At 37.3% G+C, this 41118-nt stretch carries 28 protein-coding genes; 15 read left to right on the top strand and 13 right to left on the bottom strand.

Going from position 1 to position 41118, the window contains the following annotated elements; all coding sequences use genetic code 11:
* The first annotated feature begins 184 nt into the window (after positions 1 to 184).
* Positions 185 to 3109 (top strand): hypothetical protein, encoded by a 2925-nt coding sequence (locus AC07XN_RS06645; protein WP_494742474.1) that lies wholly within the window; start codon positions 185 to 187, stop codon positions 3107 to 3109.
* Between the two features lie 56 nt (positions 3110 to 3165).
* Complete coding sequence (locus tag AC07XN_RS06640) at positions 3166 to 4251, top strand: sensor histidine kinase (protein WP_494742473.1); 1086 nt, start codon at positions 3166 to 3168, stop codon at positions 4249 to 4251.
* 116 nt (positions 4252 to 4367) lie between these two features.
* On the opposite strand, the gene nhaD is transcribed toward AC07XN_RS06640, so the two are convergent.
* The 5 genes from nhaD to AC07XN_RS06615 form a co-directional block, all read right to left on the bottom strand.
* Positions 4368 to 5636 carry a sodium:proton antiporter NhaD gene (gene nhaD / locus AC07XN_RS06635; RefSeq protein WP_309922748.1) on the bottom strand — a complete coding sequence of 423 codons (1269 nt, stop codon included), beginning with the start codon at positions 5634 to 5636 and terminating at the stop codon, positions 4368 to 4370.
* Positions 5637 to 5916: 280 nt separating this feature from the next.
* Entirely contained in the window at positions 5917 to 7284 is a 1368-nt protein-coding gene (locus AC07XN_RS06630; protein ID WP_494742472.1) for a HAMP domain-containing sensor histidine kinase, read from the bottom strand.
* A gap of 3 nt (positions 7285 to 7287) precedes the next feature.
* Positions 7288 to 7980: a response regulator transcription factor gene (locus AC07XN_RS06625; protein WP_494742471.1), complete on the bottom strand. Its 693-nt coding sequence runs from the start codon at positions 7978 to 7980 to the stop codon at positions 7288 to 7290.
* 118 nt (positions 7981 to 8098) lie between these two features.
* The gene (gene hemL, locus AC07XN_RS06620) at positions 8099 to 9382 is read right to left on the bottom strand and encodes a glutamate-1-semialdehyde 2,1-aminomutase (protein ID WP_494742470.1); all 1284 of its coding nucleotides are present in this window, start codon (positions 9380 to 9382) and stop codon (positions 8099 to 8101) included.
* Positions 9383 to 9731: 349 nt separating this feature from the next.
* Positions 9732 to 11339, bottom strand: a complete 1608-nt coding sequence (locus AC07XN_RS06615; protein WP_309922756.1) for an ABC transporter substrate-binding protein — start codon at positions 11337 to 11339, stop codon at positions 9732 to 9734.
* An 82-nt stretch (positions 11340 to 11421) separates the two neighbouring features.
* On the opposite strand from AC07XN_RS06615, the gene AC07XN_RS06610 reads away from it, so the two are divergent.
* The 4 genes from AC07XN_RS06610 (at position 11422) to AC07XN_RS06595 (ending at position 15552) form a co-directional block, all read left to right on the top strand.
* Positions 11422 to 11877 carry a GNAT family N-acetyltransferase gene (locus tag AC07XN_RS06610; RefSeq protein WP_309922758.1) on the top strand — a complete coding sequence of 152 codons (456 nt, stop codon included), beginning with the start codon at positions 11422 to 11424 and terminating at the stop codon, positions 11875 to 11877.
* Between the two features lie 139 nt (positions 11878 to 12016).
* Complete coding sequence (locus AC07XN_RS06605; protein ID WP_494742469.1) at positions 12017 to 14134, top strand: Tex family protein; 2118 nt, start codon at positions 12017 to 12019, stop codon at positions 14132 to 14134.
* A gap of 304 nt (positions 14135 to 14438) precedes the next feature.
* The gene (locus tag AC07XN_RS06600; RefSeq protein WP_494742468.1) at positions 14439 to 14978 is read left to right on the top strand and encodes a DinB family protein; all 540 of its coding nucleotides are present in this window, start codon (positions 14439 to 14441) and stop codon (positions 14976 to 14978) included.
* A gap of 19 nt (positions 14979 to 14997) precedes the next feature.
* A complete protein-coding gene (locus tag AC07XN_RS06595; RefSeq protein WP_494742467.1) occupies positions 14998 to 15552 on the top strand; it encodes a C40 family peptidase in 555 nt (184 codons plus the stop codon).
* Here AC07XN_RS06595 and AC07XN_RS06590 read toward each other — a convergent pair.
* The gene (locus AC07XN_RS06590; RefSeq protein ID WP_309922765.1) at positions 15549 to 16478 is read right to left on the bottom strand and encodes an AEC family transporter; all 930 of its coding nucleotides are present in this window, start codon (positions 16476 to 16478) and stop codon (positions 15549 to 15551) included. The genes AC07XN_RS06595 and AC07XN_RS06590 overlap by 4 nt on opposite strands.
* Positions 16479 to 16515: 37 nt before the next feature.
* Complete coding sequence (locus tag AC07XN_RS06585; protein ID WP_494742466.1) at positions 16516 to 17697, bottom strand: hypothetical protein; 1182 nt, start codon at positions 17695 to 17697, stop codon at positions 16516 to 16518.
* Positions 17698 to 17986: 289 nt separating this feature from the next.
* Here AC07XN_RS06585 and AC07XN_RS06580 point away from each other — a divergent pair, with 289 nt between their 5' ends.
* From AC07XN_RS06580 to nspC, 3 genes are all read left to right on the top strand, one after another.
* Positions 17987 to 19201, top strand: coding sequence for a saccharopine dehydrogenase family protein (locus tag AC07XN_RS06580; protein ID WP_309922769.1), 1215 nt, complete (start codon positions 17987 to 17989; stop codon positions 19199 to 19201).
* A gap of 66 nt (positions 19202 to 19267) precedes the next feature.
* Positions 19268 to 19525 (top strand): hypothetical protein, encoded by a 258-nt coding sequence (locus AC07XN_RS06575; RefSeq protein WP_494742465.1) that lies wholly within the window; start codon positions 19268 to 19270, stop codon positions 19523 to 19525.
* Positions 19526 to 19614: 89 nt separating this feature from the next.
* Positions 19615 to 20751 carry a carboxynorspermidine decarboxylase gene (nspC, locus tag AC07XN_RS06570; protein ID WP_494742464.1) on the top strand — a complete coding sequence of 379 codons (1137 nt, stop codon included), beginning with the start codon at positions 19615 to 19617 and terminating at the stop codon, positions 20749 to 20751.
* A gap of 79 nt (positions 20752 to 20830) precedes the next feature.
* Here nspC and AC07XN_RS06565 read toward each other — a convergent pair whose 3' ends face one another.
* The 4 genes from AC07XN_RS06565 to AC07XN_RS06550 all read right to left on the bottom strand — a co-directional run bounded on the left by AC07XN_RS06565 (position 20831) and on the right by AC07XN_RS06550 (position 26794).
* Entirely contained in the window at positions 20831 to 22540 is a 1710-nt protein-coding gene (locus AC07XN_RS06565; RefSeq protein ID WP_494742463.1) for a RagB/SusD family nutrient uptake outer membrane protein, read from the bottom strand.
* 88 nt (positions 22541 to 22628) lie between these two features.
* On the bottom strand, positions 22629 to 25730 hold the full coding sequence (locus AC07XN_RS06560) for a SusC/RagA family TonB-linked outer membrane protein (protein WP_494742462.1): 3102 nt from the start codon (positions 25728 to 25730) through the stop codon (positions 22629 to 22631).
* Between the two features lie 47 nt (positions 25731 to 25777).
* Positions 25778 to 26044: a hypothetical protein gene (locus AC07XN_RS06555; protein WP_494742461.1), complete on the bottom strand. Its 267-nt coding sequence runs from the start codon at positions 26042 to 26044 to the stop codon at positions 25778 to 25780.
* Positions 26045 to 26212: 168 nt separating this feature from the next.
* Entirely contained in the window at positions 26213 to 26794 is a 582-nt protein-coding gene (locus AC07XN_RS06550; RefSeq protein ID WP_309922781.1) for an RNA polymerase sigma factor, read from the bottom strand.
* Positions 26795 to 27099: 305 nt separating this feature from the next.
* Here AC07XN_RS06550 and AC07XN_RS06545 point away from each other — a divergent pair, with 305 nt between their 5' ends.
* The 4 genes from AC07XN_RS06545 (at position 27100) to AC07XN_RS06530 (ending at position 34891) form a co-directional block, all read left to right on the top strand.
* A complete protein-coding gene (locus AC07XN_RS06545; RefSeq protein WP_494742460.1) occupies positions 27100 to 30168 on the top strand; it encodes an amidohydrolase family protein in 3069 nt (1022 codons plus the stop codon).
* Between the two features lie 119 nt (positions 30169 to 30287).
* Positions 30288 to 31592, top strand: coding sequence for an amidohydrolase family protein (locus AC07XN_RS06540; RefSeq protein WP_309922784.1), 1305 nt, complete (start codon positions 30288 to 30290; stop codon positions 31590 to 31592).
* 420 nt (positions 31593 to 32012) lie between these two features.
* Complete coding sequence (locus AC07XN_RS06535) at positions 32013 to 34406, top strand: alpha-L-rhamnosidase-related protein (RefSeq protein WP_494742459.1); 2394 nt, start codon at positions 32013 to 32015, stop codon at positions 34404 to 34406.
* A gap of 95 nt (positions 34407 to 34501) precedes the next feature.
* Positions 34502 to 34891, top strand: coding sequence for a DUF7793 family protein (locus tag AC07XN_RS06530; protein WP_494742458.1), 390 nt, complete (start codon positions 34502 to 34504; stop codon positions 34889 to 34891).
* Positions 34892 to 34964: 73 nt separating this feature from the next.
* Here AC07XN_RS06530 and AC07XN_RS06525 read toward each other — a convergent pair whose 3' ends face one another.
* Positions 34965 to 36485: a DUF4394 domain-containing protein gene (locus AC07XN_RS06525; protein WP_494742457.1), complete on the bottom strand. Its 1521-nt coding sequence runs from the start codon at positions 36483 to 36485 to the stop codon at positions 34965 to 34967.
* Positions 36486 to 36590: 105 nt separating this feature from the next.
* On the bottom strand, positions 36591 to 37943 hold the full coding sequence (locus AC07XN_RS06520) for an FAD-binding protein (protein ID WP_494742456.1): 1353 nt from the start codon (positions 37941 to 37943) through the stop codon (positions 36591 to 36593).
* Positions 37944 to 38230: 287 nt separating this feature from the next.
* On the opposite strand from AC07XN_RS06520, the gene yidD reads away from it, so the two are divergent.
* The gene (gene yidD, locus AC07XN_RS06515; RefSeq protein ID WP_309922796.1) at positions 38231 to 38482 is read left to right on the top strand and encodes a membrane protein insertion efficiency factor YidD; all 252 of its coding nucleotides are present in this window, start codon (positions 38231 to 38233) and stop codon (positions 38480 to 38482) included.
* 61 nt (positions 38483 to 38543) lie between these two features.
* Positions 38544 to 41066: a M14 family metallopeptidase gene (locus tag AC07XN_RS06510; RefSeq protein WP_494742455.1), complete on the top strand. Its 2523-nt coding sequence runs from the start codon at positions 38544 to 38546 to the stop codon at positions 41064 to 41066.
* Positions 41067 to 41118 lie beyond the last annotated feature (52 nt).

Raw genomic sequence — 41118 nt, 5'->3', positions numbered from 1 at the left:
ATACTCATTACTATTAGCGGGTGACTTAAGTCACCCGCTAATAGTAATGAGTAAGGTGCCGATGTTGGAGTTATCTCCAACATGCTAGGCGTCAGCAATACGTTTCCTAAAAATACTTATGGCGCATGTCTTGAAGTCGTGACAAATTCCAACATTCCTAATCCATTTTTACTGTGTAAAATCTATGAAAAGAGTACTCATTTTTTTATTTACCCTGTTGGGGGGATGCCAAATTTTTGCTCAAGAAAACTCAGTTAATTTATCTCAAAATCCTGCCTCCTTAAAATGGTCGCAGATAAAAACACCGCACTTTCGTTTAATTTTCCCGACCAATATCCAGTCGATAGGACAACGAACGGCCAATGTATTAGAAACCGTTTATCAGCCCGTCAGTAATAGTCTGGGGCATAATCCGCGTCCGATTTCTATCCTTCTTCAAAATCAAACGACAGTTTCCAATGGTTTTGTTTCGTTATTTCCGCGTCGTTCAGAATTTTACACTACTCCTCCGCAAGACTATACCCTGCTTGGCACAAACAATTGGCTAGATTTATTGGCAGTACACGAATTCAGACACGTAGTACAGTATGATAAAGCCCTTACGGGCATTACGAAACTAGTTTATACCATTTTTGGGAACAATGGCTTAGGAATCATCAACTCATTGGCCGTGCCAAACTGGTTTGCAGAAGGTGATGCAGTGGGAACAGAATCAGCGTTAACGACTTCGGGCAGAGGGAAAATCCCTGCTTTTGACATGGCTTTGCGCACGCAATTGCTGACCAAAGGGGCTTACAGCTATTCCAAAGCAGTGGGCGGTTCATATAAAAATTTCATCCCGAATCATTATGTGAATGGTTATCTGATGACGTCTTACATGAAGACCAAATATGGTGCTGATGCTTGGGATAAAATTTTGGAGGGTACTTATAGAATGCCTTTCTACCCTTTTTCTTTCTCTAACAACATTAAAAAAGTAACAGGGTTAACAACAGAACAGCTTTATTCAAATGCCTTTGAGGATGCCAAACAACGATGGCAAACGCAGTTGAAAGACATTGAAGAAACGCCCGTTGCTAGTCTTCAAACCAGTAAAAATAAGTTTTTTACCAATTATGAGTTTCCACAGATTTTACCAGATGGCAGGGTACTAGCTTTAAAATCGGGGCTTTCAGATATTCAGCAGTTTGTTATGCTGGATAAACAAAATACGGAAGAAAAAGTAATTGAACTAGGCATTTTTAATAATGCGGGCATGCTATCGGTGGCTGGGACTAAAGTGGCGTGGGCAGAATTTAATTTTGATGTTCGTTGGGGACAACGAGATTACTCTGTTATCAAAGTGTATGACTTCAATACGGAAACCACCAAAACGATAACCCATAAAACCAAATTTGCAGCCCCTGCCCTATCAAATGATGCCAGCAAGATAGTAGTCGTAGAAACTACTGCGGAAAACAAGTATAATTTAGTCGTACTAGCAACTGAAAGCGGTAAAGAAATAGCAAGAATTCCTAATCCAAACAATGCATTTTACATCCACCCACGCTGGACGACTGACAATGAAATATTGGCAGTAAAGCTATTGAATGGCAAAAAAAATATAGTTAGTATTAACGCCGAGAACTATTCAGAAAAAGAATTGTTTAGCCCTATTACTGAAAACATTGCGCATCCTGTGAAGTCGGGAGATTATGTTTTGTTCAATTCTGGTGTAACGGGTATTGATAATATTTTTGCTTTTGACCTTAAAAATAAAAAGCGTTATCAGGTAACTAATCGCAAATTTGGGGCATTCAACCCTGCTGTTTCGGCTGATGGAAAGCTATTGTATTTTAATGATTTTACTGAAAATGGCCATAGAGTTGTAGAGATGCCTTTTAGTCCCAATCAATTTTTAGCCTTTGATGAAACCCTCAACAAGCCAGTGAAGCTTTTTGGAGCACTATTGAGACAAGAAGCAGGAGAAAATTTGCTTAAAAGTGTAGGGAATCAGACTTTTGACACTAAACCATACAGCAAAGCCAACATCTTTAATATTTATAGTTGGGGAGCTGTGTTTAGCTCGAATAATAACAAGCTGAATGTGGGAATTACTTCGCAAGATTTGCTAAGTACTACTGCCATCAGTACAGGGTATTCATACAATGCTAACGAGAAGACAGGGCAATTCTTTGCAGATTTGAGCTTTGAAGCATGGTATCCGAAAATAAATGTCAATTATACCAACGGACAGCGACAAACCAATATTTATATCGATAAGGCTAACCCTTTGGATAGCCTACGGTCGGACAAATGGAATCAACAGCAAATCGTCGTTGGCGTGACTTTGCCGTTTAACTTTACTCGTTCAAAATATTACCAATCGTTAGAGGTTGGCGTAAATACGGCAATCACACAGGTATCAGGATATGATTTACAAGACCGTTATCTTTCAGAAAGCTTTAACGGTACATTTAGCTCGATGATTTATACATTTGCCTATAGCAGACAATTGAAAAGAGCGGTCAGAGATATAGCACCACGTTGGGGACAAAGCATTAGTTTTTATACAAGGAATTTACCCTTTGGCGGTAGCTTACAAGGAGGTCTCACGGTTGTGCAAGGAAGTATGTATCTACCGGGATTTTTTCCGCATCATAGCCTTCGTTTGAGAGCGGCATTCCAACAACAAGCTGGCTTTAAAAATGCCATTGGTGCACCAAACAGTAATCTATATCTTTTCGCTAGCCCTACCTTTTTCCCTCGCGGGTATGGCTACAGAGCCTTTGAAGATTTGACGACAGGCTCGGTAGAATACAGGCTACCTTTATTTGACCCTGACTGGAATTTGGGGAGATTGGTTTACCTAAAAAGATTGAAAGCTAATCTGTTTATGGATTTAGGGCAAGGTGAAACCAATTATAATTGGACTGAAACAAAAAATGGACGAACAGTTACTTACAAAGGTTCGGATACGGGCAACTTCACCTCTATTGGTTTTGATTTCACCGCGCAATTCCACCTTTTGCGTTTCTCTCAACAATTTGAAGCTGGTTGCCGTGGAATTTATCTTCCTAATAAAGGACAATTTATCTTTCAACCTTTAGTAATTGATATTGGTTTTTAACAAAAAACTCTTTATGTTTGATTTATAATCAATCAGTTCAACGATGCGCATCTAACATGAGTTTTTTCTCTTATAGGGTTTACTGGGTAATGCAAATTTCTTGGTGGCTTTTTACAACACTTGTTCTTAGACAACCTTTAACTAAATACTTTGAAAACCCTATGCACCTGGGTTCCTACTTGAGCGTTAATTTCATCGTAGGAATTCTTTTTACGCACTTTTATTCAAAAATTTATTTAAAACGAGAAAGAGAAAACGGACAAATGATTGTTTTTCCGTTGGTAGCTACTTTGCTATTAGGCTTATGCTTTTTTTTAATTGATTATTTTTTTGGCTTTCAAAGATATCGAAAACCGAGTTTGGGTATCGAACTTGAAGCGTATGATTATTATCAGTTTTACCTAGAGTCAATCCGTTATGTAATTATTTGGTTTTTATTTTTCCATCTTTTCTTAAGCAATCGGAATGCACAAAGAAAAGAATTGCAGTTGGCGAATGCTGAAATGTCATTGAAAACTGCCGAGCTCGAAAACCTGAAAAACCAACTCAATCCTCATTTTCTTTTTAATGCTATCAATAGCATTAAGGCGCTCACTATTTTTGACCCAGAACTTGCTCGCCAAGCATTGACTGAATTATCACAATTACTCAGGACATCCCTCACAATGGGTAATCAGCAATTGGTATCGCTTGAGATGGAATTGATGTTGGTCAGAGATTATCTCTTTCTGGAAAAAATAAGGTATGAAAAAAGACTCGAATATTCTTTTGATATTAAACCCGAAACACTTAGCCTAAGCGTCCCTCCTATGTCGGTGCAGTTATTGGTAGAAAACGCCATTAAGCATGGCATTGGTAAAAATAAGTTAGGTGGCAAACTGATGATTGTATCTGATTATAAGCAAAATATTTTTACCCTGAAAGTGATTAATACAGGGAAGCTCATCAACAAAACCAGTGACGAAGGCGTGGGTATGAAGAATCTGCAAAAACGCCTTTTATTAAATTTTCAAGACAAGGCATCTTTTACCTTGACAGAAGAAAATGATGCGGTAATTGCACAGATTATGATAAAAATAGAGCCAGTACCAGTAGGCGGAAATTTTGCATCCTTAAAAAGCAAATTAACTTCTGAGCGGTGAAAAACTTTCTATTAGAGGGTGACTTAAGTCACCCTCTAATAGAAAAAATACTCATGGCATGACTCTGTCAGGTTTATCCTAATTACCAATTAATTGTAAGTCATGCCATGAGTATCTTACAACAAATAAACAACAATACCTGCGAAATAGCCTATCAAAGCCAAAAAGCTGATTTTCTTTAAGTACCACAAAAAATCTATCTTTTCCATTCCCATCACTGCCACACCCGAAGCTGAGCCAATAATCAAGATACTTCCGCCCGTTCCAGCACAATAAGCCATAAATTCCCAGAGCTTAGAGTCAGTGGGGAAGCTTGCTAAATCATACATTCCCATCGAAGCCGCCACCAAAGGAACATTATCAATAATGGCCGATGCCAAGCCGATTGTAATGACAATAATATCTTGATTACCAATAGTAGTATCCATCCACGAAGCCAAATTTGTTAAAAGATGAGTAGCCTCTAAAGAGCCAATTGCCAAGAGTATCCCTAAGAAAAACAAGATACTCGAAGAATCAATTTTACTCAATGCATAAGCCACCGTATAGGGCTTGCGTTCGGCTTCATCTCTGCCATGATGGAGTATTTCAGAAACCACCCAAACAATACCTAACCCTAACAAAACGCCCATATAAGGAGGTAAATGAGTAACCGTTTTGAAAACAGGCACTAATAACAGCATTCCTAAGCCTGCTATCAACATGATAATAGAATGCTTGCGAGCCAACGGAATATTCTTGTCGGCCTTTATATCTTTTGAATCAAAGGCTTGAATATTTCCTTTCATCGTAAAAGAAAGATAAATCAGAGGCACAATGAGCGAAACCAAACTTGGTAATAACAGGCCTTTCATGATAGCAGTAGCAGTAACTTGTCCGCCAATCCAAAGCATCGTAGTCGTAACATCACCAATCGGCGACCAAGCACCCCCTGAATTAGCCGCAATAATCACAACCCCTGCAAAAAGCATCCTAGTTTCTTTGTCCCTAATCAGTTTTCTCAACACAGAAACCATCACAATAGCCGTAGTAAGGTTATCTAAAGCAGCAGACAAGAAAAAAGTAATGAGTGCGATAATCCATAATAAAACAACCTTGTTTTTACTGGTAATTTTATCTGTAATAATCTTGAATCCATGATGAGCGTCTATTAACTCAACAATCGTCATGGCTCCTAATAGAAAAAAGAGGATTTCAGAAACACTCCCTAAATGGTGGGACAATTCCTCCCCAACCAACGTTGGTTCATCAGCAAAGAGGATGTAGATTGTCCAGCATAAAACCCCTGTAATCAAGGCTGTAGCCGTTTTATTAAGATGGATAGGGTGTTCAAAAGCAATGGCCAAATAGCCAATTACAAAAGTAATAATCAGTAAAGTCTGCATATATATGGTTTAAGCTAATAACATTAAATGGCTAAATATTGAGATAAAAAAATTAATATACAAAAATCACCGCCAGCATGACTAACGGTGATTCGCTAACAGATCAAATTATTCTACTACGTTATAACAGTAATCCTTTCATCGACACTTTAATTTCTCCTGAGCAATCATTTCATTAATGTATCAATGGTCTAGTATGCTGTTGTTACATGACAAAGGTCTTGTTTTAACCTTAAGAATAGCTTAATCTAATATTAGAATTCCCTTAGAAAGATAAAAATTAACAGTGCGGAATTTTTACAATAAACTCTGTGCCCAAGTTTAGCTTACTTTTTACCTGTATGATGCCATTGTGAAGTTCAATGATGTGTTTGGCTACCGACAAACCAATGCCAAAGCCTTTGATATTGCTAGTGTTTCTAGCGCGGTAGAAAGGATTAAAAATGTAGGGTAAATCGCTTGTTGAAATACCTATACCTTTGTCTTTTATTTTGATGATGCAATACTTTTTATCAAAACTCAACAAAATATTCGCTTGCTGATTGGAAGAATATTTACAGGCATTTTCCAGCAGATTCACAAAGAGGTTTTCTAACAATACTTCGTTTCCATTGATTAAAGTAAGGTTATCTTCCTCAGGAATCATCTCAAAGCCGAAGATGATTTTATAATGTTGATGACTGTTTTGCACAGCTTTTTGAGCATTCAATAATATTTCCTCCGTTCTTAAGACTTCAAATACAAACTTTTCGCCTTCATCTATGGTTTTGGCTAACTGCAAGAGTCCGTTGGATAATTGAATCAACCTTTCGGTATCATTCAAAATATTCCTTAGCATTTGCTGATATTCTTCCAAAGAATGTTCCTCTTCCAGACCAACTTGTACTTCAGTTTTCAGGGCTGCCAATGGCGTTCTGAGTTCATGCGAAGCCTGTGAAACAAACTGTTTTTGTTGGAGAAAAGCCATTTCCAGCCTTTGAAGCATATCATTAAAATTGACAGAAAGCTCGGCAATTTCATCCTTTCCATTCCCTTCGTCCAATCGTTTTTTGAGGTTATGTGCCGTAATTCTTGAAATCTCTTCATTAATCGATTGAATAGGTTTTAGTGCCTGACTGGCAAAAAATATCCCTAAAACAATCGTAATTAAAATACCCGATAATAAACCAATGGTCAAGGTTTTAATCAGATTTTCCTTCTGCGAAATACCAATTTTATCAGTGGCCGAAGCTACTACTACAAATCTATCAAATTTGCCAGCGAACAATACTCCCACCACTTGTCGCTCATCGCTATTGAAAGTCACCTTGCCTTCCTGTCTTATCTTTTCCAACAAGCTATTAGAGATATAATTAGCCTGATGCTCTACGTTTGAATAAAGCAATTCATTCTTAAAATTAAAAACGAATACTTCCTCATCAGCAAGGCGCAATGAAGAATTTCTATCAATCAATTTTAACAGTCTTGGGGTAAATTCCTGTACATCTACGAGTAAACGAGCCGTAGTATTTGAACGAGCCTGTAGGCGGTCATAGAAATTTTTTTGTTGTTGATTTTCAGCCCTTAGATAGACAATAGCAGAAAAAATCAGCAAGATAATCGCTACGATGATGGTAAATTGAATGGCTATTTTATACCTGATTTGCATGTATTACAAGGTTTTTAATACATATCCTAAGCCCGTTTTGGTATGAATCAATTTAGGTTCGAACTCCCTATCAATTTTTTTGCGGAGGTAATTAATATAGACTTCTACGATATTGGTACTGGTATCAAAATTCAAGTCCCACACGTTTTCTACGATGTCCATTTTTGATAAAACCCGTCCTTTATTCCTCAGCATATATTCCAACAACTCAAATTCTCTCGCTGTTAGCTCAATGCTTTGTTCATCACGGGTGACGGTCTTACTTCTCAGATTCAAGGCCAGATTGGCTTCTCGCAATATTTCAGTACTGACATCCTGTTGTTGATTAGCTCGCCTAATTAATGCTTGAATTCTAGCCATCAGCTCTCTGAATTCAAAAGGTTTTACCAAGTAATCATCCGCACCATGCTCTAAGCCCTTTACTTTATCATCTACCTCACCCATTGCTGTCAGCATCAAGATAGGCGTGAGGATATTATTTTGTCGGATAATTTTACAAACTTCAAAACCATTCATCAGAGGTAGGTTTACATCCAACAAAATCAAATCGTAGATATTATTAGTAGCCAAACTAGCCCCCATAAAACCATCATAGGCAGGTTCAACGATGAAGTTTTTCTTCTCTAGTCCATTTCGTACACTATCCGAAACCCTCTTATCGTCTTCTATGAGTAATATTTTTTTGCTGTTTTCCATAAAATGTGTAGGTCGAGTTTCTAAGTTGATTTATTTGTAGGTCGAGTTTCCAACTCGACTTGAAGACGATAAGTCGAGTTGGAAACTCGACCTACTGAACTTCTTTTGGAAACTCGACCTACTGAATTTCTTGTAAGCTTTCGTAATTAGCCTGCAAAATAGTTTCAATATGTTCGTCTGTCAAGGCTGTTGAAAGAAACATGGCTTCGTATTGTGATGGTGCCAAGTATATGCCTCTTTTTAACATCGCTTGGAAATATTTTCCGAAGGCTACTGTGTCAGATGTTTTGGCATCTTCAAAATTATTTACGGCTTTGTCGGTAAAGAACAACGTGAACATAGAGCCTACATGATTTAAGGTATAATTCAACCCTAATTTGTTCATATTGGCTTTCATTCCCTCGGTTAATCTTGTCCCTACTTCTTCCAAACGGGTATAAACAGATGGTGTTTCGTTTAAATGATTCAACATTGCTAACCCTGCGGCCATCGCTATCGGATTACCCGAAAGTGTTCCTGCTTGATAGACTGGTCCTGCTGGTGATACACAGTCCATGATTTCTTTCTTACCGCCATAAGCTCCTACGGGCATTCCTCCTCCGATGATTTTCCCCATCGTGGTCATGTCTGGTGTTACGCCACAACGCTCTTGGAAACCTCCTTTGGCTAAACGGAAGCCTGTCATTACCTCATCAAAAATCAAGATAATGCCTTCTTTATCACAAATAGCACGCAAACCTTCTAAGAAACCTTCGGCTGGTTTTACCAAACCCATATTCCCTACTACTGGCTCAAGTATGATACAGGCGATATTCCCTTTATTAGCATCTACTAACGTCTGTACGGCTTCTAAATTATTATAGGGTGCGGTCAAGGTATCGTTGGCTACGCCTTTGGTTACGCCTGGTGAATCTGGACTTCCGAATGTCATCACGCCTGAACCTGCTGCGATAAGGAAGGAGTCGCCATGACCGTGATAATTACCTTCAAACTTTATCATTTTATCTCTGCCTGTATATCCTCTGGCAACTCTCACTGCCGACATCGTGGCTTCTGTACCTGAGTTTACCATGCGCACTTTTTCAACTGAAGGAACCATCGAGCAAATCAATTCTGCCATTTCTACTTCTCTGCGTGTGGGCGCTCCGAATGAAAAACCGCTTTGAATGGCATCTGAAACGGCTTTTTCTACTAGTTCATGGGCATGACCTAATATCATTGGCCCCCATGAATTGATTAATTCAATATAAGCATTACCATCTTCATCATGTAAATAGGCTCCTTTTGCTGATTTTATAAATATCGGATTTCCCCCTACTGCACGAAATGCTCTTACTGGCGAATTCACGCCTCCGGGAATAAAATTTTTAGCTTTCTGAAAAAGTTGTTCTGATTGTGTCATTGTTTTTGTTTTTGTGGAGACGCAAGACTTTAAGACTTAAGACGCTAGACTTTATATGTAAGACTCTAGATTTTAGACGTAAGATTTAAGATATTAGATGCAAGAAATTGGAAAACAGGAAGATGGATTTTAAATATTAGAGAGAAGAAACTAATCTCATTTATTGATTCTTCTTTTTTCTACTATTTCATACCAATCCCGCTTGTTTCTCCACCTTTAATTTTATCTAAATCACAAATCAAATCTTAAAATAATAGGTCTAAAATCTAGTGTCTTGTATCTAATATCTAGCGTCTTACTTACATCTTAAAGTCTAACGTCTTGTGTCTTTAAGTCTAGCGTCTCATCCCTACTTCGCCAATACAAACTTATAATTTTGCAAAGTCGTGATTGGGCAAATTTGGTTGTCTTGTGATTTGAAATAATTAAAGCCTAATAAAGTATATGAATTATTGTAAGTAGCTGGCGTATCCAAGCCTTTGCGGATGTCATATCCATTTTTCCCGAAGAGTCTCCCCCAGAAAAGTGCTAAATCATACCCATGAAAAGCATAATAAGAAGGAATAATACCATACTTTGCTAAGTATTCTTTTCGGAAACTATCCACCTCTGGCTTATCATTGTCAATAAACTCAGGATTGATACAATAGATTTCCCTGCCCGCCAATGTTCCATTACTTAAATTATAACTATTGAAAGCCTCCGCAGTTGTAATCAGCGGAGCCATTATTTCCTTTTTGTTCAAGGCCGTAATCATCGAAAGTCCTGCTTTCTTTTCAGAAGTAGCCATAAAAATATGGCTCACTCTTTTTTCAGGAAGTTTCGCCATAATATCTTCAGCAGTAGATTTTATCTTTTCAAACTTAACAATATCATAACCAATTTTTTCCATTTGCTTTCGATATACCTCCGCTGTGACAGAATCATTGGTAGCATCTGAATAATAGATAGCTACGTCTCTACCCATAAAAGCTTGTCGACTGACAAACTCAACGGCCTTCATTGCCTGCATGGCTGCCGAAGGCTGAGCCAAGAACGATAAGTTATAATCTTCCAAAATCTTCTGATTATTCGACATCGGATTCACGATAGGAATCTGATTGGTTTCACTATAAACAGAAGCAATTTTGTTGGTCTCTGTATAAAGTGGTCCAATGAGTAAATCCATCATCTGAAAGGAACGATTATTGACCAGCTCAAGCATCTCGTCGGGTTCGTTTGCCATGTCATATACAAAGCAATTTATCGTCACTCCTTCTTTCAATAATTGTGCTTTCGCCAATTTCATACCTTGATACAAATCCAAGGCATATTGATTTTTCCTGACCCTGTCGATACCCATATTTTTAATCTCGACTGGCACTAATAAAGCAAAATTAAAATATCCTTTAGAGGTTCTCGACTTTGTAACGCCTGCGGAAGTAGCACTAATGGTTAAATTTTGTTCAACTTTATCAGACAAAACCGTTTCATTAGGAAACTTCTTTGATAGCTCTTGTATAAGTTTCGGTGAATCTATCCTACGGGTATAAAATATTTTCATCTCCGTTAATTCATTTTGAAGGGAATCCGAAGGAATTTTTTGAGCTATCGCAAAACCCTCTGTATATTTTTTTTCTTCAAAAGCCAAGACACTTAACAAAAAGTTAATGTCTGCTTTACCTGCCCAGCTTGGGAAAGCTGCTATTAAATTTTTCAGCGTAGTTTTTGCTCCAGTAAATTCTTTTAATTGGATGGCACTCAAGGCGGCAAAGTAAAAAGTATTGGGTACAAGGGCCGTCGCTACATGATTGTTGGCAAGATGCGTGAAGGCTATTTTAGCTTTTTCGTACTCATGATTTTTGTATAATTCTAATGCTTTTTTATAAGCTTGCTCATATTCAGAAACTGTATTCTGAGCCTTCCCTACTTGAAAAGTAAACAGTATGATTAAAATCCAGATGAATCTATTTAGCATATTTGAAAATTTGAGTTTTACAAAGATAATAAACTTTGTATATTCACGATTGTATCAATTACTCATCAAAACTAATTTCATAATGAACATTCACTGGTACCTCAAGCATTTCAGAGACTTAACTACAATCGAATTATACCAAATTCTACAACTCCGTAATGAAGTTTTTATTGTTGAGCAGCATTGTCCTTTTCAAGATTTGGACAACAAAGACCTTGTCTCATTTCATTTTATGGGTTTTGATACCGAGACCCAAAAGATTGTCGCTTATACTCGACTAATAGCCCCCGGCATTTCTTATGAAGAAGCGTCTATTGGCAGAGTGGTTACTTCACCATTGGCACGTGGTGGAGGCTTCGGCAAGTCATTGATGATAAAATCTATTGAAATGATGGAGAAAATCTTTGCAGGAAGCCCCATCAGAATCGGAGCACAATTATATCTCAAGCAATTTTATGAATCTTTTGGCTTTCAACAAGTTAGTGAAATATATTTAGAAGACGACATAGAACACATAGAAATGTTAAGGATTGAATAAAACAAATCCGTATTTTAGCGAACAAAAAACGCCAAATCATCATTTATTACTCAACATCAATTGACCAAAAACAAGCATTAAACACGGTAGGTTTAGCGACTCGTGCTACTATCTCCAAGATTATTTTTTATACAAATTCATGAATAAAACACAGCTTTCAATTATTGCCAAAACCGTTGGCGTAAACATTACCCAAGTACAGAATACAATCAATTTATTAGAAGAAGGAGGAACTGTTCCTTTCATAGCGAGGTATAGAAAGGAGGCTACGGGGAGTTTGGATGAAGTACAGATTCTGGATATTAAAGAGCTTTGGGGTAAACTAAAAGAAGCAGATAAACGTCGTGAAGGCATTATTAAATCTATTGAAGAGCAAGGAAAAATGACCCCAGAGTTGTTAGAAAAGCTCAACAATGCCTATTACCTACAAGAATTAGAAGACCTTTATTTACCTTATAAACAAAAGCGTAAGACCAGAGCAAGCATTGCGATTGAAAAGGGATTAGAGCCTTTGGCAAAACTTATTTTTGAGCAAAAAGAAGCCAATATCCTTAAAAAAGCCGAAGCATATTTGAATGATAAAGTAAGTAATGTAGAAGAAGCCCTGCAAGGGTCGAGGGATATTATTGCTGAATGGATTAATGAGAGCGTAGATGCCCGCAATGCCGTAAGAAAGGTATTTGAGCGTGAGGCGATGGTATATGCCAAAGTAAAAAAAGGAAAAGAGGAAGAAGGAATCAAGTATAAAGACTATTTTGACTTCTACGAACCTTTGAAAAAAGTACCTTCGCACAGGTTGTTAGCCTTGCGTCGGGGTGAAGAAGAAGGATTCCTGAGCGTAAGTATTTCACCTGATGAAGATAATGCTTTGGGGGCATTGGATAGAATTTTCTTGAAAGGATTGCCTGATGCGAAAAAGATTGTCGAAGATTCCATCACCGACTGTTACAAAAGGTTGATGAAGCCATCGATTGAAAACGAGTTTGCAGGGTTTTCAAAAGAAAAAGCTGATGCGGAAGCCATCAAAATTTTTGCACAGAACCTTCGTCAGCTATTATTGGCGTCGCCACTTGGTCAGAAAAAAGTATTGGCCATCGACCCAGGCTATCGTACTGGTTGCAAGACAGTAGTATTAGATGGTCAAGGAAATTTATTACACGATACGGTTATTTATCCATTCGATAAAGTACAGGAAGCACAAAACGTTGTTTTGACGCTTTCTGAAAAATACCAAATAGAGGCAGTGGCTATTGGAAACGGGACTGCTGGTAGAGAAACAGAAGATTTTGTCAAGAAATTGCCTTTTAAGAAAGTACCACAAATTTTTGTAGTATCTGAACAGGGTGCTTCTATCTATTCGGCCTCTCCTATTGCCCGCGAAGAGTTTCCTGATAAAGATGTTACTGTGCGCGGAGCCGTTTCTATTGGTCGAAGATTGATGGACCCTTTGGCAGAGTTGGTAAAAATAGACCCGAAATCTATTGGTGTAGGGCAATATCAACACGATGTTGACCAGTCGATGTTAAAAGGCACGCTTGATACCGTGGTCGAGAGTTGTGTAAATGCGGTAGGCGTAAATTTGAATACGGCTTCTAAACATTTGCTAAGTTACGTAGCTGGACTGGGGCCATCGTTGGCTGCTAACATTGTGAAGTATCGTCAGGAAAATGGTGATTTTAAATCTCGCCAGCAAATTAAAAAGGTTGCTCGCTTAGGCGACAAAGCGTTTGAACAATGTGCTGGATTCTTAAGGATTCAGAACGCTGAAAATCCGTTGGATAATTCTGCGGTTCACCCTGAGACGTATCCTATCGTCGAAAAAATGGCGAAGGATTTAAAATGCTCTGTAAAAGACCTGATGAGTTCAGCGGAATTAAGAAAACAATTAAATTTGAATGCTTATGCCAACGATAAAATCGGGTTGCTGACGCTTCAAGATATTCTGAAAGAACTAGAAAAGCCTTCACGTGACCCACGTGAGCAATTAACGGCTTTTGAATTTGATGCAAATGTGAAGAAGGTGGAGGATTTGTATGAGGGAATGGTACTTCCGGGTATCGTCACTAACATAACGGCATTTGGCTGTTTTGTGGACGTCGGTGTAAAACAGGACGGTTTAGTGCATATTTCTCAGCTAGCCAACCAATACGTTTCTGACCCTAACCAAGTGGTGAAATTACAACAACAGGTACAGGTAAGAGTAATGGAAGTAGATATCGCACGTAAAAGAATTGCCTTGAGTATGAAGGCGGTTTAGATTTTTAGGACTAAGGGACGTTTGGACTTTATGACTTTAGGATTTTGGGAACTTTTGGATTGGGGGACTTAGGACTTTAGGTTTAGAATAGAAGTCGTAAATGAAGCACAAAAGTAGCTATTGAAATAGCTTTTTTAATAAGATAATCCTCAAAAAAATTCTATTAGCGGGTGACTTAAGTCACCCGCTAATAGAAAAGAATTAGAACTTAAATGTGCATCGTCAATCCTAAAGTCCTTCAATCCTAAGTCCACAGTTCCTAAAGTCCTCCAGTCCTAAAGTCTACAAAATCCACACAAAAAAAATGAATCAACAAACCAACAACCTAGAAGTATGGATGCGTGGGCCCATTGCGGGGTTGGCTCCATTATTACAACCAGTGGCTCATGCAATCTTACAAGCACGAGAAGAAGTAAACCTGATGATGATTGACTTCCCCGAAGAATTACTTTGGGAATCTCCTGCGGGCTGTGCATCAGTAGCTTTTCATTTGAAACATCTGTCAGGCGTATTAGATAGACTGTTTACTTATGCCAATGATCAAGCCCTTAATGAAGACCAATTAGAACTTTTACAACTAGAATCTGTAAAAAATCAACCTAATATAAACGTAAAGGCACTACTTACTCGTTTTAACAATCAAGTAAACAAAGCACTTACACAATTAAAAAATACGAATGAAAAAACGTTGCTAGAACCACGGGGTATTGGTAGGAAGAAAATTCCTAGTAATGTACTTGGACTGCTGTTTCATTCGGCCGAACATACCCAACGCCATACGGGGCAACTTTACGTCACCGTGAAAGTATTGAAGAGTGCCAAAAACAATATTATTCAGCTATAAACATATTTTATTTATTTTTATGAGACAAAACCGCCTGAATATTTTTTATCGTTTTTTTTTACTGATAAGCTTAGCTGTCTTTTTAGATTCATGTAAATTATTCCGTAGGAAAGAGCAAGATAATGTTGCTACTCGTCCCAAACCTGTTGCTAGACCAGCAAATAACAATAAGGTTTATAATAATAAAACCATCAATAACATTGTTTCAACGGCAAGAAGCTATACGGGTGTGCCTTATCGAGCAGGCGGAGCCGATAGAAATGGCATGGATTGTTCGGGTTTGTTGTTTTGTGTTTATTCGCAATTGGGCTATAAAATTCCAAGAATCTCATATCAGCAATCAGACTTTGGCAAAGAAATTTCCCTTGACGACCTCCGCCCTGGCGACTGGGTATTTTTTGTAACCAACAAAGGCAACGTCAGCAACATCAATCACGCGGGCATGATTACAGAATTGCGAAGCAATAAAGAAGTGATGTTTATTCATGCCTCTTCATCAAAAGGTATCAGAGAAGATAATCTTTTTACTAAATTTTGGATGAGTTGTTTTGCTAAAGCGAGCAGACCGTTTTAAGCCAATTTCAAGCCAATTACCAAAGCCCACATCATCGCAAAGCTAATCAGCATGGAAACATTCACTAACATTCCTGCAATCTTAGTATCATAATTGAGTTCGTCAGAGAAAGGTAAGAGCGTCATTCCGACAGGAATTATTAGCACTATTAATAATACATTTCTGTACAGTTGCTCAACAGGCAAGAAGTAAAAAAAAGCAAAACCCAACAAAAATCCCCAGAAATAACGAATCATTAGCACCTTGGAAACCTTCTTGAATATTTCGCCAGAAATGGAAAGATTCAAGTAAATCCCCATGATTAATAATACAATAACTTTGTTTCCCCTAGCCATTACATCCAAGACATCAATCACAATCGTTGGGAGTTCTATCTTAGCCAAATTAACAAAAACACCCAATAGAATAGCCTGAAAAGGCACTAAAGTAAAGATTTTCAAAATAGCTTTTTTCGCATTTTGACTGATGGTCGCTCCTTCATTTTTATCTGATAAAAATACACCTGTTCCATACACTAATCCGAAAATGGCAAAGGAATTACCAAAATCAAACATGGCGGCATAGACCATTCCCGCTTGTCCCCAAATACCTTCAATTAGTGGATAAGCAAAAAGCCCAAGATTGAAACCTCCACTCCCCATAATTAAGATTGCCCTCATTTTCTGGGTTTGTTTTTTGAATAACCATGCCGCCGTAAACATAGTCAATAATGAAAAACAAAAAGAAATAACAGGAAGTAATAGCAAGTTGAACTCAAAATGTACACGCCTCATTGTCAAGAACATCAAAGCAGGAAAAGTAGTGTGCATCAATAGCTTAGAAACGACTTTGCCTTCTGTTTCAGATACAACATTTTGGCGTTTCAGGAAATACCCTACTAAAATAATACTCAAAGCAGTGATAAAAACGGTATTGGTTTGATTCATGAAAATACTTAAAGAAAAACAAAGCGTTTCCTAAAATTTAGAAATGTTGGGGAAAATGTATGAGCCAGCTAAAAGCCTCTACTTTATATAAGTTTAAAAGCAAAGAATAAGTTGGCGTCAGAATATTTACAAAAGCTATTAGGTAGATAAACTTACTTGCTTTTTCATTGATTTGTGCCACTAATAAATACACTACATACACTAGCAAAAAGGAATAAGCCAAGCTTCGGGTAACGTCTTCAACAGCAGTACCTACCAAAAAAGAAAGAAGGAAAACGCCTGTAAACCATACAGCTACGATATAATATTTCTTTTTGAAGAGATAAAAGCAAGCAAAAATAATTAAAAGCAAGTTTAATTTCAAAGATGAAAAAATAGCATAGGGAATCTTTGCACCATGAATAAAACCTAAGCCAAGTTTAACGCCGCTGTTTGCTCCAACAGGTGTTTGTAAGTGATAAAGGAAATAGAAAAATATCCTGATGGATCCATAAATTACTAAACTAATTAACACAAGCCAGAAAGATTTATTCTCAACAATCATTTTCTGAAAAGTAGTGATAAAATTTCTATTTGTATTTGGTAGAGGAAGAAGCGTTAGCCCCGCAAACAATGGTATGACTAAGGAAGGAGCCACACTCCTTTCATCAACAAAATAGCTAGCTACTAAAAATAAAACACATAATGGATTTTTATAAAAATATAAAGAAAGTAGCAAGCCAAAATAAGCGTAGGAATCATAAAATAGCGTATCAAAATTAAAGGAATTGCCCACATACGAAAACAGCAGGGCGATAGTTCCCCAAAAACCCAATACATAATTGTTGGTGGCTTTATATATTATCTTGACAGATAGCCAAATAAAAAGTGGAAGTAATAAAACTTGAAGATAAAATAAACGAAGAGCGTTTAAGCCAAAGACATTTGCTAAAATATAGGGCGTTATTCTTAGGTCTCTTTTACTAAAATGATCTTCCGGCAAAAGATTTTCCGTGGGTTTAAAGGGATTACTGATTTTATTATTCACAAATTTTTGCACCAACATATCATTTCCCGTCCAATCATTATGCAGCCTTTTTCTAATTACTTCAGGGTAATATATCAAAGAAAAAATTAAAAAAACGCTTATACACATGCCAATGCACCAGTATCTATTTTGCAAAGATTTATTAATTAAACCATTGAAGTTGGTCAAGAGAAGACTTATGTTTGGTAACATACTGTAGAGTTTTAAATAAAAGTATTGTATTGAAAGAAAACATTTGCCTAATAATAAGTTACAATTCAATCGAAGGCATAAAAACAAAAATAGGTGTTTTGAACCATTTTAAACCACCCTAAACGTAAATTTTATCTCTCTTTAATAGTATTATGATAATCATTGACAAATTTAATCTTCATAACTCCTATAATTTCTAAGCTTTAACTAATTTTGCAACTATATTCATGTATGTCGTAAATATGTAATGTATTTGTGGGCAACATCTAACAGATAACATCAAAAAATAATGGGTAAGAAAGTTTTAATTATTGGTGCAGGAGGCGTAGGAAACGTAGTTGTAAAGAAATGTGCCATGAATCCAGAAGTATTTTCTGAAGTAGTTTTAGCAAGCCGTACAAAACGTAAATGTGATGCCATTGCTGAGGAATGTGCTAAAATAGGGCTACCAACCAAAGTAGAAACTGCGCAAGTAGATGCTGATAATGTACCAGAATTAGTAGCCTTGATTAATCAGGTGAAACCGTTTATGGTTATCAATGTAGCACTTCCGTATCAAGATTTAACAATTATGGATGCTTGTTTGGAAACTGGCGTTCATTATATGGATACTGCTAATTATGAACCAAAAGATGTTGCTAAATTTGAATATTCTTGGCAGTGGGCATATCAAGAGCGTTTTAAAGAAGCAGGTTTGATGGCGCTTTTAGGTTGTGGTTTTGACCCAGGCGTTACACAAGTTTATACTGCTTATGCAAATAAACACCACTTCGATGAAATGCACTATTTAGACATCATCGACTGTAATGCTGGCGACCATGGAAAAGCTTTTGCAACCAACTTTAACCCTGAAATCAATATTCGTGAGATTACTCAGAAAGGACGTTATTGGGAAAATGGCGAATGGGTAGAAATTGATGCGATGTCAATCCATAAACCTATCGAATATCCGGGAATCGGACCAAAAGAATCGTATGTATTGTACCATGAAGAATTAGAATCTTTGGTTAAAAACTTTCCAACGTTGAAACGTGCAAGATTCTGGATGACCTTCGGGCAACAATACATTACACACTTACAAGTATTGGAAAATGTAGGAATGACTTCTATTACTCCTATCAAATTCCAAGGAATTGATATCGTACCATTAGAATTTTTGAAAGCAGTACTTCCTGAGCCAGGTTCATTAGGCGAAAATTATACTGGCGAAACATCAATCGGTTGCCAAATTAAGGGTATTAAAGACGGTGTAGAAAAAACATATTATGTTTGGAACAACTGTAAACATCAAGATTGCTGGAGAGAAGTACAAGCGCAAGGCGTAAGTTATACAACAGGTGTACCAGCGATGATTGGTGCGATGATGATGATTACTGGCGAATGGATGAAACCAGGCGTTTGGAACTGTGAAGAAATGAATCCTGATCCATTCATGGCAATGTTGAATATTCATGGTTTACCTTGGAACGAAGAAATTAACGGCGTTCTTCCGCATGAGTATTAACGAATATGATAGAATTTTAGAGGAGAATTCTTAGGGGATAACCGTTTTGGTAAGTATCTAAAGCAATTGGAAGTATTAGCTAAACTTCGTAATTTACAAGATGAAACCGTAAAACAGACTGCCATTATGCCCATTGTATATGACTTAGAAACAGACATCCGTTACGTACAAGGTATGACGATGGGTGAAGAAAAAGGGAAAGAAAAAACCCTTGATAATAATATAGTTTTATTACTTCAATCAAATTTATTGACGGCCCAACAAATTGCTGACACTTTAAATGTGCCTTTAAAAAGAGTTGAAAAGCTTAAGAAAAAGTTGTAAACGTTACATCAAAAACAATAAAATTATTTTGCCCGTATTGAAAAGTACGGGCAATTTTGTGAATAAATAAACCATTCATACAACAAAAAATGATTGATTTTTCTCAAATACCTTCTCCATGTTATGTATTGGAAGATAGGTTATTACGTAAAAATTTAGAACTCCTTCAATACGTTCAACAGCAAGCTGGCATCGAAATCATTTGTGCATTAAAGGGCTTTTCGATGTTCTCTACGTTCCCGATGGTTCGCCAATATTTGGCTGGAGCAACGGCAAGTTCGTTGCATGAAGCACGTTTGGCTTTTGAAGAAATGGCCTCTAAAGCACACGTTTATTCTCCTGCTTACTTAGATAAAGAATTTGACGAGTTGATGTCTTATTCTTCACATATTTCTTTTAATTCATTGGCTCAGTTTGATAAATTTAAAGAAAGAACTATCCAGCATGGCATCAGTTGTGGGCTACGTATTAACCCTCAATATTCTGAGGTAGAGACAGATATGTACAATCCATGTATTGCGGGTTCGCGTTTGGGTATTACCCGCAATCAATTAGGTGATACTTTGCCTGAAGGCATTGAAGGCTTACACTCGCATACTTTGTGCGAGAACGATTCTTATACGCTTGAACGTACTTTAAAAGCTATCGAAGAACGTTTCGGAGATTTATTGAAACAAGTTAAATGGTTGAATTTAGGCGGAGGACATTTAATAACACGTGCTGATTATGAACCTGAGCATTTAATTAGTGTATTAAAAGGTTTGAAAAGTAGGTTCCCGAACCTAAAAATTATCCTAGAACCAGGTTCGGCTGTGGGTTGGAGAACAGGATACTTAACGTCTACTGTATTAGATATCATCGATTCTCAAGGAATTAATGTGGCGATTCTTGATGTAAGCTTTGCCGCACACATGCCTGATACTTTAGAGATGCCTTATAAGCCAAAAATTCTGGGGGCACACCAAGAACCCGTAGCAGGCAAACATACTTATCGTTTCGGGGGAATGACTTGTCTAGCTGGTGATTTTTATGGAGATTATTCTTTCGACGAGCCTTTGAAAATTGGAGATTCCATCGTTTTTGATGACATGATTCATTATACTATGGTAAAAACAACTACCTTCAATGGGGTTAATTTACCTTCTATAGGTATCTGGAGAGAAAATGAAACTTTCGATTTAGTAAAAACCTTTGGTTACGAAAGCTTCAAAGATAGATTGAGTTAATAGTAGTACTCAATTTTATGTAAAAAGCCTGACAAGTTTCCAACTCGTCAGGCTTTTTATTATTATACTATTCTAAAGATTAATACCCAGGGTTTTGTGGGAAAGATGCAGCCCCTCCTTCTGTACGATCAATTTGTGACTGAGGGATTGGTCTTAACAAGTGCATCGGCTTGATGTTTGATGCCGCTTGAGGATTATTTTTTTGAACTCTATCCACCAAATTACCCCAACGTTTTAAATCCATCCAACGAATCTGTTCTCCACATAATTCACGTCCACGTTCATCAACTAAAAAGTCGAAAGTCATCTGAGCAGGCGTTATTTCCATAGCAGCAGTTTTTCCTGGCCAAGCCGCACGACGACGCACCACGTTTACTGCTTCTGTTGCTTCTGCTACTTTACCTTGCATTAATTGAGCTTCTGCTAACATTAAATAAGTATCAGCTAAACGGAAACATAAAAAGTCACGACTACCCGGAGCATAAGTTTTATCCTGACGAAGTGGATCCATAAACTTAACTAGCGTAGGGAATAATGCTTCTGTATAAGCACTTGGCACTAATACTTGATATGGTTTCTTAGCACGTTCAGCAACTGACATTTCGTATCCTGGAATATAAATGGCTGTATCACCAGTTTTGAAAGTTACTTTAGCTTTAGAATTATCAAAAGCAGTATTGTATGTTCCTGGGCTATTTGATAACCAAGTATCTCTAAACGTTTTTTTATAACGAGAATCGTTTACACGATCAGCAAAAGCAAAAACATTTTCTGTACAATATTTAGTAGGGCGTAAACGCTTGAAAGGTCTGTCATAAGTAACATCACGAACCATACCTGCCTGAACATCGTATTGCATACCAAAAAACAAGTGTAAGTTGTTACCAAAAGTATTACCGTCTCCAGTGTTATCTAATGGCGGAGGAGCTGTATTTGTCAATGGATCAACAGTATATTGTACTGCAAAAATAACTTCACTATTAATTTCACCAGCGCCTTGAGCAAATACACTTGCAAAATCTGGAAGCAATTTAAAACCATAATTATTAATTACATTTGAAGCATACGTAGCGGCTTTTGAATAATCATCAGCAGCTTTTGATGATGACATCGCTTTTGCTAAATAAACACGAGCTAACAAATGTTCTGAAGCAGCTTTAGTAGCACGACCATAGTCTGATGATTTAGCTTTATTTTCTAAATCAGGCAGAGAGGCCTCTAAGTCAGCAATAATAGCTTTATACATATCTGCTTCACTCGCTCTAGTTGTTTTTTTAGTTGGTGCTAAAGTTTCTGTTAAACGTAAATCCACTCCGCCCCACTGTTGCAATAAAAGAAAATAATAGTGCGCACGTAAAAACTTCATTTCTGCTACTCTTTGCTTTTTCAAAGCATCAGTTATGCCAGTGGCACTTGGAGCTCTTTCAATAACTGCGTTACAAGTATTGATTCCTCTATATAATTCATCCCAAATATTTTTTAACCAGTCTACCTGAGAATTCAATTGGGCATCATAGAAATGAAAGCCTTTGTAGCCTCCATCTGCACCAGTTGCATACAAATCAGTACCATATTCTGTTACTGTTAGCCCTTGCTGTGTACCATAAAAGCCTCTTAAAGTAGCGTATGCCGAGTTAATGGCTGCGTTAAAACCAGCAGGAGTACTGATATAATCATTACTAATACCTGATATTACATTTTCCTTAAGTACATCTTGGCACGACTGTCCAACCAACATAAATGTTAGCAGACTGAAAAATTTCAATGATTTTATATATGTTCTTTTCATTTTTTTATTTTTTTGTTTTTAACTAACTGCTATGAGCGTCATTGAGTCAACATTAGCCCATAGTTTACAGCTGAATGCTTAAGGCTAATTAAAATTTAACATTCAAACCAAATGTCATTACGCTAGTAGCTGGTGTAACGTTTCTTTCAACTTTTCCCGATTGTGTTTCAGGGTCAACACCATTGTATTTAGAACGATATGATGACCAAATGAACGGTTGTTGAATACTAGTAAAAAGACGTAGAGACTCTAGTCCCATTTTCTGAGCAATTTTTGTTGGTACGGTATAACCAAAGTTGATATTACGTACTTTTACGAATGAACCATCAAAATTAATAATAGCACCATTATTTACAGGGAACTCTTGGTTTGATTTTGGTTGTGGAAACTCATTTGTAGGGTTGTTTGGAGTCCAATAATCAACTTTCATTTGTTCATAACGACCCGCTAGTTGGTTCAAATCTTGGTGGAAACCACTCACAATCATTTGTCCCTGACGTGCATAAATAAAGAAACTTAAATCAAAACCTTTGTAGCTAAAACGGTTTGTAATACCACCACTCCAGTTTGGAATATCTGACCCTAAGATTACTCTATCATCAGCATTGATTTTTCCATCGTTATTAGTATCCTGTACTTTAATTTGTCCAACAGAGCTTCCCATTGCTTTAGCTTGGTCTGCTTCGCTTGTTTGCCAAATACCTAGTTTCTTGTAATCGTAAATTACTGATAATGGTTGACCGATAAACCATTTATTACCAATATCATCAATTGCGCCGTTATACAATGACACAATCTTTTCTGTATTCTTTGTAAATACAAAATCTGTTGTCCATTTAAAACCACCTTTATCTACGTTAACAGTAGTGATGCCTGCTTCAAAACCTCTGTTTTGAGTTTCTCCAACGTTACGAGTTACCGAAGCAAAACCAATAGAACCCGGCAAATAATCTGAAAGTAATAAATCAGTAGTATTTGTTTGATAAAATTCTAATGAACCAGATACTCTACCTCTTAAAAGTGAGAAATCTAAACCTATGTTTTTAGAAGTGGAAGTTTCCCATTTCAAATCAGGGTTACCAATTGTATTCGGACGGTATCCGTAAGCTGGTGTAGCATCCCAAGCATAAGCAGTACGTCCTAATTGTCCTTGAGTTTGATAAGGCTGAACACCTTGGTTACCAGTTGATCCAATACTTGCACGTAGTTTCAATAAATCAATTACGGTTAAGTCTTTCATGAATGGTTCATTACTGATATTCCAACCTAAAGCAACTCCAGGGAAATTACCGTATTTTGTATTTACCCCAAATTTAGTTGAACCATCACGACGGATTGTTGCAGTAATGAGGTATTTATCTTTATAGTCATAGTTAATACGAGCCATAAACGAATTAATAGCCCATTGAATTAAATTACTACCATAGCCTTGAACTGTTCCTGCATTACCAAGATTATAAAACTGTTGTGTTTCAGCTGGCACGCCAGACACTGCTAAGGTATTGTATTCAAAATTTTCTTTCTGAATAGACTGTAAAGCCGTAACAGACAAATTATGTACTTTATTGAATGTTTTGTTATAAGTAACAATGTTCTCTAATACCCAGTTAAACCCAAATTGTGTATTTTCAGAGGCAGTAGCATTTCCTCCTTTGTTATTATTTGTCATTGACCCAATAAAACGACCTGCTCTCGAAATAGTCATATCAGGACCAAAATTAACTCTGTATTTCAATCCATCCAAGATTGTAGCCTCTGCATAAATACTGTTAAAAATACGGTATTTCTTAATTTCATCAACCTGAGCACCTGGTACAATCTCAGCCAATGGGTTTGTCAATAAGGCATCATTTGTTGGCGAGAATTTAATACTTCCGTCTGCATTATAAGGAGTAGCAAGTGGGTTTTGCTGTAAGGTTGCACCATAAGGGTTTAAACTCGCACCATTTCTCACACTGTTTGTCATAAAAGTAGAAATACCAACCTTGATAGCTTTATTGATTTGGTGGTCTATGTTAGATCTAATTGAATAACGCGTATAATCTAACCCAGGGTTAATCCCTTTGTCTTGAAAGAAACCTGCTGAAATATAAAACTGTGTTTTTTCATTGCCGCCTTGAATACCCAACGTATGGTTTTGTTGAATACCTGTTTGTAGTACTAACGACTGCCAATCAGTATTTCTATTCTGAGCTATACCTTCAGCTACGGCAGGGTCTCCACCCAAAACCGCTACTTTAGAGTCAGCATAAGCATCAGACGTACCCGTAGGAACAGGATTACCATTAATATCTTTATAACCACCCGTAGCACGGTATGCCTCACGTACAAACTCTTGGAATTCAGACCCACTAAAAAGCTTTACTTTATCCAAGGCTTTTGATACACCATAATAGGTATCATAACTAATGGTTGTTTTACCTTTCGTTTTTCCTCTTTTAGTAGTAACAAGAATTACCCCATTGGCACCTCTAGCACCATAGATAGCTGCTGCCGATGCATCTTTAAGTACTTCCATAGAAGCTACATCATTTGGGTTGATGTCTTCATATCCACCTGATGAAAAGTCAAATGGTCTGTTTGACATTAATTCATTTCTATCGCCTGCCATTGGAATTCCGTCTACTACATACAAAGGGTTGTTACCAGCGTTGAATGAACGACGACCACGAATCAAAATATTAGGTACAGCACCTGGTTTACTACCAGATTGCGATACGTCAACCCCAGCTACTCTACCTTGCATGGCTTGACCAAGGTTTGTAATTGGCATTTCTGTAATTTGCTTAGCCGATACCGAAGCAATTGCACCTGTTAATTGACTTTTCTTTTGTGTACCATAACCCACTACAACTACTTCTTGTAATGATTGAACATCTGCTTTAAGTACTACATCAAGTGCTGTACGATTATTAATAGCTATTTCTTGCGTTACAAAGCCTACAGCAGAAAACACTAAAACAGATTTATTACCTACAGCAATTTTGAATGTACCAGCAGCATCACTGGTTGTTCCTTTACTTGTTCCTTTTACAGCAACCGTTACACCTGGAATTCCCTGATTATCTTCAGAGGATGTAATTTTACCCGCGATTGTTCGATCTTGAGCATAACCAGTAAATGTATGAGTTAGGAGCAATAAACAAATTGCCCAACCTACATTACTTTTTAATTTTAGTAGAGATTTCATACTCATGTGTTTTTGATTTTTTTAAAATGTGATTAAAATAAATTTGTTTAATTAATTATTGAAATGGTTAAATTGATTCGATTCCAGATTGATGCTACTTCATCTTTCGATAAACTTTCATCATGCGTTCGGTTGAGGATTGACTTTGCTAGTTCGATTTCTTGTTGCTTCTGTGGATAACGTTCTAAAAATGCTTGCCAAAATTCTTCACCGACTTCATGATTTTCTGATTGTACCCATTCAATAAAGCAAGTGTCTGATAAAAAATCTTCAGACATAAAATCTTTATACTTTGTAAATCGCTGCTCAAACAATTTTATAAATATTTTAAGTAAAACTTGTATTATGAGCAAAAGCTTGCTTAATCGGTTTTCTACTCGTTTATTACTATTTTTTTTAAAAATTGAACACATCTAATATTTCACAAAAAAAAGAGCCAAAATCGAGTGATTTTGGCTCTTCATACAAAAAGTAGATTTATATCATGCTAAAGCGAGTCTTTCTATGGCAATATGTTCTTTTAAAATTTTTAATGCACCAAAAATAAGGTTGTAAACAGACTGCGGATTAATCCTCATCATACTCGATATTTGGTCGGTATCCATATCATGAAAAAATTTCAAAGATATAGCTTCACGCTGGCGTTTGGTCAAATACTTGAATGATTCCGCAAGGGTATCACTAAAAGTTTGTTCTTCTTCAAAAGCAACCAAACGGTTTTCATGAGAAGTAATAAAATCTGGATTTTCAAGATAATAAGCTTCTTGATGTTGGAAATGGCGTTGTTGTGTTTCCAAATGGCGTACCAATTTTCTTTTGATAGAAGCCATTAAGTAATAACGAATAGAAGTTGTTTCACCTAAATTTCGATGATTTTTCCACAATTCTACAAATAAGTCGTGCAAGCAATCCTTAATTAATTCACGATCTGCAGTAATACTTGTACTGTAATTGTACAATAGACTAACATAGTTATGATAAATTGAAGAAAAAGCAGCATGGTCTCCTGCTCTAAATTCATTCCATAATGCAACCTCGTCGATTAGTTTTTTTGTAGTTATCATAGATAAAATAAAAGTATCTGTATAATTTTCTCTTAAAGATAAATTAAATAAATATCACTTTTCAAGGTTTTTTTTGAATATTTTTCCGTAAACGTTTACGGAAACGTTTACAGCAAAACTTTTATTAAAAAAAATTGAAATCGTTAAATTTTATTGTGGTATACGTTTATCATTATCACTTTTCTAATTCATTAATCGTTGTAAAATATTCTTTAAGCGAAAAACTAAAAGCGAAATAGGATATTTCTAATTTTGAGCCTATTTTTAGAGCTTATTATTTTATCACAAACAAAAATCAACAAAACATGAAAAAACTTTTTATTACCCTCATTAACATATTACTGTTGGGGTCAATAGTTCATGCTCAAACACAATTCTCTCCTCGCAACGGTGTGCAGGACGAAAGGCTAAACCTTTTTGCTTTCACCAATGCAACAATTGTTGTGGACGCTAATACTACTATTGAGGGAGCAACCTTATTAATTCGTGGTTCAGTAATTGAAGCTGTTGGCAAGGGAGTCGTTATTCCGAGTGGAACCACCGTGACAGATCTGAAAGGAAAAAGAATTTATCCTTCTTTAGTTGAGGCGTATTCAAATTATGGATTACCAGAAATTAAAAGTGAAGGCGGAAGAGGTTTTAGAGCTGATCCTCAGTTTGAATCTAAGAAAAAAGGTGCTTATAACTGGAATCAAGCTGTTTTACCAGAAGTAGATGCTGCCAGTATTTTTACAATCAACGCTCCTGCTGCTGACGAACTACGTAAGGCGGGGTTTGGCTCGGCGGTTAGCCATGTGCAGGACGGAATCGTAAGAGGAACGTCGGCATTGGTTACGTTGGGTGACGGTCGTGACCAAGATGCTTTATTGAAAAGTAAAGTTTCTGCCCATTATTCTTTCTCGAAGGGGACTTCTACCCAAGATTATCCCAACTCAATGATGGGTTCGGTAGCACTACTTCGCCAAACATATCTTGATGCAGACTGGTTTAAGAAATCAAAAAACAAAGTTGAGTTTAACATTTCTTTAGATGCTTTCAATGCCAATCAAGGCATTCCACAAGTATTTGAGGTAGGTGATAAATTAGGAATATTGCGTGCTAATAAAATTGCTAAAGAATTTGGTGTACAGTATATCATTAAAGGAATGGGCGACGAGTACCAACGTCTTGATGAAGTAAAAGCAACAGGTGCTACCTTGATTTTACCATTAAACTACCCAACTACGCCAGATGTAGAAGACCCTTATGATGCTTCGGTGGTTTCGTTAGCAGAAATGAAACACTGGGAGATGGCTCCTGCCAATGCTAGTCTTTTATCAAAAGCAGGTGTAAATTTTATTTTCACTTCGTCTAACTTAAAATCAAAAGCAGATTTTATCGCTAACCTCCGCAAAGCCATTGAATATGGGCTAGATGAGAAAGTAGCTTTAGCAGCCATTACTTCAACACCTGCGCAATTGATGAAGGTGGACAACTTAGTGGGTTCATTGAAAGCAGGTATGCTGGCCAACTTCTTGATTACTTCTGATAATCTTTTTAAAGATGGCAACGTAATTTATGAAAACTGGGTAAAAGGAAAGCGTTATGTAGTTTCAAATATGAACATCATCGATGTTCGTGCGAACTACGACTTGACAGTTGGCAACAAAGGTGGAATGAAGTTGAATGTAACTGGTAAAATAGAAAAGCCTGATTTTCAGATTGTAGTAACAGATTCAATCAAAGTGACTCCTAAAGTAATTAGAACAGGCGAAAACTTTACGTTGACTTTCAAACTAGACCCTAAAAAAGATAAAGGCGATACTCGTATCAGTACTTACTTTGATGGAAAGAATTTTAAAGGAGATGGATTAGATGCTAACGGACAGGCGATTGCATTTGCCGCTACTTTCAAAGAAGTATTCAAAGAAACTCCTGCTAAAGTTGATACGGCCAAAAAAGTAGTTCCAGTAATCGGAAAATTATCATATCCTTTCACTAGCTACGGTACAGAAGACAAACCAAAAGCGGAAACTATTTTAGTGAAAAACGCAACCGTTTGGACAAACGAAAAAGAGGGTATTATCACTAATACTGACGTTTTGTTACAAAATGGTAAGATTGCGAAAGTAGGCAAAAACCTTTCGGAAAGTGGTGCAAAAGTAATTGATGGTACGGGTAAACATTTAACCAACGGTATTTTTGACGAACACTCGCACATTGCATTATTATCGGTAAACGAAGGAACGCAATCCGTTACTGCGGAAGTAAGAATGGAAGATGTTATCAATTCAGAAGATATTAACATTTATCGTCAATTAGCGGGTGGAGTTACTTCTTCTCAGTTACTACACGGTTCTGCTAACTCAATCGGTGGACAATCAGCAATCATCAAATTGAAGTGGGGCGAAGCACCAGATGCGTTGAAGATTCCAAATGCTGATGGTTTTATCAAGTTCGCTTTAGGTGAAAACGTAAAACAAGCCAACTGGGGCGACCGTGCTAGAATCCGTTTCCCTCAAACCCGTATGGGCGTTGAGCAAATCATGATGGATGCATTCTTAAGAGCAAAAGAATATGAAAAAGCAACAAAAGCAGCGGCGGCTAACCCTAGCCTTGCACCTGTTAAACGTGATTTAGAATTAGATGCTTTAGTAGAGATTTTGAACAAGAAAAGATTTATCACTTGTCACTCGTATGTACAATCTGAAATCAATATGTTGATGAAAGTAGCCGATTCATTAGGCTTTAAAGTAAATACTTTCACCCACATTTTGGAAGGTTATAAAGTGGCTGATAAAATGAAAGAACATGGTGCGAATGCTTCTACGTTCTCTGACTGGTGGGCTTATAAAATGGAAGTAAAAGAAGCGATACCATTTAATGCAGCACTGATGACTAAAGTTGGGGTGAATACTTCAATCAATTCTGATGATGCAGAAATGGCTCGTCGTTTAAACCAAGAAGCTGCCAAAACAGTAATGTATGGCGGTATGACAGAAGAGCAAGCTTGGAAAATGGTTACGTTGAACCCTGCGAAGATGTTGCATTTGGATAACCGTTTGGGAAGTATCAAAGTTGGGAAAGATGCTGACGTAGTATTATGGAACAACAATCCACTTTCGGTATATGCCAAACCAGAAAAAGTAATCATCGACGGTGCTACGTATTTCGACCTTGAAAAAGACAAAGAATTGCGTTTGAAAATTGCTGCTGAACGCAATCGTATTACACAGAAGATGTTGAACGCCAAAGCGGGGGGTGCTCCTACCGTGAAACCAGAAGTGAGAAGACCAAGATTATTCGTTTGTAATTCTGAAGGCGATTTAACAGAAGAAACTGGTGCATTTAAAGAAACAGGCGTTTCGCAAGCTGAAGGTCATGACCATGATTAATAGTTGTGATTGAGTGAGTGGTGAATGAGTGATTAAAATTGTTTTTAACATTTACTCATAAACTTTAAACTCATGAACTTATAGACGTGACTTAAAACATTTTTTCAAAATAACAGACAATGAAAAACATAAAATACATATATAGCATAGTGTGCTTATTGTTGGCAAATACTATGTTTGCCCAAAACCAAGCTGCAGGCTCGCCCCAAACCAAAGCTATCGCCCTGACAGGTGCAACGATTCATACTGCTGCGGGAAAAGTAATTCAAAACGGTGTAATCGTTTTTGATAAAGGTATCATTACGGCTGTTGGCGATGCTAACACGGCTTTTAACAAAGCTAACACCGAAGTAATCGATGTAGCAGGCAAAAGCGTTTATCCTGGATTAATTTCGCCAGCAAACCAATTGGGAATGGTTGAAATTGAGGCAGTAAGAGCAACAGATGACCAAGCTGAAATTGGGCCAATCAATCCACACGTTCGTGCTTTGATTGCTTATAATACAGACTCAGAGTTGATTCCTACAGTAAGAAGCAACGGCGTATTATTGACACAAGCAACACCACAAGGTGATATTATCACAGGGATGTCTTCTGTTATGCAATTAGACGGTTGGAACTGGGAAGATGCCGTTTTGAAGAAAGATGATGGCGTGCATGTAAACTGGATTGGCTATTTCAAACGTGAATTTGATTTTTCTACTTTTACAGCCACGACTAAAAAGAACGACAAAAGAGATGAATTGTTGAGAGAATTAGACAAAACATTTGATGATGCGATTGCTTATGCACAAATCAAAAATCCTGCGGTAATCAATGTAAAGATGGAAGCGATGAAGGGTCTTTTTGACGGTTCAAAAAATCTATACATTTCGGCTGACTATGGTAAGGAAATTATCGAAGCAGTACAGTTTGCTAAAGCAAAAGGTGTTAAGAAAATCGTCATTATCGGTGGTGAAGAATCATTGTTAGCGGCTGATTTCTTGAAAGAAAACAACGTGCCTGTTATTGTGGGTACGACACACCGCTTGCCTAATAAAGTAGACGATGATACTGATTTACCTTATAAATTGCCTCACTTATTACAGCAAAAAGGTGTTTTAGTAGGGTTAGCATACATCGGATTAAACTGGAGAACGCGTAATTTACCTTTCGTGGCTGGTACAGTAGCAGGACACGGTATGGACAAAGAAGATGCGTTGAAGCTTATCACGGCTAATAATGCAAAAATCTTAGGAATTGATAAATTGGTGGGTACTTTAGAAGTGGGCAAACATGCTACTTTAATCGTATCTGCGGGAGATGTATTGGATATGCGTACTGCGAAAGTAGAACAAGCATTCATCCAAGGTCGCAAGGTAGATTTGGATGACAAACAAAAACGTTTGTACAAAAAATATGCTGAGAAATATGGTACGAAGTAGTATTTTTTGATTGAAATAAAGGCTCTTTCTGTTATCGGGAAGAGCCTTTATTTTTTAAATACTATCGGCTTCCAACTAGCACTGTGAAATATTTTTTTCTTCTATCCCTCAAGAAACTGGGGTTTTATGAGGGATAAAAGCTTTTTCTATCACTCATTGCAAATAGGTTAAATCATTCTTCAAACCAAGCGTCGTGGCACCAACATCACGAAGCTATCTTTCAATTCTTATCTCTAGCGAGGGAATTAACTCCCTCGCTAGAGATAAAATTAAGATTATCAGGCGGATATATATAATCAATAGGACTTATGTAGCCAGCTAAGTAGGAAATGATTTAAACATAACATGTAGGAACAGGCAAGGAATATTAGACTAAATCTGTATTTTAGTTTCATTATCCACAATCAATCAAAAACAACAATGAAAGTACTGCAAGCGTTGCTCGTCTCTTTAATTTTCACCCTTCCACTTTCAGCACAACAAGCAAGTTTTAAGGTGTTAAATCATCGTTGGCAGGCCAATTGGATAGCACCGCAACACGTCAGTCTTAAAGATTTTGGAGTCTATCATTTTCGTAAAAACTTCGATTTAACAGAAAAGCCTAGACAGTTTATCATCAATGTTTCTGGAGATAACCGCTATCGACTTTTTGTCAATGGACATTTTATTGGCACTGGCCCTGCTCGAAGCGATTTAATGCACTGGAATTTTGAGACTTTTGATATTGCTCAATACTTAACGCAAGGCAAAAATACCATTGCTGCCATCGTCTGGAATTTTGGCGAATATATGCCTGCCGCACAGATGAGTAATAAAACGGGTTTTATCATCCAAGGGAATACTGAACTGGAAAGTGTTGCCAATACTAATAACACTTGGAAGGTATTGCAAAATCAGGCCTATAAACCTATTCCTGTAGAAGGTTCAAAATTACGTACTTATATTGTAGTAGGCTGTGGCGAAGAAGTGGATGCCACAAAGTTTCCAAACAATTGGGGAAAACCATTATTTGATGATAGTCAGTGGCTAACAGCCAGAACTTTAGAACATGGTTATATTTCGGGAACAGGTTCAGGAGCAGAATGGTATTTAGTACCTCGAACGATTCCACAAATGGAGGAAATTCATCAAAATATCAATACCATTCGGAGGTTTGAGAGTACAAAAACCATCACCATGCATGATAATTGGTTGAAAGGAAAAGGCTCATTAACAATTCCTGCCAATAGCAAAACGACAATTTTATTAGACCAAACATTTGAAACTGTTGCCTATCCTGAAATAATTGTGAGCGGAGGTAAATCTGCTGATATTAGTTTTACGTATGCGGAGGCTTTGATTGATGATAAATGGGTAAAGGGAAACAGAAACGAGATTGAAGGCAAAAGAATTATTGGTATCCAAGATATTTTTCATCCAGACGGGCAAGGCAAAAGCAGTTTCAAACCTCTTTGGTTTAGAACCTATCGTTATATAGAAATTACGATTATCACCAAAGAACAGCCTTTAGCAATCGATGATTTTTATGGATTAAAAACGGGCTATCCCTTTGAAGAAAAAGCCAACTTTACGAGCAATGACCCAAGCCTGCAAGACATCTGGAAAGTAGGCTGGCAAACGGCACGTTTGTGTGCAGGCGAAAGCTATTTCGATTGCCCTTATTATGAGCAATTGCAATATACGGGCGATACCAGAATCCAAGCCTTAATATCATTATATGTTTCTGGCGACGACCGTCTGATGCGTAAAGCCCTGACAGATTTCAATAATTCTATGACATCCGAAGGTTTAACCCAAAGCCGTTACCCATGCAATACGCCTCAAATCATTCCAACTTTCTCTTTGTTTTGGGTATCTATGGCGTATGACTATTGGATGCACCGCAAGGATGATGCCTTTATGAAAACGCTTTTGCCCAATATAGAAAAAGTATTGGGTTGGTATGAAAGGAAAATAGACCCTCAAAAAAATATGTTGGGAGCGATGAATTGGTGGTCGTTTGTAGATTGGGCTAAGCCTTGGAAATGGAATGCAGTTTCGGATATTGGTGGTATTCCTGATGGGGCAACGGATGGGAATTCATCTATCATCAGTTTTCAGTATGCTTATACTTTACGACAAGCAGCTGCCATTTTTGATACTTATGGAGACAAAGAAAAAGCCATTTATTATCGTACAATGGCCGATTTACTCTCGAAATCAAGCTACGAGCAATGTTGGGATGCTACCAAAAATGAAGTAGCTGATACGCCTGATAAAAAGGCTTTTAGTCAGCATGGAAATATCTTTGCTATCCTTGCCAACGCTGTGCCACGTGCCAATGAAAAGGCTATTATGGACAAGATTTTAAACGACCCAAGTTTAACGCAAGCGACTTTCTATTTCCGCTTTTATTTAACACAAGCCCTCAAAAAGTCGGGAAATGCTTCTTTGTATTATAGTACATTAACGCCTTGGCGAGATATGCTTAAGATAGGGTTAAGCACTTTTGCAGAACAAGCCGACCCCACTCGCTCCGACTGTCATGCTTGGTCGGCATCGCCTAATTATGATTTTCTAGCGACTATCTGTGGAATCATGCCCGATGCCCCCGGCTTTGAAGAAGTACGTATCCAACCTTCTTTAGGAACCTTAGAAAACATCTCAGGCAAAATGCCACACCCTAATGGAGACATTACTGTAAAGCTAAACAGTAAAGGCAAAACAGGTATTCAAGGGGAAGTAACCCTACCTCCTAACCTTTCGGGAAAATTTGTTTGGAATGGAAAAACAGTTTCATTAGTAGCGGGAAAACAAATGGTTGATTTGGAATGATACAAAATTAAGAGCTTTGTCAACTTTTGAAAAGTTGACAAAGCGAAATCTAAGTTGAACATTGGCAATAAAGATTAAATTCGATAAATAACATTATGCTTCCTCCTCCCAACACAGACCTCATAAAAGGCGAAATCGCGGACTATTATCTAGATAGCGACGGTATTTTGTATTCGTATTCAAAGAGTATTAAAAGGACGGTTCAAAATATTACAGATAATATTGCTTTGGTGAAGTCTATCACGAATAATAAGACTGTTCCATTATTAATTTATCTGTGTGATTCGCCTATACCTGATAAAGCTACTCGTCAGTTTTCTACTGAGCAATTGCCTAATGTTTATAAAGCTATGGCGATGGTTTCTAAGGCAGGGTTGGCTCAATTTATCATGAATATTCTTTTCAAATTTAAGAAACCTCCTATTCCGATGAAGTCATTTTCAAATGATATAGAAGCTAGAGAATGGTTGATACAGTACCTGTGATAAATTGATGAACACAAAAAACCCCAAGAAGAAATCCCTTGGGGTTTTGCATAATCATAAACTACACCAAATATTAAAAACCTGTTCCTACCGTGAAGGCACGTACTGTGCTTGGTAAATCTGCTAATTTTGTAGCTGCTCCTGTTGTAAGATTTATGGTGTAAATAGAAGATTTATCACCAACCTTCAAGGCTGCATAAGCTATTCCTCCTCTACTACTAATATCAAATCCTCCCACGGTTTCAACATTAATCCCCAATGCTCCTACCTCTACCAATGTACCATTATTTGGGGGGTCTTGTTTGTATAATTTATCCGTTACATTATCAATATTAAACAAAACCGTTGAGGTAGCTCCTGCAAAATTATTGGTATATGCAGAGGCTGTTATAGACGGTGTACCCGGATTCAAAGCACCATCTACTGCTGCAATTGCTCCAGTTTCTGGATGTAAACGTAAGTTTTGCCCTGTATTACTGATACAACGGATTCTATCTACGGTAGGATTAAAATCAAAGCCAAAGGATGTTCCCGCTAAAGCAGTAGCAAATGGTGCTGTACCAACTACTGTGGCAACTCCCGACGAAGTATTTAATACATACAATCTACTGGTACTACCCAAAGCGTATAATTGCCCTGTAACTGGACGAAAATCTAATCCTACAATACTTTCGCCTGTTTGCAAACCCGTAATTGCTTTTGAAACGGGTGTACCAATATTCATGTAATTGAAGACCATCAAATTATTACTTTCATCCACCGCATAAGCCACTGGTGAGGTTGGAATAGCCAAACCAGTGATATTTCCAGCAGGTAAATTGCCTAATTTTGTTAATTTCCCTGTTGTAATATCTACTTGATGAAGTTCCCATTTACCCGAAACCATTACAGCCGTTAGGGCTACATCTCCTGCTGGATTAATATCAAAACCTGCCGAAGCACTTATGTCTATGCCTAAAGCACCTACTTCTACTAAAGTACCATTATTAGGAGGGTCTTGTTTGTATAATTTATCAGATTTTGAATCAATATCATACAAAATCGTACTACTGGCACCAGCCACATTATTAGTATAAGCCACAGATTCAATCACTTGACTAACACCGCCATTAATATTGCCGTCAGTAGCCGCAACTGCCCCTGTTTCTGGATGCAAACGCAAATTTTGACCTGTATTGGTTACCAGTCTGATTCTATCTACTGTTGGGTTAAAGTCTAAACCCACTGTTGTACCATTAATAGCAGGGTTTAGTGCTGTAGTACCTATTACTCTGGCAGCCCCTGTTTCTTGGTTAATTACGTAAATTCTATTCATGGTACTTACGCCATACAATTCCCCCGTAGCAGGGCGGAAATCTATGGATACCAAAGCATCGCTCGCTAACAAACCTGAAATAGTGGTGGTAGCAGTAGCAGTTTCTGAATTCATGGCATTTACCTTCATCAATTGCTTACCATCTGCTAATACGTAGAACGTCTGGTCTGGTTTAATAACCGCTAGCACGTTTTCATTGTCATCCTTACAGGAAAACATACTGAAACCCAAAGCAAAAGCGGAGGCTGTCAGTAACAGTCTAAATTTATTTGAGTGCATATCTACTAATAGTTTTATGTGGAAATTTTAGCAGATATACGCAGACTATGCATTCTTGGTTTGGATAAAATTCAGAAAAATGAATTATAGTTTCATTTTACGACATTAGCTGTTAAAAAGATTTTTCTTCAAAAACTCATTTTGAAACTTTCCTTTGGGGTCATATTTTTTTACCAAAGCCTTAAAGTCATTTAACTTTCCAATTCGACCTTGTAAAACCGTTGCGTCCATCGTAAAGAGTTTTGCCCAATGTGGACGGGCATTAAAAGGTGCTAATTGTTCTTCAAAAAGTGGAAGCAGACCCATTACAACATCTATTTCTTGTTTCCAAGTAGTATGTATGGCTACACACGTTTGATTGTAACATGGACTCATCCATAAATCATCTGCCTGAATGGCGCGAATTTCTGAGATAAAAATATGCGGGCTAACTTTCTCGTGCAATTTTTCAATCGCCATCATGGCTTCATAAGCGTGTTCGATAGGAACAAAGTATTCCGACTGTAATTCTTTCCCTGCACTTGGCGTAAAACCCATTTTAAAATGTGGCATTCGTTCATACCATACGCCAGTTACACCTAATTGCTCGGTGCAGTTTTCTGCTGAAATTTCTTCTATCGGATGTAGGTTTTGTGTCGCTAATTTTGCGCCAAATAATGCTGCTGGAATTTCCGTCGTATCCCCTTCTTCTACTTTACTTTTTACCCATACTTCATTAATATTTTTATTCTTCCAGTCGGTAAACAAGCTTACACTATAGCCACTAGACATGATGGTCTCGAAGTTCTTTTCTAAGGCACTCATCGGTAGGTTTCTATAAACTACCTGCTTCATTTTAAAGCTCGGTTGCAATGCCAAGGTAATTTTAGTAACTACCCCTAATGCCCCTAGCCCCACTACGGCACCATTAAATTTTTCGCCATCTTTTTCTTTTGAAAGATTGATTATTTCTCCCTCGGCATTTACAAATTCAAAGGCAGTAACGGCTGTAGATAAGTTTCCATTTTTTACGCCAGAGCCATGTGTAGCGGTTGCACAAGCTCCCACTACTGAAATGTGGGGTAAGGAAGCCAAGTTGTGTAAGGCATAACCATTTTCTTCTAAATAAGGGGCTAATTCTCCATATTTTATACCGCCTTCTACCGTAACAGTATTCGCTTTTTTATCTAATGAGACTACTTTATTGAAGTCTTTTAAGGAAATCTGATTCTCGCTACTATCAGCAATCGTATTAAAAGAATCCCGCGACCCTAACGCTTTGAGACTATCACACTTCTTTACAATTTCCTGTACTTCTTCTACATTTTTGGGATAATAGACATTTTCGGCACTGTATTCTAAATTTTCAGCCCAGTTTTTCAGGTGCGTTTTTGGTGCTGACTTACAAGCTACTAAGCGAGAAAGCACGATTCCTCCTACCATAATTGACGACGTTTTTAAAAATGTTCTTTTTTTCATACGGATAAATAGTTGAGATGTTTTGGATATTAAAGCAATATAAAACTAATTTATATTTCATCCTTTAAAACACAACGAAACATCAAACTTTACTCATTTTAGTGATACTTATACGATAGTCTAATCTTTTAATACAAGGTCATCCAACACACACACCATACAATAGCATAAACCCATCTGAATTGTGCATATTATTAGAGCGTTTTAGCAGCTATATCAAGCTAAGGTTATATTGTTTTTTTAGCATTTGAAAAAGGATGTTTACCTTTGGGAAAACATTCCAACCAATGGCAAATATCCCTAGTAAAATCCTTATTGTTTTTGTGCGTATATATCAAGGACTCATTTCTCCTTTTTTCCCGAATGCTTGTCGTTATACTCCTACTTGTTCGCAATACATGATTGAAGCCATTCAAATCTGGGGTTTTTCAAAAGGCTTTCGTTTAGGTATGAAACGTTTTGCCTCTTGCCATCCTTGGGGCGGTAGTGGCTATGACCCTGTACCACAAAAATCTTGTTGTGAAAAAAAGGACAATTGATTTTTTAGGAAGTTTTTTATTTCTATTTTTGGTTTGAATCTATTCATCAAAACTCAAAATCATGCCCAAAAATCTATTAATTTACGCATTTTTGCTACTAAGTATCTGTGCATCAGCACAAAGCAAGCTCCAGTCTCCCGAAGAGTTTCTAAACTTTAAAAAAGGCGAACGCTTTCTAAGACATCATCAAGTGGTGAGTTATTACGAATATGTAGCTCGCCAAAGTCCTAATCAGGTTAAATTGATTCAGTATGGCTCAACTAATGAAGGTCGCCCATTGATGATTGCTATTTTAGCATCTACTGAAAATTTCGCACAATTAGAAGAAATCAGGACCAATAACCTAAAGTCAATTGGTTTACTGGAAGGAAAGCCTACTAAAAAACAACCTGCGATTGCTTGGCTGAGTTTTAACGTACATGGTAATGAGTCGTGCGGAACAAGTACTGCTCCATTTACCTTATACGAATTGATGAACCCTACTAACGAGCGTTCAAAAGCTATTTTGGCTAATACTGTTGTGATTTTAGACCCTAGCATTAACCCTGATGGATACGACCGTTATGTAAACTTTTATAATCAAAAGGTAGGTGCTGTGTATAACCCAAATCCTGCTGCAATTGAACATGCTGAACCTTGGCCAGGTGGACGTTTTAATCATTATTTATTTGATTTGAACCGTGACTGGGCATGGCAAACACAAAAAGAATCGCAAGAAAGAATGGCTGTATACCGTCAATGGATGCCAAACCTTCATGCCGACTTTCATGAGCAAGGTGTAGAAAACCCTTATTATTTCTCACCTTCTGCCAAACCATATCACGAAGATATTACTAGCTGGCAAAGAGAATTCCAGAAGATTTTGGGTGATTATAACAAACGTGATTTTGATAAAAATGGATGGTTGTATTTCTCAAAAGAACGTTTTGACTTGCTATATCCTTCTTACGGCGATACTTACCCAACTTATAACGGTGCCTTCGGTATGACTTACGAACAAGGCGGAGGCGGTAGAGGTGGCTTAGGGGTTACTAAAAGAGATGGTGATACCCTTACTTTAAAACAAAGAATCGACCACCACTTAAGTACTTCTTTTTCTTGTTTAGAAGCCATTTCAGCGAATGCAGACAAAACCGTTACTGAGTTTATCAAGTTCTTTGATAATGCTCAAAAAACGCCAGTAGGTCAATACAAATCATTTGTATTTAAAACGAAAGGAAACGAGAGCAGAACACGTGAGTTCTTGAATTATTTAGACCGTGAGAACTTCCAATATGGTATTGCAGGAAAATCACTTGTAGCGGCTGGCTATAGCTATCAGGATGATAAAAATGTAGGTTTCGCCATCGACCCCGATGATATTGTGATTAACTTATTCCAACCTCGTTCTACGTTCTTAAAGATTTTATTAGAACCTAAAACAATGGTTGAAGATTCTGTCACTTACGACATTACGTCATGGTCATTACCGTATGCTTATGGTTTAAGTGCCTTTGCAGTAAAAGATAAAATTACGCCAGCACCCAAGCCTCAGTTTGTACCTGCTACGTCAAAAATAGAAAAACCGTATGCTTATATTGTAAAATGGCAAGCATTCAGTGAATTGAAATTATTGGCTTCTTTATTGAAAAAAGGCATCAAAGTTCGTTCAGCAGCCAAGCCTTTTGAAATCGAAAACCAAACATATAACGAAGGTACTTTAGTAATTACTCGTACGGGAAACGAACGCTTAGGTGATTCTTTCGATAAAATTGTAAGAGCTGAAGCTGATAAGTTCCAAGTAAATCTTTATTCGGTATCTACAGGTATGTCTACTAAAGGTTCAGATTTTGGGTCAGATAATGTATCGTATTTAGCTCCACCAAGAGTGGCTATTGTTTCAGGTGAAGGTGTTTCTGCTACTGGTTTTGGTGGCACGTGGCATTTCTTTGATAAACAACTTGAATACCCTGCTACAATTATTGGTGAAAACACATTGGGAACAGTTGATTTATCTAAATACGATGTGTTGATTTTAGCAGATGGTCGATACAATAAAATTTTGGATGACAGAAACTTAAGCAAAGTAAAAGACTGGATACGTGCTGGTGGTAAATTGATTGCGATACAAGGTGCATTGAATGCTTTAGCGGGCAAAGATGGTTTTGAGTTGAAACACAAAGAAGAGGATAAGAAAAAGGATAAAGACAAAGAAAACGAATCGGCTAAATTAAAGGTTTATGCCAATGCTGAAAGAGAATCTGTTTCAGAAGAAACACCGGGAAGTATTTACAAACTTTCAATGGATAATACCAATCCATTGGCTTTTGGATATGACAAAAACTACTATAGTTTGGTGTTAGAAACAACTGATTTCCAATATTTAACTGATGGTTGGAACGTGGGTGTCACTAAAACCAAAGATTTAATAGCGGGCTATGTAGGTGTAAAAGCACAAGAAAAGCTTAAAAACTCAATGATTTTCGGGACACAAGATTTTGGTCGTGGACAAATTGTTTACTTAGCTAATGACCCTATTTTCAGAGGTTTCTGGCAAAATGGTAAATTATTGTTTGGAAATGCTGTATTTATTGTAGGGAATTAATTTTCTTCAATTCATTTCATAAAAAAAGCCTTTATCCGTGACGGATAAAGGC

This window comes from Arcicella sp. GW458-12-2-14-TSB2, assembly GCF_059423785.1.
The sequence above is the reverse complement of the archived record's forward strand: the minus strand, read 5'-3'. Positions and strand labels throughout refer to the sequence as shown.

What these genes read in the sequence shown, in the direction of transcription:
- AC07XN_RS06645 (WP_494742474.1), top strand. Translation starts at nt 185, where the DNA reads ATGAAAAGAGTACTCATTTTTTTATTTACCCTGTTGGGGGGATGCCAA.
- AC07XN_RS06640 (WP_494742473.1), top strand. Translation starts at nt 3,166, where the DNA reads ATGAGTTTTTTCTCTTATAGGGTTTACTGGGTAATGCAAATTTCTTGG.
- nhaD (WP_309922748.1), bottom strand. Translation starts at nt 5,636, where the DNA reads ATGCAGACTTTACTGATTATTACTTTTGTAATTGGCTATTTGGCCATT.
- AC07XN_RS06630 (WP_494742472.1), bottom strand. Translation starts at nt 7,284, where the DNA reads ATGCAAATCAGGTATAAAATAGCCATTCAATTTACCATCATCGTAGCG.
- AC07XN_RS06625 (WP_494742471.1), bottom strand. Translation starts at nt 7,980, where the DNA reads ATGGAAAACAGCAAAAAAATATTACTCATAGAAGACGATAAGAGGGTT.
- hemL (WP_494742470.1), bottom strand. Translation starts at nt 9,382, where the DNA reads ATGACACAATCAGAACAACTTTTTCAGAAAGCTAAAAATTTTATTCCC.
- AC07XN_RS06615 (WP_309922756.1), bottom strand. Translation starts at nt 11,339, where the DNA reads ATGCTAAATAGATTCATCTGGATTTTAATCATACTGTTTACTTTTCAA.
- AC07XN_RS06610 (WP_309922758.1), top strand. Translation starts at nt 11,422, where the DNA reads ATGAACATTCACTGGTACCTCAAGCATTTCAGAGACTTAACTACAATC.
- AC07XN_RS06605 (WP_494742469.1), top strand. Translation starts at nt 12,017, where the DNA reads ATGAATAAAACACAGCTTTCAATTATTGCCAAAACCGTTGGCGTAAAC.
- AC07XN_RS06600 (WP_494742468.1), top strand. Translation starts at nt 14,439, where the DNA reads ATGAATCAACAAACCAACAACCTAGAAGTATGGATGCGTGGGCCCATT.
- AC07XN_RS06595 (WP_494742467.1), top strand. Translation starts at nt 14,998, where the DNA reads ATGAGACAAAACCGCCTGAATATTTTTTATCGTTTTTTTTTACTGATA.
- AC07XN_RS06590 (WP_309922765.1), bottom strand. Translation starts at nt 16,478, where the DNA reads ATGAATCAAACCAATACCGTTTTTATCACTGCTTTGAGTATTATTTTA.
- AC07XN_RS06585 (WP_494742466.1), bottom strand. Translation starts at nt 17,697, where the DNA reads ATGTTACCAAACATAAGTCTTCTCTTGACCAACTTCAATGGTTTAATT.
- AC07XN_RS06580 (WP_309922769.1), top strand. Translation starts at nt 17,987, where the DNA reads ATGGGTAAGAAAGTTTTAATTATTGGTGCAGGAGGCGTAGGAAACGTA.
- nspC (WP_494742464.1), top strand. Translation starts at nt 19,615, where the DNA reads ATGATTGATTTTTCTCAAATACCTTCTCCATGTTATGTATTGGAAGAT.
- AC07XN_RS06565 (WP_494742463.1), bottom strand. Translation starts at nt 22,540, where the DNA reads ATGAAAAGAACATATATAAAATCATTGAAATTTTTCAGTCTGCTAACA.
- AC07XN_RS06560 (WP_494742462.1), bottom strand. Translation starts at nt 25,730, where the DNA reads ATGAAATCTCTACTAAAATTAAAAAGTAATGTAGGTTGGGCAATTTGT.
- AC07XN_RS06550 (WP_309922781.1), bottom strand. Translation starts at nt 26,794, where the DNA reads ATGATAACTACAAAAAAACTAATCGACGAGGTTGCATTATGGAATGAA.
- AC07XN_RS06545 (WP_494742460.1), top strand. Translation starts at nt 27,100, where the DNA reads ATGAAAAAACTTTTTATTACCCTCATTAACATATTACTGTTGGGGTCA.
- AC07XN_RS06540 (WP_309922784.1), top strand. Translation starts at nt 30,288, where the DNA reads ATGAAAAACATAAAATACATATATAGCATAGTGTGCTTATTGTTGGCA.
- AC07XN_RS06535 (WP_494742459.1), top strand. Translation starts at nt 32,013, where the DNA reads ATGAAAGTACTGCAAGCGTTGCTCGTCTCTTTAATTTTCACCCTTCCA.
- AC07XN_RS06530 (WP_494742458.1), top strand. Translation starts at nt 34,502, where the DNA reads ATGCTTCCTCCTCCCAACACAGACCTCATAAAAGGCGAAATCGCGGAC.
- AC07XN_RS06525 (WP_494742457.1), bottom strand. Translation starts at nt 36,485, where the DNA reads ATGCACTCAAATAAATTTAGACTGTTACTGACAGCCTCCGCTTTTGCT.
- AC07XN_RS06520 (WP_494742456.1), bottom strand. Translation starts at nt 37,943, where the DNA reads ATGAAAAAAAGAACATTTTTAAAAACGTCGTCAATTATGGTAGGAGGA.
- yidD (WP_309922796.1), top strand. Translation starts at nt 38,231, where the DNA reads ATGGCAAATATCCCTAGTAAAATCCTTATTGTTTTTGTGCGTATATAT.
- AC07XN_RS06510 (WP_494742455.1), top strand. Translation starts at nt 38,544, where the DNA reads ATGCCCAAAAATCTATTAATTTACGCATTTTTGCTACTAAGTATCTGT.